We start from the raw sequence: 55,797 nt of genomic DNA, 5'->3' as shown, positions 1-55,797 counted from the left end.
CGGGGCCGAGTATTCCGCCTTGTTTCAGGGCGTGGGTCGTGCCGAAGTCATGCTCAACGGCTCCTGGTATCTGACCGGCTTCCTGCAGGAAGAGCCACTCGCCGAATTGCGCGAGGACCTGCTCGAACTCGGGCTCGGGCGTCGCGAAGGCGTGGCTGAAACTGAGGACCACATCGCCGCGCTGGCCGAAGTGATGCGGCACCTGGTGGTGACCGGCCCGGACGACGAGGGCCTGGTGCGCCAGCAGGCATTTTTCAGTCGCCACCTGGCGCCGTGGTACGGCGCTTTTGTGGCGGAGGTCGCGGCAGCGCCGTCGGCCAGTTTCTATGTACGGGTCGGCAGTCTGCTGCAGGCCTTTTTCGATATCGAGCGCCAGGCGTTCGACATGGTGTGATCGGGCCGGTCGTGGCCCGCAGTCCGTCTAATTGATGGGGAGAACGAGGATGAGCGAAAACAAGACCAAGCTGTCGCGGCGGAATTTCCTGCTGTCGCTCGGGGCTGGCGGTGCCGCAGGTGCGGCAGCGGTGGCCACGGTGGCGAGCGGGCCGGCTGCACCGGCAGTGGAGCAGGCGGTGAAGAGTACCGCCTCCAGCGAGCGCGTCGGCACCAGCGAGCACATGCGCAACTACTACCGCACTGCGCGCATCTGAAGGAGAGCAAACGATGTTGACCAGGAAAAGTGCCGTCGCGAGCGGCAGCAGCAACCGGCGTTTGCGCAGCTCGGCCGCCCGCATCATGGGCAAGACCATGGACCGCCGCGCCTTCCTCAAGCATTCCGGCCTCGGCATGGGGGCGGGCGCGATTGCCACCCAGTTGCCCTACAACCTGATCGGTAGCGCCGAAGCGGCCGAGTCGGCTGAGAACCGTATGGCCGGTGGCGAGGAAATCAAGCGCACCGTGTGTACCCACTGTTCGGTGGGCTGTGCGGTGGATGCGGTGGTGAAGAATGGCGTTTGGGTGCGTCAGGAGCCGGTGTTCGACTCCCCGATCAACCTCGGCGCGCACTGCGCCAAGGGTGCATCGGTGCGCGAGCACGGTCACGGCGAACATCGCCTGAAGTACCCGATGAAGCTGGTCGACGGCAAGTACCAGAAGATCAGCTGGGAGCAGGCCCTGAGCGAAGTGGGCGACCGCCTGCTGAAGATCCGCGAAGAAAGCGGTCCGGACGCGGTGTACTGGGTGGGCTCGTCCAAGCACAACAACGAGCAGTCCTATCTGCTGCGCAAGTTCGTGTCCTTCTGGGGCACCAACAACTGTGACCACCAGGCCCGCATCTGCCACTCCACCACGGTGGCCGGCGTTGCGAACACCTGGGGTTACGGCGCGATGACCAACTCCTACAACGACATGCAGTTCGCCAAGGCGATGCTGTTCATCGGCTCGAACGCAGCCGAGGCGCATCCGGTGTCGTTGCTGCACATCCTGCACGCCAAGGAAAACGGCGCCAAGATGGTCGTCGTGGATCCGCGCTTTACCCGCACCGCGGCCAAGGCCGACTACTTCGTGCGCATCCGTTCCGGTACCGACATCCCCTTCATCTGGGGCATGCTGTACCACATCTTCAAGAACGGCTGGGAAGACACCAAGTACATCAACGATCGCGTCTTTGGCCTGGAGAAGGTCAAGGAAGAGATCATGACCTGGACGCCGGAGAAGGTGACCGAGGTCACCGGCATTCCGGAAGAGCAGGTCTTCAAGGTCGCCGAGGCGATGGCGAAGAACAAGCCGTCGACCGTGGTGTGGTGCATGGGCCAGACCCAGCACACCGTCGGCAACGCCAACGTGCGCGCAATGTGCATCCTGCAGCTGGTGCTGGGCAACGTGGGCAAGTCCGGTGGTGGCACCAACATCTTCCGCGGCCATGACAACGTGCAGGGCGCGACCGACGTCGGTCCCAACCCCGATTCGCTGCCGGGCTACTACGGTCTGGCTGCCGGCTCGTGGAAGCACTGGGCTACGGTGTGGGGCGTGGACTACGAGTGGATCAAGGGGCGTTACGCCTCCGAGGCGATGATGACCAAATCGGGCATCACCGTATCGCGCTGGATCGACGGCGTGCTCGAGGACAACGAACTGATCGACCAGGATTCGAACCTGCGCGCGGTGGTGTACTGGGGCCATGCGCCCAACTCGCAGACGCGTGGTGCGGAGATGGTCGAGGCGATGAAGAAGCTCGACACCATGGTGGTGATCGACCCCTATCCGTCGGCCACGGCGTCGATGGCGGCGATGGTGCGCAAGGAAGGGGTGTATCTGCTGCCGGCGGCGACCCAGTTCGAAACCTACGGCTCCTGCACCGCGTCGAACCGCTCCATCCAGTGGCGCGAGAAAGTCATCGAGCCACTGTTCGAGTCCAAGCCTGACCACACCATCATGTATGCCTTCGCCAAGAAGTTCGGCTTTGGCGACGAGCTGGTGAAGAACGTCAAGCTCAACAAGGACAAGCAGGGCTGGGACGAGCCGGAGATCGAGGACATCCTGCGCGAGATTAACCGCGGCACCTGGACCATCGGCTACACCGGCCAGTCGCCCGAACGTCTCAAGCTGCACATGAAGAACATGCACACCTTCGACGTGAAAACGCTGAAGGCTTCGGGCGGTCCCTGCGACGGCGACTACTTCGGTCTGCCGTGGCCCTGCTTCGGCACCCCCGAGATGAAGCACCCCGGTACGCCCAACCTGTACGATACCTCGAAGCACGTCATGGACGGCGGCGGCAACTTCCGCGCCAACTTCGGCGTCGAGCGCGACGGCGTGTCGCTGCTCGCCGAGGACGGTTCGGCCTCCAAGGGTGCGGACCTGCAGATGGGCTATCCCGAGTTCGACCATGTGCTGCTGAAGAAGCTCGGCTGGTGGGATGAACTCACCGACGAGGAAAAGGCACTGGCCGAGGGCAAGAACTGGAAGACCGACATTTCCGGCGGCATCCAGCGCGTGGTGATGAAGAATCACGGTTGCCACCCCTTCGGCAACGCCAAGGCGCGTGCGCTGGTGTGGAACTTCCCCGATCCGGTGCCGCTGCACCGCGAGCCGATCTATTCGCCGCGTCCGGACATGGTCGAGAAGTACCCGACGCACGCCGACAAGATGGCCTTCTGGCGTCTGCCCACGCTGTACAAGTCGCTGCAGGACAAGGTCAAGGACATCTCCAAGGAATATCCGCTGATCATGACCTCGGGACGCCTGGTCGAGTACGAGGGCGGTGGCGAGGAAACCCGCTCCAACCCGTGGCTGGCCGAGCTGCAGCAGGAAATGTTCGCCGAAGTGAACCCGAAGGACGCCAACGACCAGGGCATCCGCAACGGCGATTACATGTGGGTCGAGTCACCGACCAAGGCCAAGCTCAAGGTGCGTGCCCAGGTCACGGAGCGGGTGGGTGCGGGCACGGTGTTCCTGCCCTTCCACTTCTCCGGCTGGTGGCAGGGCGAGGACATGCTCAAGTACTACCCGGAAGGTGCAGCGCCAATCGTGCGTGGCGAGTCGGTCAACACCGCGACCACCTACGGTTATGACTCGGTGACGATGATGCAGGAAACCAAGACGACCCTGTGCCGGGTCATGAAGGCCTGAGGGGGAGGAGAGAATAATGGGACGCATGAAATTTCTGTGTGACGCAGAGCGCTGCATCGAGTGCAACGGCTGTGTCACCGCCTGCAAGAACGAGAACGAGGTGCCATGGGGCGTCAACCGACGCCGTGTGGTGACGATCAACGACGGTGTGCCGGGCGAGCGCTCGATGTCGGTGGCCTGCATGCACTGTTCGGACGCGCCGTGCATGGCCGTGTGCCCGACCAACTGCTTCTACAAGGCAGATGGCGGCGTGGTGCTGCACGACAAGGACATGTGCATCGGCTGCGGCTATTGCTTCTTCGCCTGTCCGTTCGGTGCGCCGCAGTTCCCCAATGGCCCGAGTGCCTTTGGCGAGCGCGGCAAGATGGACAAGTGCACCTTCTGTGCCGGTGGTCCGGAAGAGACCGGCTCCAAGGAGGAGTACGCCAAGTACGGCTCCAACCGTCTGGCCGAAGGCAAGCTCCCGGCCTGTGCCGAGATGTGCTCGACCAAGGCGCTGCTGGCGGGCGATTCGGCTGCCGTGTCCGACATCTTCCGCGACCGCGTGCTGCGTCGTGGCAAGGGCCTGGAAGCCTGGGGCTGGATGACGGCCTACGGTGAAGAGCAGAAGGAGGGCGCGAAATGAGCGCACGAGGCTTGATGTCGATGCTGGCCGCGGTCGCGCTGGCCGGCGGGCTGGCGGGCTGTGGCGAGCAGCCGCAGGTGGTCACTTACGAGCAGGGCAAGTATCAGGGCAAGGCCGACAGCCAGCCCTGGGACAACCCCGTGTTCAAGGGTGACAAGGCGGCCTGGGAGCTGGCGATGAAGAATCGCGCCCGCGCGCAGAACGAATACAACCGCACCCAGTGAGGAGGCTCACCATGAAGACATTCTTCATGCGTCGCGGCAGCGCCCTGCGGCTTGTCATGCTGTGCTGGATGATGGCGCTGTTCGGCGCCTTCATGCCTGCACACGCGGCAGGCGAGGCGGCTGCCGAACAAGTGGCGCGCGAGCAGTCGCAGCCGCTGAACAATGCGCCGGTGTGGCGGGAGGTGCGTTCGGGCCAGGAACACTTCACTTTGGCAAAGGGACCGGAAGCCGGCGTCCTGATCCAGAGCGAGGGCAATACCTGGCGGCAGTGGCGCAACGGCCCGATCACCCAGTACGGCGGCTGGCTGCTGATTCTTGTACCTTCGGCCATTGCCTTGTTCTGGCTGGTCAAGGGCACGATGAAGCTGCATGACAGGCCGACCGGTCGCAAGATGAAGCGATTCTCGGGCTTCGAGCGCTTCGCACACTGGGGAACGGCAATCACCTTTATCGTGCTGGCGTGCACCGGGCTCGCAATCCTGTTCGGCAAGCATGTGCTGGCGCCGATCTTCGGGCCGGAGTTCTTCGCTTCCCTGCTCGTTGTCGGCAAGCTGATCCACAACTACGTCGGGCCGGTATTCGGTGTGTTCGTGCTGCTGATGATCCTCACCTTCCTGCGCGACAACGTGTGGCAGGCTTGCGATGCGATCTGGATCAAGCGTGCAGGCGGACTGCTCGGCGGCGATCATGTGCCTTCGAGCCGCTTCAACTTCGGCGAGAAGACCTGGTTCTGGATGGGCGTGACCTTTCTCGGTCTGACGGTGGTGCTGTCCGGACTGGTTCTGGACTTCCCCAACTACGGCTGGACGCGGTCCGACATGCAACTGGCCAACATGGTGCACGGCGTGAGCGCACTGGTACTGCTTGCCTTGTCCTTCGGTCATATCTACATGGGCACGATCGGTGTCGAAGGCGCCTACCAGTCGATGAAGACCGGTTACGTGGATGAGACGTGGGCACGGGAGCATCACGAGTTCTGGTACGACGACGTCAAGGCCGGGAAGTCCGGCCATCCTCAGGATTCGGTTACAGGAGCACGTTCATGAAATCCATGCTTAGCGCAGTGCTGCTCGTCGCCGGCCTCGGTCTGGCGACCGGCCCGGTGTGGGCCAAACTGCCGGCGCCTTCGGAAGAAGCTCAGGCCAAGGCGGCAGAGGCCAAGGAAAAGGCTGCAGAGGCGGCCAAGGTCGCCGGCGAGCAACTCGCTGCGGCGCAGGATCGTGTTGCCGCCGCATGGAAGCTCAAGGCGGGCAAGTAAGCCTGCCGGCGCGATTCGCTGTAACAGGGCCCGGACACCGTTTCCCCTCCAGTATGGGTGTCCGGGCCTTCTTCAGGCCCCGTCTGGCGCGAGTCGGACGGGGTTTTTCTTTTCCTGCGGGCGGCGCCCGATGCAGCTGAGTCGGGACAAGCGTGTGGCACACGTTACAATGCGCGCATTCCGCCCCGCCCGAGCGTGAGCCCTGTGATCCACAGCGGCCGCTTGTGGCATTTCCATTCATTCCGGAGCGCTTCATGGCCGAAACATTCTTTTCCCCCTGCCCACGTGGCCTCGAAAACCTGCTGGCCGACGAGTTGCGGGGTTTCGGTGCGGCAAGCGCAGAGGTTCTTCATGGCGGGGTGATGTGGAGCGGCGACTGGGCGAGCTGCTATCGCGCCAACCTTGAGAGCCGGCTGGCGACGCGCGTGCTCTGGCGTGTGGGGCGCAGCCGCTATCAAGGCGAGATCGACATCTACAAGCTCGCCTACAGCGTGACCTGGGCCAAGTGGTTCACGCCGGACGACAGCATCCGCGTATCGGTGACGGCGCAGCAGTCTCCCCTGAAGAGTCTCGAATTCATTACGCTGCGGATCAAGGATGCGGTGTGCGACCACTTCCGTACCGTGGTGGGACGTCGCCCCGACGTGGATACCGCGAATCCCGCGGTCCGCATTCATGCCTTCCTCACCAAGGACATGGTCACCCTGTACATGGATACCTCGGGTGAGCCCCTGTACAAGCGGGGTTTCAAGACGGCTGCCGTCGAGGCGCCGCTGAAGGAAAACATTGCTGCAGGCATCCTCAAACTCAGCGGCTGGCAACCTGGCGAGCCGCTGATCGATCCGATGTGCGGCAGCGGCACCTTCCTGCTCGAGGCCGCGCAGATGGCGCTCGGAATCGCGCCGGGACTGGGGCGAGGGTTCGGCTTCGAGCGCTTCAAGAATCTGGACGAGGCCACCTGGTCGGCCGTGCGCAGTGCGGCAGAGGCACGGCGCAAGCCGCTCGCGCCGCTGCCGATCTTCGGTTCGGACATTGTTGGCGATCAGGTGCGTCGAAGCCGCGAGAACCTGGCCGCAGCCGGACTCGACAAGTGCGTGACGCTGGATCGGGCCGACATTCTCGATCGGGTGGCGCCGTTCGCTGCCGGGGTGATGGTGACCAATCCGCCCTACGGGGTGCGGATCGGCGAGGCAGAGGAGCTGGCCGCCTTCTATCCGCAACTGGGCGATGCGCTGAAAAAACACTGGGCCGGCTGGCGCTGCTACTTCTTCAGCGGCGACATGATGCTGGCCAAGCTGATCGGCCTGAAGGCCAGCAAGCGCACCCCGTTGTTCAACGGGGCGCTGGAGTGCCGGCTGTTCGAGTACAAGGTGATTTCCGGCAGCATGCGCGACAAGCCACGCGCTGCAGATGACGCACAGAAGGATCCCTCCTGAGGCCTGGTCAGGTCGGGGCTTCGGCGACGCGGTCCGCTGCCGAAGCCCCTTGCGTCAGACGATGTCGAGGTGCTGGATGCCCGAGCTCATGTCCTTGTCGCCCAGCTTGCTGTTGAGCTTGATCTGCAGGCGCAGGTCGTTGACCGAGTCGGCGTTTCGCAGTGCATCCTCGTAGGTGATCATGCCTTCCTCGTAGAGGTCGAACAGCGACTGGTCGAAGGTCTGCATGCCGAGCTCGCGCGAACGCTTCATGATCTCCTTGATGCCCGGCACCTCACCCTTGAAGATGAGGTCGGAGATCAGCGGCGAATTGAGCAGGACTTCGACTGCCGGGATGCGGCCCTTGCGGTCCTTGAGCGGCATCAGGCGTTGCGAGATCATTGAGCGCAGGTTCAGCGACAGGTCCATCAGCAACTGCGAGCGACGTTCTTCCGGGAAGAAGTTGATGATGCGGTCGATGGCCTGGTTGGCGCTGTTGGCGTGCAGCGTGGCCAGACACAGGTGACCGGTTTCGGCGAAGGCGATCGCGTAGTCCATGGTCTCGCGGTCGCGGATCTCGCCCATCAGGATCACGTCCGGCGCCTGGCGCAGGGTGTTCTTCAGCGCGGCCTCCCAGTTCTCGGTGTCGATGCCCACTTCACGCTGGGAAATGATGCAGTTCTTGTGCTGATGCACATACTCGATCGGGTCTTCTACGGTGATGATGTGACCGTAGCTGTTCTCGTTGCGGTAATCGACCATCGCCGCCAGCGAGGTCGTCTTGCCGGTACCCGTCCCGCCGACGAAAATCACCAGGCCACGTTTGGCCATTGCGATGTCCCGCAGCACGGCCGGCAGCCCCAGTTCGTCGAAAGTTGGGATCTTCAGCGCGATGGTTCGCAGGACGAGGCCGACCCGCCCCTGCTGGATATAGGCATTGGCGCGGAAGCGGCCGATGCCGGCCGGCGAGATCGCGAAGTTGCACTCCTTGGTGGCCTCGAACTCGGCGGCCTGGCGATCGTTCATGATTGCGCGGGCGAGTTCGGCGGTGTGAGCGGGGCTCAGCGCCTGGTTCGACTGCGGCACGATGCGGCCGTCGATCTTGATTGCCGGCGGAAATCCGGAGTTGATGAAAAGGTCGGAGCCGTTCTTCTGCAGCATCAGCCGCAGCAGGTCATGCATGAACTTGAGTGCCTGATCGCGTTCCATTTTCAGCTCCCTTTAGCCGCATGAATGCGCATGCGGACAGAATGAGTGTCTCGTCCGGTTGCAGCCTGCGGCCGACCCACGGCGCAGGCGTGCTGCTTCAGCCGGCGAAGCTTTCCTTGTTCTGTGCCTTCAGCCTGGCTTCGGCGTTTGACACGATGTTACGCCGCACCAGATCGGACAGGCACTGGTCGAGCGTCTGCATGCCGACGTTCTGTCCGGTCTGAATCGCGGAGTACATCTGTGCGATCTTGTTTTCGCGGATCAGGTTACGGATTGCAGGGGTGCCGATCATGATTTCGTGTGCAGCCACGCGGCCGGCGCCATCCTTGGTCTTGAGCAGTGTCTGCGAGATCACCGCACGCAGCGACTCGGAGAGCATCGAACGCACCATGTCCTTCTCGGCCGCCGGGAACACGTCGACGATACGGTCGATGGTCTTGGCTGCAGACGAGGTGTGCAGCGTGCCGAACACCAGGTGGCCCGTCTCGGCCGCGGTGAGCGCCAGACGGATGGTTTCGAGGTCGCGCATTTCGCCCACCAGGATGACGTCGGGGTCTTCACGCAGTGAGGCGCGCAGCGCGTTGGTGAAGGACATCGTGTCGCGGTGCACTTCGCGCTGGTTGATCAGGCAGCGCTTGGATTCGTGTACGAATTCGATCGGATCCTCGACGGTGAGGATGTGGCCGTATTCGTTCTCATTGACGTAGTCGACCATGGCCGCCAGCGTGGTCGACTTGCCCGAGCCGGTGGGGCCGGTGACGAGCACGATGCCGCGCGGCTGGTTGGCGATGTCCTTGAAAATCTTCGGGCAGTTCAGCTCTTCGAGCGTGAGCACCTTGGATGGAATGGTCCGGAACACGGCGCCCGCGCCGCGGTTCTGGTTGAAGGCGTTGACCCGGAAGCGCGCCAGGTTGGGAATGGCGAAGGAAAAGTCGCACTCCCAGGTTTCCTCGTACTGCTTGCGCTGGCCGTCGTTCATGATGTCATACACCATGGCATGGACGTCCTTGTGTTCCATCGGCGGCAGGTTGATGCGCCGGACGTCTCCGTGCACCCGGATCATCGGCGCCAGGCCTGACGAGAGGTGAAGGTCGGAGGCCTTGTTCTTGACCGCAAAGGCGAGGAGTTCTGTGATGTCCATGATGTCGGTTCTGACGAGCTTGAGGAAGGGGCGTCCGGAGCCGCCGGCGGGGCCGGTGCTATACTTTCGGCGCAGTGCTCCGAGAGAAAAGGCTTTGGCAATATGACATCAATCTCCGCCAACTTGCAAGCCGTTAGCGCACGGATTGTAGCGGCTGCGCGCGCCGCAGGACGCGACCCGGCCTCGGTGCGCCTGCTGGCGGTGAGCAAGACCAAGCCCGCAGAGGACGTTCGTGCCGCGGCAGCGGCCGGGCAGCGTGCTTTCGGCGAAAACTATGTCCAGGAAGGCGTGGATAAGATCGCCGCGCTGGGCGATGCCGGGCTTGAGTGGCATTTCATCGGACCGCTGCAAAGCAACAAGACGCGTCCGGTGGCGGAATCCTTCGACTGGGTGCACGGCATCGACCGGCTGAAGATCGCGGAGCGGCTGTCTTCCCAGCGCAGTGGCGATCTGGCGCCGCTCAATGTGTGTATCCAGGTCAATGTCAGCGGCGAGGCCAGCAAGAGCGGCGTGACGCCTGCCGAGGTGCCCGAACTGGCGAGGGCAATCGCCGTCCTGCCACAGCTGCGCTTGCGCGGCCTGATGTGCATTCCCGAGCCCAGCACCGACCAAAGCCTGGTGCGCAGCCGCTTTGCCGCGCTGCGCGTGCTCCGGGATGCGCTCGTGGCGGAGGGAATGACGCTCGACACCCTGTCGATGGGCATGTCACACGATCTCGAAGCGGCGATTGCAGAAGGGGCGACGATCGTTCGCGTCGGTACGGCAATATTCGGCGAGCGGCAGTTGCCGCCGCATCAGGACGGGACGGCTCGCGATTGAAGCCGGCTCCTCAACACTTACCCCATGGTTCGGACGACAAATGAAAATTACCTTCCTTGGTGGCGGCAACATGGCCATCGCACTGATCGGCGGCATGATCGAACGCGGTTTCGTTGCACAAGACATCCAGGTGATCGAGCTTGATGCCGACAATCGCGAGCGCCTGCACAAGCGCTTCGGCGTCCGCGCGACCGGCGTGGCGGATGCGCAGGCGCTGGCCTGCGATGTGCTGATGCTGGCGGTCAAGCCGCAGCAGATGAAGGCTGCGGTCGCGCCGCTGGCGGGTGCGCTGAAGGATGTGCTGGTGATCAGTATTGCGGCAGGGCTGCGGCTCGGCGATATCGGGCGCTGGCTTGGCAGTGCGGCAACACCCTACAGCCGTATCGTGCGCTGCATGCCGAATACCCCCGCGCTGATCGGTGCTGGCATCACCGGGCTGTATGCCGATCCCTCGGTCGACGCCGCGGGCAAGGAAGCCGCCGGACGGATTCTCGCCGCGGTCGGCTCCACGGTGTGGATCGAGGACGAGGCGCAGATGGATGGCGTGACCGGCGTGTCCGGTAGCGGCCCGGCCTATGTATTCCATTTCATCGAAGCGCTGGAGGCAGCGGGACGTGCGCAGGGCTTCGACGAGGCCACGGCGCGCAAGCTTGCGATCGACACGGTGCTGGGCGCTGCGCGCCTGGCTGCAGGCTCCGAGGATGCGCCTTCGGTGCTGCGCGAGAAAGTGACCTCCAAGGGCGGCACGACTGCCGCGGCACTGGCCCATCTCGCCCAGGCTGGCTGGCACGATACCCTGGTGGACGCCGTGGCGGCCGCTGCAGACCGTGGCCGTGCGCTCGGCGACGAGCTTGGAAAGGACTGATCGCGCATGCTCAACAACGTCCTGTTACTCATCGTCGATACGGCGATCAGCCTGATCACCCTGGTTTTGCTCGCGCGTTTCTTCATGCAGTGGCAACGGGTGTCGTTCCGCAATCAGATCGGACAGTTCGTCGTCACCGCCACCGACTGGGTGGTGCGACCGCTGCGGCGCGTGGTGCCGGGACTGTTCGGTCTGGACATGGCAAGCCTGCTGCCGGCGTGGGCGTTCCAGACCTTGCTGGTGGTGTTCGAGATCCTGATTCGCGGCGTCGCCCTCGGTGGCGACGGTGCCGGCATCGCGCTGGGCGTGCTCGGCCTCGGACTGGTCGAGATGCTGCGCATGATGGTGTATCTGGTGTTCGGCGTGGTGCTGATCTCTGCGGTGCTGTCCTGGGTCAGTCCGCATGCGCCGGCTGCGGCGCTGTTCGACGCGCTGGCGGCGCCCTTTCTGCGCCCGTTCCGTCGCGTGGTGCCGACCATCTCCAATGTCGACCTGTCGCCGCTGGTCTTGCTGCTGGTGCTGCAGATCCTGCTGATGGTGCTCGGTGGCATGCGTAACAGCTTCGCGCCCATGCTGTTCGGGCTGTGAGCGACTGGCTGCGCGAAGCTGCCGATGGCAGCCTGACCCTGACCCTGCATATCCAGCCGGGAGCAAAGAAGACTGGCTTTGCAGGTCTGCATGGCGAGGCGATGAAGATCCGTCTCGCCGCACCGCCGGTAGACGGCAAGGCCAACGCGGCCTTATGCGTCTTTCTGGCGGATTTCTGCAAGGTGCCGAAATCCGCCGTGAGCCTGGTCAGCGGCGAGACCTCGCGTGCCAAGCGGGTGCGCGTGGAAGGCGCCGCGAATACGGTGGCAGCCAGGCTGCGTGAGCAGGCCTGAGCTGCCTTTCCCGGTCTGGCTGTTCAGCCGATGAACATCAACTGCCCTTCGACCAGCGTGTAACGCACCTTGCCCGGGAGTTCCAGACCGAGGAAAGGGGTGTTCTTGCCCTGGCTGCGCAGGCTGTCGCGGTTGATGCAGACCTGCGCTTCCGGGTCGAAGATGCACACGTCGGCGCGCGCGCCGGGTGACAGATGGCCCGCCTTGGTGATGCCGATGATCGCTGCGGCGTCCGACGTGATGCGTGCGAGCGCGTCGATGAGCGGCAAGCGGGCGCGCTCGGCCCATTTCAGCGTCAGCGGCAGCAGCAGTTCAAGGCCTGTTGCACCGGCTTCGGATTCGCTGAAGGGGGTGAGCTTGCCGTCGTCGTCGACCGGGGTGTGGTCGGAACACAGGGCGTTGATGCGGCCCTCGGCCAGGCCACGGCACAGTGCGTCACGATCGCGCTGGCTGCGCAGCGGCGGGACCAGGTGGCAGTTGGCGTTGAAGTAGCCGATGTCCATGTCCGACAGGTGCACATGATTGATCGACACGTCGCAGGTCACGTCCATGCCCTCGGCGCGCGCCTGGTCGATCAGCTTCAGGCCCTCTGCGCTCGACAGGCGGGTGATGTGCAGTCGGGTCTGGGTAATGCGCGCCAGTTGCAGGTATGTGAACAGGGCGACGGTTTCGGCCGCCACCGGGATGCCAGGCAGTCCAAGGCGGGTGGCAACCTCACCGTCGTGGGCGTAGCCGCCGCGCGACAGGAAGGGGGCGATCGGCTGCAGCCAGACGCGGAAGTCGAAGGTGGCCGCGTACTGCATGGCCCGCATCAGCACCGTGTTGTCGACGATCGGCACATTGGCCTGCGAGAACGCGACGCAGCCGGCCTCGACCAGTTCGGCCATTTCCGACAGGCGCTCGCCCTTGAGTCCGAGGGTCAGTGCTGCGACCGGATACACATGGGCGCGGTTGAGTTTCTTGGCTCTGTAGCACAGCATCTCGACCAGACCCGGTTCGTCCAGCACCGGGTCGGTGTCGGGCGGGATGGCCAGGCTGGTGACGCCGCCGGCCATCGCTGCATCCATCTCGGACTCGAGCGTAGCGCGGTATTCGAAGCCGGGCTCGCGCAGGCGGGCGGAGAGGTCGATCAGGCCGGGCGCCACCACCAGTCCGCCGGCGTCGATCGTCTTTTCGGCGACGAAACCGTCGGGGGCGGTGCCGAGAGCGACGATCTTGCCGTCGGCAATGAACACGTCCTGAACGCAGTCTGTCTTGTTGGCGGGGTCGATCACCCGGCCGTTGGCAATACGGATCTTCATCGAATCTTCCTTACTGGCCGGCAAGCATGCTCATGACCGCCATGCGGACGGCAATGCCGAAGGTCACCTGGGGCAGGATCACCGCCTGCGCGCCATCGGCGACGGCAGAGTCGATCTCGACGCCGCGGTTCATCGGTCCCGGGTGCATCACGATAGCGTCGGGCTTGGCCTGTGCGAGTTTTTCCGCGGTCAGGCCCCAGACCTTGTAGAACTCCTGAGGTGTGGGCAGCAGCGCACCGTTCATGCGTTCGTTCTGCAGGCGCAGCATCATCACGACGTCGACGCCGCGCAGGCCTTCGCTCATGTCGTGGAACACGCGTACGCCCATTTTCTCGATGTCGGTCGGCAGCAGTGTTTTAGGGCCGATGACGCGGACTTCGGGCACACCCAGCGTGGTGAGCGCGCAGATCTGCGAACGTGCCACGCGCGAGTGCAGTACGTCGCCGACGATGGCAACCGTCAGCTTGGTGAAGTCCTGCTTGTAGTGCCGGATCGTGTACATGTCCAGCAGACCCTGGGTGGGGTGGGCATGACGACCGTCGCCGGCGTTGACGACGTGGATGTCGTTGCGGCCGTTGGCGCGCAGGTGCTGGGCGATCAGGAAGGGCGCGCCGCTGGCGGCATGGCGCACCACGAACATGTCGGCCTGCATCGCGCACAGGTTGTCGACGGTGTCGAGCAGACTCTCGCCCTTGGCCGTGGAGCTGGTCGACACGTTGAGGTTCACCACGTCGGCTGACAGGCGCTTGGCGGCGATCTCGAAGGTGGTGCGGGTGCGCGTGGAGTTCTCGAAGAACAGGTTGAAGATGCTCTTGCCGCGCAGCAGCGGCAGCTTCTTGACCTCGCGCTCGGCCACTTCGGTAAAGGGTGCGGCGGTATCGAGAATGGCGTTGATGATGTCGCGCGGCAGGCCGTCCAGCGTGAGCAGGTGCTGCAGCTCGCCGTTCTTGTTGAGCTGGGGATTAAGCATCGACCGTCCTCAGGTTCAGGCTGCCGTCTTCGTCGCGCTCCAGTTGCAGGTTCTGCGACGCAGGCATGGGTTCGGGCAGGGTCAGGGCGCAATAGCGGGCGGCGACAGGGAGTTCGCGCCCGCCGCGATCCACCAGAACGGCCAGCTCGACGCAGGCAGGGCGGCCGAAGTCGAACAGCTCGTTCAGCGCGGCACGGGTGGTGCGGCCGGTGTAGAGCACGTCATCGACGATGATGACGTGCGCCGCTTCGACGCTGAAGGGGATCTCGGTGCGCTGTGGCTTGGTGTGCAGGCCCCGGGCGCCGTAGTCGTCGCGATAGAAGGAGACGTCGATCGCCCCCAGCGGCTGGCTGATGCCGAGCATGGCGTGCAGGCGTTCGGCCAGCCACAGGCCGCCGGTACGAATGCCAACCAGGGCAGTGGTGGGGGTGATGTGGGGGCGCAGCTGTTCGGCAAGCTGCCGGCACAGGTTTTCTGCATCAAGACTTGGCATGTCGGATGGAGTCCAGAAAGTGTTGCAGGATCAGTTGAGCAGCGACGGCGTCGAGTTGCTGCTTGCGTTCGCGCCATTGCTTGACGCCGGCCTCGCGCAGTTGCTGTTCGGCCTCGACCGAAGACAGGCGTTCGTCGGTCAGCATGACCGGCAGGCCGAAGCGGCCGTGCAGCTGATTGGCAAAGCGGCGGCAGCGTGCGCTGAGTTCATGCTCGTCGCCATCGAGGTGACGGGGCAGGCCGACGACGAGGGCCACAGGTTTCCACTCGTCAATCAGCCTGGCGATGGCGCCAAAGCGGGCATTGTTGCTTTCTTCGTGCAGGGTCTCAAGGGCCGCTGCATGACCGGTTTCGAGTTCGCCGCTGGCCACGCCAATGCGCGCCAGGCCGAAGTCGAAGCCAAGGAGGCTGCCACGTGCAGGCAGTGCAGGCGGCGTTGCAGCCGCCGCGCTTTCAGGCATGCCCGGCAACCTCGCTCAGTTTCGCGAAGTCGACCCCCAGCTTCAGCATCGCGGCGGCCAGGCGCTCCTCGGGTGGCAGGTCGAAGATGATTGCCATGTCGGCAGGTACCGTCAGCCAGGCATTGTCCGCCAGTTCCTGCTCGAGCTGTCCCGCATCCCAGCCGGCATAGCCGAGGCTGACCAGCACTTCGCTGGGTTCGCCGGTGGCGCCGATCACCTGCAGGATGTCGCGGCTGCTGGTGAGCCCGACCTCGTCATTGACGCGCAAGGTCGAGTGCCATTCGCCGCTCGGGCGATGCAGCACGAAGCCACGGTCGGTCTGCACTGGCCCGCCGAAATACACCGGCTGGTCGGCGAAGCCTTCTGCGTCGAGCGGCAGTTCGATGCGCTCGAACAGGGTCGCGAGCGTCATGTCGATCGGCCGGTTCACGATCACGCCCAGAGCACCCTGGTCGTTGTGTTCCGCGATATAGGTCAGCGCACGGGCGAAATGCGGATCCGCCATGCTGGGCATGGCGATCAGGAAGTGGTGCGTGAGATTGCTCGAGACGGTATCCATCCGCGTATTTTACGCCGACACTGCGCGCCTTGCGCGGGGAACCTCATCGGTCCACCTGTGCTCATACTCGGCCCCTGTTCATCCTGGATGTTCGACCTCATGCATGCTGCACTTGTCTGGTTTCGCCGCGATCTGCGCCACTTCGACCATGCGGCCCTGCATCACGCCCTGCGTCATGCGGACAAGGTCTATTGCGTGTTCGTGTTCGATCGCGACATCCTCGACGCCCTGCTCTCGAGGGAGGACCGTCGGGTCGGCTTCATCCATCATGCGGTGACCGAGCTCGATGCGGCACTCGATGCTTTGGCGCGTGCGGCTGGCGGTCGTGGCGCGGGCCTGATCGTGCGTCACGGCAGGGCCGTGGAGGAGATCCCGCGCCTGGCTCGGGCGCTCGGTGTCGATCAGGTGTGCGTCAATCGCGATTACGAGCCTGCCGCGATCACGCGTGACAGCAAGGTGGCGGAGGAGTTGGCGGCGGCCGGCATCAGCTTCGTCGATTTCAAGGATCAGGTGATCTTCGAGCGCGACGAGGTGCTGACCCAGGGCCGCACGCCCTTCAGTGTCTTCACCCCCTATCGGAACGCCTGGATGAAGAAGCTCGACGACTTCTTCGTCCGTGCGTATCCGGTGGAGAAGCATGCTGGCGCACTTGCGCCGAAGCCGGCCGGGGAGCTTGTTCCGGCCCTGGACGAAATCGGCTTCGGCCCAGGAAATCTCGCCGAACTGCGCATGCCGCTGGGGGTGACGGGCGGGCGCACGCTGTTCGAGGAGTTCAAGGGCCGCATCGACCGCTACAAGCGGACGCGCGACTTTCCTGCGGTGAAGGGCGTGTCGTATCTGTCCACCCATCTGCGTTTCGGCACGGTGTCGATACGCGAACTGGTGGCCTATGCCTGGCAGCATGGCGGGGAGGGGGCGGAAACCTGGCTCAGCGAACTGGTGTGGCGCGACTTCTACCACATGATCCTGTGGCACCACCCGCGCGTGGTGGAGACCACCTTCAAGCCCGAGTACGTGCGCGTGCAGTGGGACGATGTGCCCGAGCTGTTCGCGGCCTGGTGCGAAGCCCGTACCGGCTACCCGCTCGTGGATGCTGCGATGCGCCAGCTCAACCAGACCGGCTACATGCACAACCGTCTGCGGATGATCGTGGCCTCCTTCCTGACCAAGGATCTCGGCGTCGACTGGCGTCTGGGCGAGCGCTATTTTGCCGATCACCTCATCGACTTCGATCTGGCCGCAAACAATGGCGGCTGGCAGTGGGCCGCGTCGACCGGTTGCGACGCGCAGCCCTATTTCCGCATCTTCAATCCGGTGACGCAGTCGGAAAAATTCGATCCCGAGGGGCGCTTCATTCGCCGCTATCTGCCTGAGCTCGAACGTGTGCCGAACAAGTTCGTCCATGCGCCGTGGACGATGGGCGGCATTGACCAGACTGCGGCGGGCACCCGGATCGGCGTCGACTATCCGGCACCTGTCGTCGATCATGCCAGCGCGCGGGCGCGCACGCTGTCGCGCTTCGGCGTCGTGAAGGCCGGCTGAAAACGGGGCAAGGCCCTGTCGCGGCCGGCCCCGGTTCCGCTTAGTTGCGTCTGGCGTAGCCCGCGATGAGACCGAGCAACTCCTCTTCCTGATAGGGCTTGCCCAGGTAGTGGTTGGCACCGACCTCCATCGCGTAACTGCGATGCTTGTCCGCCAGTCGCGAGGTGATCATGACGACCGGCACGTCTTTCGTGCGCGCATCCGCGCGGATGTTACGCACCAGGTCAAAGCCGTCCATGCGCGGCATCTCGATGTCGCACAGCATGACGTCCGGTACCGTGTCGATCAGGGCCTCGAGGGCGTCCACGCCATCCTTGGCGGTGATGACCCGGTAACCCTCGCGTTCGAGCAGGCGGCCGGTAATCTTGCGTACGGTGAGTGAATCGTCGACCACCATCACCGTCGGTACGTGCAGCGGCTCGGCGGCGGGTTGGGGCGGCAGTTCATGTGCTTCCGTCACCGCAACGACATCATTGCCGCTCAGGCCGCGACTGGCCAGTGCGACAGGGTTCAGGATGAGTACGATCTCGCCGTCGCCAAGCACGGTCGCGCCCGACATGCCCACAATGCGGGTGAGCTGAGGGCCGGCATTCTTGACGATGATTTCCTGGTTGCCGCGCAGGGCGTCGACATGCAGCGCAAGCGTCTGTGCGCCGGCGCGCAGCAACAGCACCCAGTTATAGCGCTGGATTTCCGGCTGGCTGACCGCGTCGCCAAGCAGACGTGGCAGATAGCGGTACGCATAGTGCTGCCCCATCCAGTCGGTGCCACCATCCTTGCACAGGCGTTCGAGTGCGTCGGCCTTGAGCTCCATGACCTGAGCCACCATGCTCGACGGAATCGCGAAATGGCGTCCCGCCGCGCGCACCAGCAGGGCCTGGGTAACGGCCAGGGTCAGTGGCAGGTAGATGCGGAACACGGTGCCGGCATCCGGCGCGCTGCTGACGTCGATGCGGCCACCGACCGCAGCAGTCTCGGCCTTCACCACGTCCATGCCGACGCCGCGCCCTGAGACTGCGGAAACGGTGCCTGCGGTGGAGAAGCCGGGCACGAAGATCAGGTTCGTCAGGCGACGCTCGTCGGCGGTTTCGTCTGCTGCCAGCAGGCCGTTGGCGCGCGCTCTTTCCGCGATGCGCTCGAAGTCGAGGCCGGCGCCGTCGTCGGCAAGCTCGAGCACGATTTCGTTGCCTTCCTGGCTAACGCTCAGGGTGATCTGACCGATCTCGGGTTTGCCTGCAGCGTGTCTTTGCTCAGGCGCTTCGATGCCGTGAGCAAGCGAGTTGCGCAACAGGTGCTCGAGCGGTGCCACCATGTGCTCGAGCACGCTGCGGTCGACTTCGATGCGGCCACCGCGCAGGTCAAGGTTGGCGCGCTTGCCCAGCTCCTTGGTGCCCTTGCGCACGATGCGGTAGAGGCGGTCGGCGAGGCTGTCGAACGGCACCATCCGCACCTGCATCAGTGCCTGCTGCAATTCGCGCGACAGGCGGGCCTGGCTGTGCAGGGCGATGTCGGCGCCGTCGAGGTTCTTCAGAAGACTCTGCTGCACCGTCGTGACGTCGTTGACGCTCTCGGCCATCATCCGGGTGAGTTCCTGCAGCCGGGTGTAGCGGTCCATCTCGAGCGGGTCGAACTCGGTGTGTCTGGATTCGGCCTGCGCCATGCGCGACTGCATCTGCACGTCGGCCTGGATCTCGACCTCGCGCAACTGATTGCGCAGGCGGATGACGTTCTCGGTCAGGTCGAGCATCGAGCGGCGCAGGTTGCGCAGCTCGCCCTCGATCCGAGTGCGGGCAACCCCGATTTCGCCGGCCTCGTTCACGAAGCGATCGACCAGTTCTGCACGTACCCTCAGCGTACCGGATGCGGCGGCACCGTCGGCCTCGCCCGGGGCGGCGTCGATGCTGACTGCCGGGCCGGTGTCGGCTGCAGTCTTCTGCGTGTCGGGTGTTTCGGGCGCCTGGACTGTTTCTCCGCTTGCCAGGCCGTCGATCATCTGTTCGGTATGGTCGAGGCTGGTGACCAGATCCTCGATCAGGGCCGGCATCTCGCGGCCGCTCTTGAGCGATGCTTCGAGACGCGATTCGAGCTGGTGGAGCTGCTCGCCGAGCAGCATTGCACCGGCCATGCGTGCGCTGCCTTTCAGGGTGTGGAGCAGGCGCGCAACGCTCTTCGGGTGATCGGAATTATCAGTGTCGGTCTGCCAGTTACGCAGCACGGCATGCAGTTCGCTGAGCAGTTCGCCGGCTTCATCGAGGAATATCGGCAGCAACTGCTCGTCGATTTCATCGCTGACGCGCGTCGCCGGGGCGTCCTCCGGCATCTGGGCCGGTACGACGCTCGCGGCAGCGGGGGACGTCTCCGGCGCCATGGCCCGGGCGGGGGCGTTGGGATGCCGGCACGCACGTTCTAGCTGCTCCACCAGGTCGGGCACCTCGAGTGGCATGCGTTTGCTGACGACCTCGGCGAGCATGGCCTCCAGCGTGGCGACGCTGGTTCTGAACAGCGCCAGATCGTCGGCCGAAGGCGCTGCGGACTGGTCGCGCAGACGTTGCTCTGCGTGCTCAAGTGCACGTGCCAGGGCATGGAGCGGCGCAATGCGAGCCGTCCCGGAAATGCCGGCAAAGGTGTGTGCGGCGCGAAGTGCGATCTCGGGCAGTTGCAGCGTCGGGTTGGCCTTGAGGCGGGCGAACTCCTGGTGCAGGGTGGCGATGTGATGGCGGGCTTCCGCCACATACAGGTCGTACAGCGGGCGGGAGATCTCGATATCGTCGATGCGGACGAAGTCTGCGTCCTGCTGCGCTTCTCGCTCCGACACAGCTTCGGCCACCGGTTCCTCTTCGGTGATCGGCGTGGCCGGAGCAAACTCTGCAGGCTCAGGCTCAGGCTCAGGCTCAGGCTCAGGCTCAGGCTCAGGCTCAGGCTCAGGCTCAGGCTCAGGCTCAGGCTCAGGCTCAGGCTCAACGGGTGCGGGCGTTTCAGCGAGGAGGTCCGGCGCTTCTTCAGCGTCGGGCCCAGTTGCGTCGGTGTCCATCCCGGCTTCGGGCAGGGTTTCCGCCAGGTCCTCTGCGGCCTCGGCGCCGGCTTCGTCGGGGGGGGGCGCGGACGCGTCCTGCGGGCCGGCACCGGGTTCATCGGCTGTGGCTTCGGTCGCGTCTGTGGCTGTCCAGTCGGGCGTATCGCCAGCGCCTGAGCGCTCGTCCGTCTCCTCCGAAGGCAGCCACGATTCGTCGAGTGCCGTGATCTGCAGCAGATCGGAGGGGGCCTCGGTGTCGTCGGATGGCTCGACGGGCGGCACTTCGGTCGCCGGTTCGAGCACGTCCTCGGGTGGCATCCAGGTTTCGTCGAGCGCGGTGATCTGCAGCAGGTCGAGCGGGGTGTCGGCGTCGGCCTGTTCTTCCTCGATTTCCGGTGCGGGGGTTGCCTCGAAATCGAGTTCTTCGACTTCGGACAGCTCCAGGTCCATGGCATTGGCCTGGTCAGCGTCGTCGTCTGTGTGCAGCGCCTGCTCTCCGGCGACGGAGCCGACCGTGTCCGACGCATCATGTGCGAGCTCGATGCCGGTGTCTTCGTCGATGAGGGGGAAGTTCTCCAGCGAGGTTTCTTCCGGCAGGAAACCGGACGTCTCTACGTCGCCGCCGAAGGGCAGTACCTCGCCGTCCTCGGATAGCGTGAGGTCGAAGTCGAGTGTGGTTTCGATGATGTCCGCTTCGTCCGCAGCTTCGGCGGAGGGGGCGCTGGGCGCAGGCTGTCCGACCGCCGACTCCTGCGCGGGCTCGTCGCTGTCATTGAGGCGCCTGGCCTCGGCGAGCAGAACCGACACATCGCGATGCTGCGAGCCGCCGCTTTCAAGCTGCACCACCCACGCCGAAAAGTGCTGGTGGGCCTCGTCGATGAGGTGGTGCAGCGCGGATGTGGGCGGCCACTCGAGCTGGAGCCAGCGATTGAGGGTTTGCTCAAGTGCCCACGCGGCCTCACCGAAATCACGCAGCCCGACCATCCGTCCGCTGCCCTTGAGGGTGTGGAAACCGCGACGGATGGCGGTCAGGCATTCGCCGTTTGCGGGCTCGGTGCGCGACAGCTCCAGCTGTTCGGCAACCGTTGCCAGCACTTCGTATGCCTCTTCGATGAAGATGCACAGCAGTTCGGCGTCGATATCCTCGTCGCTCGACTCCATCAGGCGGCGGGTGTCGTCCGCAACCTGCGGGATGGCCGGTGCCACGGGGACCTGATCTTCGTCCTTCGCTTCTGCGCTCGCGGCCGCAATGGCCTCCGCGTCCTCGGGGCCAATGTCCTCGGAGGCGATGTCCTCGGAGGCGATGTCCCCGACGTCCGCGTCAGCAGGGGACGGCGTCTCGGTGTCGGGACCTGCCGCGTCGGCAGCTTCGGTGAGCTGTGAGCCGGGTGCGCCCATGCTGGTGTCGGCTGGCTGCGCCGGGGCGGCGGCTTCATCCGCCTGCGCCGTGGAGGCTGCCGTGTCGCCGTTCAGGAACTGCTGCAGCGTGGACTTGCCATGCTGCAGCGACTGCACGAAAAAGCCCAGTGCCGACAACTGATGGGCGAGCGCTTCGAATGCCGCGCTGTCGGCCGGGCTGTCGGCCGGGCTGTCGTCCTCTGCAAAGCCGGCGATGGCCTCGCCCGCGGCGTGAACCAGTTCGATGGCATCGTTTTCGCCGAGCAGCGACAGGGCGCCCTCGATCTGGTGCAGCGGGCCCGAGAGCTGGGCCAGCGGTGCGCGTTTGCTCTGATCGCGGAAGAAGTCGTCCAGCGTCTGTTCGATGTTGGCCAGGCTGGAAAGGATCTCGCGCGAGACATGGCCAAGGGCTTCCTTTTCCTGCGCGCGTCGTGCTGCCTCGAGGCCGGGCGAGCTGTCGACCGCGGCCACCTGCTCGCCTCTGCTGAGGGCGTCGAGCCGTTCGATAGCCTCGCTGACCTGCTCGGAGAAGCCGGTGTCGGGCACGCTGCGGTCGAGTGCTGCCTCCGTCAGAAGCAGGGCCGTCGCCATCTCGATGGCAATGGCTTCGGAGAAAAGCAGCGGGTCCTTGCGCAGCCAGGCGGTGAATTGACGGATGCCGCCAATCAGGCGGTCGACGGCAGGGCGGCCGAGCCGGCTGACCGGGGCGGAGAATTCGTCCAGTGCGCTCTCGAAACGTTGCAGCGCAATCGCCGTGCCGGCGCTGAAAGCGTCCCATTCTTCCTTGAGCTCGGAGAGGCGGCCGCGAAGATCCTGCAGCAAGGGGGCCAGCGGCAGTTCGCTGACGCGAGCGCCCGGCTCGGGCAGCATGGCGTCCAGTTGCCAGTTGTCACGGACGGCCTGCTGAACACTTGTCCGAGCCGGCTGCGTCGCCACCTGATAGAGCATTTCGCGCAACAGGCGCTCGGGCACGGGTTGCGGACCGTCACCTGCGCGGCGCAACTGCGCTTCCAGTCGGGACAGCAGGCGCTTGACCTCGACCCTGTCCGATTCCGGCGTGCTACCCAGGGTGCCGACCATGGCCTGACCAACCCACCACAGCGCGCGTGCGGGCGCACTCGGTTCGATTGACTCGAGCTCGTCGAGTGCGGCACGCATCGATTCAGGGCCGTTCTCGGCCGTCGGGTTCTTGAGCCATTCGAGCAGCCCGCGCTGGAAGCGGGCTCGCAGACCCCGGATGGCCGGCTGCAGGGCTTCCGGCGCGAGCGGTGCTGACGACTGACGCCGCGGCGCGCGCAGGCTGGTATCGGGGAAGAACAGGTCTGCAGCCGAGGGTGCCTCGAGGCCGCGTGCAGCGACGATCTCGCGGTAGAGCGGCAGCAGACGCAAGGGCTGGTCCGGCGTGCCATGTGCGAGCTCTTCGAGATAGTTGCCGATGCTCGAGAGCGCGCGGCCGACCAGCTCGATGCTGTTCTCGTCAATCACCGCGTCACCGCGGCTCATGTCGCCGAACAGCTGGTCGACGCCGGTTGCAAACTGGGTCAGCCCGTCAAGGCCGACGATGGACAGCGCGCCGCGGACCTGGTGCAGGTGGGTCTGCGCGAACTGGATGCGGGCAGCCGCATCGCTTGCGCGACTTGCTTCGCCCAGGCTTTCTGCAGCGCGGGCGAGGGCCAGATCGATTTCGCTCTTGACCCAGGTCAGCGGACCCAGATCCAGTTCCTTGGCTTGCGTCATGAATGGGTTCTCGTGCTTAGACCTTGAAGCCGGAGACAGAGCCCTTGAGCTCGACTGCGAGGTCGGCCAGCTGCCCGATCGAGACTGCAGTCTGCTTCGTGCCGCGGGTCGTCTGCTCGGTAATGGCGAGAATTTCCTTCATCGTTCCTGCCACCCGGCCAGCGGTTGCGGCCTGGTCCTGGGTGTCGGTGGAAATCTGTTCGATTCGCTGTGCGGCGTCCATCGACACCTGACCGATCTCGGCCAGCGCCTGACCGGCAGCATCGGACAGCTGAGCGCCTTCGACCACGTCGCGGGTCGCGTTTTCCATTGCGCCCACTGCATCCTGCGTGTCGGTCTGAATCGTTTTCACAATAGCCGAGATCTGCTTGGTTGCTTCGGCCGAGCGCTCTGCCAGTCGCTGCACTTCTTCAGCGACCACGGTGAATCCGCGTCCCGCCTCGCCGGCCGAAGCCGCCTGAATGGCGGCGTTGAGCGCGAGCACGTTGGTCTGTTCGGTAATGTCGGAAATGAGCTCGACGATCTCGCCAATCTCCTGCGACGACTCACCCAGACGCTTGATCCGTTTGGAGGTTTCCTGAATCTTGTCACGGATGGCGTTCATGCCGCGGATGGTGTTCTCCACCGCGTCGGCGCCCTTGCGCGCAGAGTCCAGCGAACGGCGGGCGACCTGTGCGGATTCCAGCGCGCGCTCGGACGATTCGGTCATCGACTGCGCCATGCGTTGCACGGTGGCACCGGCTTCTTCGATCTCTCGCGTCTGGCGCTCGGTCGCGTCGAGCAGTTCGTTCGAGGTCTGCTGCGCGGCCTGGGTGGCGGTGGTCACGCGGCTGGCTGCGTCGTTGATGCGTCGCACCAGCACCGAGAGTTCTTCAATGGTGTAGTTGACCGAGTCGGCAATGGCGCCGGTGATGTCTTCCGATACCGTGGCGCGGATGGTGAGGTCGCCGTCGGCGAGGTCGCCCATCTCGTTCATGAGGCGCAAAATCGCCTGCTGCGTGAGGTTGCGCTCGTCCTCGGCGCTCACCCGCATGCGCTCGGCGTCGGCGCCGCGCTGAGAGACGTCGTCGTTGTAGATCTTGGCCATCATGCCGATGGCTGCGAGCGCTGCAAGTGCGGTCAGGGCAATCAGGGCCGACAGCGGGTTGAAACCGCGCACTGCGCTGTTGAACGCTTCGCTCAGTTCGGTGCTGCGTGTGAGCAGTGCCGACGAGTCGTCGAACAGCCGGCTGCCTGCCTGCTTGGCCTGCACCAGAAGCTGGATGTTGCCGAGCACGTTGCCGACGGCTTCCTGGGTTTCCTTCGAGCTGGCGAGCAGTTGCCGGATACGCGTGCGGACTTCGCTGTCGCCGCCCATCTGCTCCATGGCAGCGAGCTGTTCGCGGAAGGTGTTGGTGTCCTTGCCGAGCAGGAAGGCAATCTCGGGGTCGATGGCATCGGCCACGCGCAGCGCGTTGACGTTCTTGGCGATGCGCTGGGTCAGCATCACCGCCCGGTTGGCGGTGGCGATGTCAGTGGGGCTGGCGCCGGACTGCAGCTTGAGTGCGGCGATCTGCTCGGTGAGATCAAGCAGCGCGTCGTTGCCCTTGTTGATCGTTTCCACCGCAGTATTGAGCGTCAGCAGGGTCTGCTCCTGGGCGATCAGCTGCTGCGCATCCTTCTCCATTTTGCCCCAGCTCTCCTTGACCGCTTCGAGCTGGGTGCGCGCATCGCCGCTTGCAGCCGGGAACGCGGCGCCTTCGAGCTCGCCGCCCTGATCGAGGGCGAGCGCGAGAGTGGCGAAGCGGCTGCTGCCGCGCTTGAGTTCGGCAAAGGCGGCCGCATTGCCCTGAAGGGCGAGCTGGGCGGACTTCGCGATCTGCTGGGACAGAGTCTGCATTTCGCCGGCGGCAGCGACCTGTCGGGTTGCGTTTCCGGTTTGCTGGTTCTGGTAAATCACCAGGCCAACGGTAGCGACGACCAGTGCGCCGAAGACGAAGCCAAGGCTGCGTATCCTGCTGCTGACCGGGCGCTCGTTGCCATCTGCCTTGGCGCCGGCGGAGGCCGGTGCAGGTTGATTGTAGTTTTCCATGATCGTGGTGTCGGACGCCGTATCGTGCCCGGAAGCCTTGTCCTTGCCTAAGGAGAGCTTGAATGCCATGTGCCGTGCTCCGCCGCTGTCTGAATTAAGCTTTGAGTGATGATGAGGCGCCCGGGTCAGTCTGCCCCGGCGTCGAGAAACGCACCCTGCGCGAGCAGTTGCGGAATATCCAGTTTGAGCCAGGGGTGGTCCTGCATGTCACGCATGCGCTTGCTGACCCAGGGGCGTGCGTCCGGAGGTCCGTGATCAGCCTCGAAGTCTTCTTCGCTGCGCAGACCCAGTACCCGGGTGACGAGCAGCGAACTGTGCACGCCATGTTTGGCGCCGACCAGCAGCAGGCGCGCGTGACCGGCTGCAACGATTGGCACGCCGCCGTGAAAGCTCGAAAAGTCGATGACGCCGAACAGGGTGCCGCGCACATTGGCCAGGCCGCGATACCACTCGCGGGTCAGCGGGACATGAGCTAGCGGCGGTGGCGCCAGGATCTCGCCAGTCTCAGCGAGGTTGAGGAGCCAGTTCTCGTTGCCTGCCTGCACGCCGAGCAGTCCCCGGCGTTCGCCGGTCTGCGCTTCGGCCAGGCGATGCGCGAGGTTTTCCTGGAATTCGCGCAGGCTGATCCGTCTGGACATGATGGATCAGCCGATGCTCTTGATGCGCGCGAGCAGTGCGTCGTGCTCTACCGGCTTCACCATGTAGTCGTAGGCACCCTGGCGCATGCCCCAGATCTTGTCGGTTTCCAGTCCCTTGCTCGTGCACATGATGATCGGGATGCTGCGGGTCTCATCGGTGCGCGAGATGGTGCGGGTCGCCTGGTAACCGTTCATGCCGGGCATGACCACATCCATGAGGATGAGGTCGGGCTTTTCGCTGCGGCTCTTGGTGATCGCCTCTTCGCCGCTTTCGGCCGTCACGACGTCATAGCCGTTCTTGCTCAGTACTTGCGAGAGCGCGAGGCGCTCGGTGGGTGAATCATCAACGACGAGTATCTTCTTGATCGGCATGGAGCGTTTCCATCGAGAGAATCAACGGGGGCGATTGCTGGCGTGCACTGCCACCGCCTTGATCAGGCTGTCCTTGGTGAATGGTTTGGTCAGGTATTCGTCCGACCCCACCATGCGGCCGCGCGCGCGATCGAACAGTCCGTCCTTGGACGACAGCATGATGACGGGCGTGGATGAGAGGCGCGGGTTCTTCTTGATCAGCGCGCAGGTCTGATAGCCGTCGAGGCGCGGCATCATGATGTCGACGAATATGACATCAGGGTGGTGGTCGGTGATCTTGGACAGTGCGTCGAACCCGTCCTCGGCCAGCAGCACCTGGCAGCCCGCCTGGCTCAGAAAAATTTCGGCACTACGACGAATGGTATTGCTGTCGTCGATGACCATCACCTTGAGTCCGCTCAGGTCCATGCAGAATGTCCTCGGTGACGCAGCGAAGAGGCTTGCGTGACTGCGATCAAAATTCGGTTGGCCGGAAGCATACTCCAAAAGACATGTCGCAGCACATCACTTGTCATATTTCGATGAGCTCGAAGTCTTCCTTGCGGGCTTCGCATTCCGGACAGGTCCAGTTTGGCGGAACGTCTTCCCAGCGGGTGCCGGGCGCAATGCCTTCGTCCGGCAAGCCGGCAGCCTCGTCGTAGATGAAGCCGCAAATGAGGCACATATAGGTCTTGAAGGGCTGATCGGACATGGCAGAGGCGGAGAGGAATGGCAGTAAAATGCGGTTAATCTTACCGTATTTCAATGGATGCGCCATGTCAGGCGCACGACCCCAATGCCTGTTGCGATTCCCGATGTACCCCCCGTCGTGCTCTGCCTGTCTGCCGCCGATGCCACCGGCGGGGGCGGCCTGCCGTCGGACATACTGACCCTTGCCAGCATGGGCTGTCATCCGCTGGCGGTGCAGACGGCCATGGTCGTGCGCGACACCCGTGGCGTGGACGACTGCATCGCCATCGAGCCGGACGTACTTGCGGCTCAGGTGCGCACCGTGCTCGAGGACATTCCGGTCCATGCGTTCAAGTTCGGTTTCTGCGGGAGTGTTGAGAATACGGCGACCGCCGCCGAAATCCTGTCCGACTATCCCGATATCCCCCTCGTCGTCGAACCTGCCCTCTACACCAGCGTCGATCAGGCTGCGGACGACGACCTCGTGGCCGTGCTGGCCGAACTGATCCTGCCGCAGACCACCCTGCTGGTGGCGAGCCGGCACGAGGTGCTGCGCCTCGCCGGCTTCGATATCGACGAGGACGGCGAGGAGCCGCTTTCGCCCGAAGAGGCCGTGGCCCGACTGCTCGAACTGGGGGTCGAGTACGTACTGCTGACCGGCGGGGGCGACCATGGCCCGCAAGTGGTGAATATGCTGGTTGGCGAACAGGGCGTGATTCGCACCGACGCATGGGAGCGCCTGCCCGGGCGTTACCTCGGGGCAGGTGCGACGATGGCCGCAGCGGCAGCGGCTGCGCTGGCGCACGGCATGGCGATGCCCGAAGCGGTGCGTGAAGCGCAGGAGTTCACCCAGCAAGCCTTGCGCCATGCCTACCTTCCGGGCATGGGGCGGGCGATTCCTGACCGGTTTTTCTGGGCGCGTGGGAAGGGCGATGCGGATGACTGAGATAACGGGACTCATGCCCGCGCCGGGGCTCTATGCGGTGACGCCGGACGAGCCTGACAGCGCGCGTCTGCTGGCGCTGGTTGAACAGGTGCTGCGCGGACGCCCGGCGTTGATGCAGTACCGCAGCAAGCTGGCGTCCGCCGCCTTGCGCAGGACGCAGGCCGAGGCGGTGCTGGCCTTGTGCCGGCAGGCGGGTGTGCCGCTGGTGGTCAATGACGATCTCGCGCTGGCGCTGGCGATCGGTGCAGATGGCGTGCATCTGGGCCGTGACGACGGCGATCCCGCGCAGGCGCGGCTGGCGCTGGGCGCGAATCGCATCATCGGCGTCACCTGCTACAACGAATGGGCGAGGGCACAGGCTGGCGTTGTGGCCGGTGCAGACTACGTGGCCTTCGGGGCCGTATTCGTGTCGCCGACCAAGCCACATGCGGTGCATGCCCCGTTCGAGTTGCTGGCGCGCGCGCGGCGCGAGTTGCGTGTACCGGTGGCTGCAATCGGTGGCATCACGCTCGACAACGTAGCTGAAGTCATCGCGGCGGGCGCCGGCTATCCGGCAGTGATCAGCGATGTTTTCGGGGCGCCGGATCCGGCCGCCCGGGCACGCGATTTCGCCGCCTGCTTTGCCTGAGCGCAGACCGCCCCTGAATTTTTCGCGTGCAGTGCCCGGTTTTGATGTCACGGGTGGACCCGGCAGGCGCTGGCGGGCGACAATTACGGATTCCGTGCCCAAGTAAGAAGATCCTGCCATGACTAGCCGAAACCAAGCGCTCTTCGAGCGTGCTCAGCGCACCATCCCCGGTGGCGTCAACTCGCCCGTCCGTGCTTTCCGTTCGGTCGGCGGCACGCCGCGCTTTATCGATCGCGCCGAGGGCGCGCGGGTGTGGGATGCCGATGGCAAGTGCTACATCGACTACGTGGGTTCGTGGGGCCCGGCCATCACCGGTCATGCGCATCCGGCCATCATCGAAGCCGTGCGCGAGGCGGCGCTCAAGGGCCTGTCCTTTGGCGCGCCGACCGAGAGCGAGGTCGAGATGGCCGAGCTGATCTGCGAGATGCTGCCGTCGGTTGAAATGGTGCGCCTGGTCAGCTCCGGCACTGAAGCGACGATGAGCGCGATCCGGCTGGCACGCGGCTTCACCGGTCGTGACGCGATCATCAAGTTCGAGGGCTGCTACCACGGTCATGCCGACAGCCTGCTGGTGAAGGCCGGTTCCGGTCTGCTGACCTTCGGCAACCCGTCGTCGGGCGGCGTGCCGGAAGACTTCGCCAAGCACACCATCGTCCTCGACTTCAACGACCTCGAGCAGATCGAGGCCGTGTTCAAGGCCCGGGGCGACGAGATCGCTGCGATCATCGTCGAGCCGATGGCCGGCAACATGAACCTGATCAAGCCCAATCCTGGCTTCCTCGAAGGCCTGCGCCGCATCTGTACCGAGTACGGCACCGTGCTGATTTTCGACGAGGTGATGACCGGTTTCCGTGTCGGGCCGCAGGGTGTGCAGGGTCTGTTCGGTATCACGCCCGACCTGACCACGCTGGGCAAGGTCATCGGCGGCGGCATGCCGGTGGGCGCATTCGGCGGACGCCGCGACATCATGGAGAAGATCGCGCCGCTGGGCTCGGTCTATCAGGCCGGTACGCTGTCGGGCAGTCCGGTTGCCGTGGCCGCCGGCATGGTCTCGCTGCGTCTCACGCGCGAGCCGGGCTTCTATGACCGCCTCGGTGCCACCACCACCGCGCTCGTGTCGGGTCTGAGCGCAGCCGCGCGTGATGCAGGTGTTGTGTTCAGCGCCGACTCGGTGGGCGGCATGTTCGGGGTGTATTTCAGCGACGCCGTTCCCACCTCCTTCAAGGACGTGATGAAGTCCGACACCGAAGCCTTCAACCGCTTCTTCCATGCGATGCTGGACGAGGGCCACTACTTCGCGCCGTCGGCGTTCGAGGCCGGATTCGTGTCCGCTGCACATGGCGAGGCCGAAATCGCTGCAACGGTGGATGCGGCACGACGCATCTTCGCATCCTGGCGCTGACTTCCCCCTTGGGCGGATGGACAGCGCTCGGGGCGCTGCGTAGAATTCCGCCCGTCATTGGGGAGTAGCCTCCTTTCGCACGAAAGGGCCTGCGTCAACATGCTTGGCCGTCCGGCCATGGCGCAGGCGGTTTCCCGGCCTGGCAAGACCTTTGACCACCACCTTCGGACTGGCCGGAAAGGTGGGTGGTCATTCGTCTTCTTCCGGCCAGGGGATCGATTGTGGACGCATTCCTCGTATCAACCGGCATCGTCGCCCTGGCAGAAGTGGGCGACAAGACCCAGCTGCTCGCCTTCATTCTTGCAGCAAAATTCCGCAAGCCGTGGCCGATCATCGCCGGCATCTTGCTGGCCACGCTGGCCAATCACGGATTTGCCGGCGCAGTCGGTGCGTGGATCACGACCCTGATGGGGCCGGACACGCTGCGCTGGGTGCTCGGTATCTCATTTATCGCGATGGCCGTGTGGACCCTGATCCCCGACAAGTTCGACGAGGAGGACGCCAGGCTGGCCCGCTTCGGCGCTTTCGGCACGACACTGATTGCCTTCTTTCTGGCAGAAATGGGCGACAAGACGCAGGTCGCAACGGTGGCGCTCGCCGCCCAGTATCAGAGCCTTGCGCTTGTGGTTGCCGGCACCACGGTCGGGATGATGATTGCCAACGTGCCCGCAGTCATCCTTGGCGGCAGGATCGCTGACCGCATGCCAGTGCGCCTGGTGCACGGCATTGCTGCTTTGATCTTTGCCATCCTGGGCATTGCCACCCTGCTGGGCGCCGCTTCGGCCTTCGGAATTTAAGCCGGGAGGTGCGGCGTGAGCCTCAGAGCAGGAACAGCGTGGCCAGGCCGAGGAAGATGAAGAAGCCGCCAGAGTCGGTGAGCGCGGTGATCATGACCGAGCCCCCGATTGCCGGGTCGCCCCCGAGGCGCTGACGCAGCATCGGGATGGTGACGCCGGCGAAGGCCGCCAGCAGCAGGTTGAGCGTCATTGCCGCGGTCATGACCATGCCCAGGGAGGCGCTGCCATACAGCCACCAGGTGAGTACACCGAGCAGGCCGCCCCACACCACGCCATTGAACAGGGCAACGCCGAGTTCTTTCTTGAGCAGGCGTTGCATCGCGCTTTGCTTGACCTGACCCATGGCGATGGCGCGCACGATCATGGTGATGGTCTGGTTGCCCGAGTTGCCGCCGATGCCGGCGACGATGGGCATCAGCGCGGCCAGCGCCACCAGGCGCTCGATCGAGCCCTCGAAGGCGCCGATCACGCGCGAGGCGATGAAGGCGGTAACCAGGTTTACGGCCAGCCAGGCCCAGCGGTTCTTCACTGAGTCCCATACGGAAGCGAAGATGTCCTCTTCCTCGCGCAGACCGGCGTGGCTCAGGATCTCGGCTTCGGACTCCTCGCGGATGAAGTCCACCACGTCGGCCACCGTGACACGGCCGATCACGCGCTTGTGACGATCCACCACCGGCGCGGAGACGAGGTCGTAGCGTTCGAAGGCCTGCGCTGCGTCGTCGGCCGGGTCGTCGGGCGAGAAGCTGATCACGGTCTCGTCGCGCATGACCTCCGAGACTTCCTTCTCGGGGTCGTTGATCAGCAGCGACTCGAGCGACAGGATGCCCATCAGGTGATCGTCACGGTCGATCACGAACAGCTTGTCGGTGTGGTCGGGGAGTTCCTCGAAGCGGCGCAGATAGCGCAGCACCACCTCGAGGGTGACGTTTTCGCGCACCGTCACCATGTCGAAGTCCATCAGCGCACCGACCGAATCCTCCGGGTAGGACATCGCTGCGCGCAGTTGCTCGCGGCCCTCGGTGTCGAGCGACTGATAGACGTCCTGGATGATCTCGGGCGGGAGGTCGTGCGCAAGGTCGGCAAGCTCGTCGGCATCCAGGGTTTCCGCAGCGGCCTTGAGCTCGTGCGGTTCCATGGTCTCGATCAGTGACTCGCGGACCGCGTCCGAGACTTCGAGCAGGATGTCGCCGTCGCGTTCGGCCTTGACCAGATCCCAGACGTAGAGACGCTCTTCGAGCGGCAGCGCTTCGAGGATGTAGGCGACGTCGGCCGAGTGCAGGGCGTCGAGCTTGTTGCGCAGCACGGCTTCGTGCTGCTTGTGCACCAGGTTCTCGACCAGTTCGTGGCGCGGCATGTCCTGACGGTGGACGAGGTCTTCCGCGACCTTCTGGCGTGCGAGTAGCGCCTGCACTTCGCGCAGGTGCTGCTGGACATCGTCGGGGTGCAGTTCCTGTTCCGTATTCATCGCGCGGCAGGTGGGGACGGATGGGTGAAACGCGGATTCTACGGACTTGGCGCCAGCCATGCGACCCCGAATCCGTTACCGGGTGCGAAAACCCCGAAGCACGCTTCGATGCGGCTTCTCAGGGAATCTGCGAATACCCCATGCGTGCGCGGATCCGCTCGGCATGCGCCGCGAGACGGGGGCCGAAGCTGCGCTCATATTTGCGCGGGTTGGGCAGCATGACCGCGAGGCGGGCACTCTCGGCCGGACCAAGGCGACCGGCGGACAGGCCGAAATAGCGCTGCGCGGCGGCTTCTGCGCCGAACACACCGTCGCCCCACTCCACGACGTTCAGATAGACCTCGAGAATCCGGCGTTTGCTCCATAGAGCCTCGATCATCACAGTGATCACGGCCTCCTGCGCCTTGCGCAGATAACTGCGCGACGGCGACAGGAAAAGGTTTTTCGCCAGTTGCTGGCTGATCGTCGAGCCGCCGGAGACCGCGCGCCCCTTGCGTTCGTTCTTTTCCAGCGCGCGCTGGATGCCCACCCAGTCGAAGCCTTCATGGTCGACGAAGCGGTCGTCCTCTGCTGCCACCACCGCACGTTTCAGATGGGAGGAGATCTTCTCGTAAGGAACCCACGTGTACCGCAACTTGGCCTTCGGGTTTGTCTCGTGCATTTCGGACAGGCGCAAACGCATGAAGCTCGTGCTGCCCGGGTCGAACTGACTCCACCACGCCACATGGGCGAAGAACCACAGCTGCCAGAGCAGCAGCAGTGCAATGATGGCAAGCAGGCCGCGACCGGCCCAGCGCAGGGGCTGCTTCATGCAGCAGCCAGCTCGCGGCGCAGTTCGGCCAGCACCGGCGCGGTATGCGGGCGGACGCCGCGCCACAGGGCAAAGCTCTCCGCAGCCTGTTCGACCAGCATGCCAAGTCCGTCGGCGAGATGCTTCACGCCGGCTTCGCGCGCTGCGCGCAAATAGGCGGTTTCGCTGCTGCCATACATCATGTCGTAAGCCAGCGCGTCGGGCGCGTAGATCCCGGCAGGAAGTGGCGGGGCCTCGGCTGCAAGGCTTGCCGACGTGGCGTTGATGACCACGTCGAACTGCTGCCCGGCCAGCCCGGCGAAGGTGCTCGCGTGAAGGGTGGTGCCGGGTGCGTACTGCCGGAAGGCGTCTGTCAGCGCGTGTGCCTTCGCTTCGGTGCGATTGGCCAGGGTCAGGCTCGCTGGCCCGGCCTGCAGCAGGGGCAGCAATGCGCCACGCGCGGCGCCCCCTGCGCCCAGCAGCAGCACACGCCGTCCCACCAGCGGGCACTGCAGATTGGCGACGAGGTCGCGCACCAGTCCGGCGCCGTCGGTGTTGTCACCGAGAATGCCGTCGGCGTCGAACGTCAGCGTATTCACAGCGCCGGCTGTTGCGGCGCGATCGGTACGGCGGCTGGCCAGGGCGAAGGCCTCGAGCTTGAAGGGCACGGTGACGTTGAGCCCGCGCCCGCCCGCCTCGCGAAACTGCGTAACCGTGTCGACGAAACCGTCCAGCGGCGCGAGCAGTGCTTCGTATTCGAGTTGCTGGCCGGTCTGGCGCGCGAAGGCAGCGTGAATCCGGGGCGATTTGCTGTGGGCGATCGGATGGCCGATGACGGCGTAGCGGTCCATGGTCGGGCTCGTTTGGCGGCAGTTTGCGTCAGTTGGCGCGCACCTGGTCCCTGTTGGTGAAGGTCCAGGTACGGGAGATTTCAAGGATGTCGGTGTCCTTGCGGATGTCCGGCGGAAACGGGGCATAAGGCGCGGCCATGTTGACGATGCGCACGGCTGCGTCGTCCAGCACCTTGTGGCCCGAGCTCCGGTGCACCTGCACCCGCTCGAGGCTGCCGTCGGCGCGGATCGTCACCGACAGCAGCAGGCTGCCGTAGAGTTTGCCGCGCGCAGCCTCCGGGTAGTTCAGGGTGCCGATGCGTTCGATCTTCAGCCGCCAGTCTTCGACGTACTGCGCGAAACGGTATTCGCGCGCCCGGGCGCCAATGATGCGCTTGCGCGGGCGCTGCGAGTATTCCTCCAGCGTGCGGTCGATCTGGGCCTCGACGCGGGCAATCGCCGCCGCGCTGTCGAGCAGGTCCAGTCCGCTGGCGACCTCAGGTGTCGTCGGGCTCTCGACCACCGGGCGCTCGCTGGCGACGACTGCGGGCGCTTCCTTGCGGGTCAGGACCCTCTGCTCGGGGCGCACCTGCTCCTGCGGCTGGCGTCGTCTGGCCTCGACCAGCGCGCTGCCGTCCTTGCTCGCGTCCTGCGGCGGCAAGGGCGACTTTGGTCTCACCTTCTCCTCGCTGGTGCCACCGCCGTCCAGGTTGGCCTGTGCGAGCACCTGTGCTTCGGCGGGCGGCCTGGCATGACGGGCGTTGACCAGCACCACCTCCAGCCCGGCGTCCCGCACCGGCTTCGGGTCCGGCATGCGGATGCCGATGCTCAGCACCAGCCCGTGCAGCATGAGCGACAGGGCAAAGCCGAGGGCCAGGATGGCATTGCTGCGATGCCTCGCAGCGGCCGCCATGGAGGCGATGTACAGGGAGGGGGGCTGGGCCATGGGTGCGCGGGCGCCGACTCAGTACTCGGCTTCTTCCTCTTGGTCCGGATCGGGCTCGGACAAGGTGGTGAGGTAGCGCGCGCTGACTTCGACGTCGACCAGATCGCTGCCTTCGATGATCAGGCGTACGCGTGAGCCCGGCAGCTGCGGCGGCAGCGAGGGCACCTTGAGGATCAGCGGGATCGCTTCGAGGCGCACGAGATTGTCGCGCATGACCTTGGCTTCGACCGCCTCCGGTTTTGCCTGGCGCAACCAGCGCAGGCACCAGTAGCGCTCCATGCGGCGCTGAAACTCGTTGTACTCCGCGTAGGTTCCCTCGAAGTCGCGCAGGGTGGCCATCAGATCGGTGGATTTGGGGGCGAAGGGCGCCTCGGCGCCGGTCAGCACGGCGATGATCTGCCACTGGTTCACCATGTCGACGTAGCGGCGCAGCGGCGAGCTCGACCAGGCATAGCAATCGACCCCGAGGCCTTCATGCGGTGCGGCGACGGTAGTCATGCGCACCTTGCCGCCACCCTGGGCGCGATACAGGCCGGGCACGCCGGCTTCGTCGAGCAGTTTGCCCCAGGTGCTGTTGGCCAGAATCATCATTTCGGCGACCAGCTTGTCCATCGGTGAGCCGCGCAGGCGCTGGCCAATGGTGATGTAGCCGGGGCCGTCTTCCGTTTGCTGCTGCCAGTCGACGTAGAAGTTGTTGTCGACCTGGTTGTTATGTGCGGAAGGTTTGCCGCGTCCGGCCTCGAGAATCGTCGCCAGGTCCCACAGCAGGGTCAGCTCGCGCTTCCACTGGAAGTCGGGGCCGCCATCGTGAATCGTGTCCTCGTTGAACACCGGTTCGATGTCGTGGTGACGCAGGTTGGCGACGATGGGCACGATCTCCACCCGGCTTTCGTGGGCGGTGATGGTGAGATCGGACCTGACATCCAGATAGAGCGAAATGGCCGGGCACTCGCGGCCAGCGGCCAGCGTGAAGGTCTCGACCACTTCATCGGGCAGCATGGTGATCTTGTTGCCCGGCATATAGACCGTGGACAGGCGCTGACGGGCGATGGCGTCGAGCTTCGAGCCGCGGCTGAAGCCCAGCGCCGGCGCGGCGATATGGATGCCCACGCGCCAGCCGCCCTCGAGCCTCGGCGTGACCGAAAAGGCGTCGTCGATCTCGGTGGTGGTGGCGTCGTCTATCGAGAACGCTGCGACGTCCGCACGCGGCAGCCCGGTGGGAACCGTCAGCGGGTCGATCGCGGGGAAATGCACCCCGTCCGGGAACTGCTCGAACAGGAAGCGGTTGTAGTGGTACTCGTAGCTCGAGGACAGCGCGCCGCACTTGAGCAGCAGGCGGGCGGCACTGAGGCCGGTGTCGACGCAGGCGGCCTCGAGCGCCTTGACCTCGCTGCGGTTGCGGTCGGGGCGATAGAGGATCTGCGGCAACATGCCCTCGAACTCGGCCGGCAGGCGGCCTTCGACCAGTTCGTCGCGCATCTTGTCGATGGCAAGCGCCTGCAGGCGCTTTTTCTCCAGGCCGGCAAGTGCGGCCTGGAGGATCTCGGCCGGGGCCTTGCGAAACCGCCCCTTGCCCTTGCGATGAAACCAGATCGGCGCCGAATGCAGGCGCAGCAGCACCGCGGCGGACTCTACCGGGCTGGGTGTGTGACCATAGTATTCGGCAGCGAACTCGGCAAAGCCGAACTCGTCGTCACCGCATACTTCCCACAGGAATTCGGTGTCGAGTTCTTCGGCCGCGCTTTCGGCGCGGCTCAGCAGGTCCGCCGGCGCAGGCTCGCGAAAATTGAGCAGGACATTCGCCCGCTTGATCTTGAGCCGCTTGCCATGGGTATTTTCCACCTGCAGCGAGGCATCGTTATCAGCGAGGATTGTTCCAGCCTTGAAGGCCCCGTCCTCTTCAAACAGCACAAACATCAGCGACCGCCAGCAATTGAGCAAGCCGCACAGTTTACTGGATTCGGCCCTCAGGCCCTAAACCTTCATTGCTTCCGACGCCGGTCGCCGGCATGGCGCAGCATGTCGACGGTGTAGATTGCGAGTGCGGCCCAGATCATCAGGAAACCGATTAGCTGTCCATGGTCGAAAGGCTCGCGAAACAGCAGCACTGCAATCAGGAAGTTGAGGCTGGGGGCGAGGTACTGCAGGAAACCGAGGGTGGCCAGAGGCAAGCGTCTGGCGCCGACCGCGAACAGCATCAGCGGGATGGCAGTGAACACCCCGGCCAGCGGCAGCAGCAGGTCGAGGTGCAGCGAGGTGCCAAAGCTGAGTTCGCCCTGGTTGTTGAGCCACAGCAGCCAGACCACGGCGATCGGCGCGGTCACCAGGGTCTCGATGAACAGGCCGCCGACGGCATCGACCGGCATGCGTTTTCGCAGCAGACCGTACAGCCCGAAGGTACCGGCGAGGAAAAGCGCGATCCAGGGCAGATCGCCCACCTGCCAGATGCGCCAGCACACGCCGCCGGCAGCAATCGCGACCGCCAGTTTCTGCAAGGGACGCAGCTGCTCGCCCAGGAACAGGCGGCCAAGCAGCACGCTGACCAGCGGGTTGATGAAGTAGCCGAGGCTGGCCTCGATCAGTCTTCCCGCGTCGACCGACCACACGAACACCAGCCAGTTGCTGCCCGTGAGTGAGGCGGTAAGGGCGAGCATGGCCGTCAGGCGCGGCTGACGCAGCACCATGCCGACCGTGCTGAAACGACTGGTGCCGGGCACGAAGGCGATCAGGACCGCGAGAAACACCAGCGACCAGAGGACCCTGTGGGCCACGATCTCGAAGGGTTGAACCTCGCCCACGGCACGAAAATACAAGGGCATCAGCCCCCAGATACTGAAAGCGGCGAGGGCGGCAAGGGTGCCGCGCCGCAATTCGGCTGCGGCGTCGGCAGGTGGGGTGGTCATCGAAGACGGGGGGTCAGGGCGTGCGTACTGCGGTCGCGATCAGCGCACGTGCAGGGACGGTGCAGCCGGGACGACCGTCGGCACGCGGATGTTGCGCAAGGTCGGCAGCGACTTCGTTGCGCAGCGCCTGCTGGGTGGCTTCGGGCAGGCGCGAGAGCGCTTCGGCTGCGCCGCCGGCCAGATCGAGGAAGGCCTGCCAGTAGCTTTCGGCATCGTCGAAGCTGCAAGTGAAGTCGCAGGCTGTGATGCTGACCTCGGTGAAGCCCGCATCTTCGAGGATGGTCTGGAGTAGGGCCGGGTTGCCGAAGCGGAACACCGAAGGTCGTGCGACCTTGGGTTTCGGCAGCAAGCGTGCGATGCAGTCCTGGGCGCGGCTGATCAGCGGCACGTTGTCACGGTCGCCCCAGACCGACAGGGCTACCCGGCCGCCGGGTGCGAGCACACGGTGCATCTCGGACAGCGCGCGTTCGGGGTGGGGAAACATGAACAGCGCCAGGCCTGCCAGGACGCGGTCGACGCTGGCGTCTGCCAGGCACAGGTGCTCGGCATCGGCTGCGGAGAAAAGCAGTTCGATGCCACTGTCCGAAATCCGCTTTGCACCCTCGGCCAGCATGCCCTCGGCGATATCGGTGGCGAGCACCATGCCGCCCGGGTGTACGCGATGGGCGGCATCCGCAGCGAGCAGGCCGGGGCCGCTGGCGAGATCGAGCACGCGCTGCCCCGGGGCAAGCGCTGCCGCCCCGAGCAGGGCTTGTGCAAGCTCCGCGCGCAGGTGGGCGCCGTCTGCATAGCGGGCGGCGATGCGATTGAAGCCGGCGCGCTCCATCGCCTTGAAGCGCCGGGTGTCGAAGCCTCCGCTCATGTCAGCTCCGCAAAGTGCAGGACGTCGTCCAGGTAATCGGTCCAGCGCGAAAAGCCGTGGTCGCCGCCGGGCAGCACGGTCTGGCGCGCGCCGGCATACTTGCTGACGGCGTGGCGGTAGTCGAGCACCTCGTCGCCGGTCTCCGCCAGCAGCCAGTAGCGTTCGGGGCGGGAGATGACGGGGACGTCGATCTCGCGCAACTCGTCGATGTGCGCCTGAGTGAAGTCGAAGTGCTCGTCGGTGTACAGATTGCTCTGGCGGCCGATATAGGCCTCGAGCGAGAGCGGGGCGATGACTGCCGGATTGACTACGACCGCTCGCAGGCCGTGCCGCTCTGCCAGCCAGGTCGCGTAATAGCCGCCAAGCGAGCTGCCGACGAGCGTCGGCTGAACGCCGCACGAATCGCGCTGCGCCCTTGAAATCTGTGCTTCGATCAGCGCAATCGCTTCCCGCGCCGATACCGGCAGCTGCTCACACCAGAAGGCATCGCCCAGACCGCGTTCCGACATGTGGTGCTGGAGTGCCTGGGCCTTGATCGATGCCGGGGCAGAGCGAAAACCGTGCAGGTAGATGATCATCGTGGCGCTATGACGTTTACGGCAGGCCAGTTTAGCCTGCCGTCGGGGCGCCGTTAAGGGGCGCGTCGATCAGGGCTCGCTCCAGGACACGAGATCGAGTTGCCAGGTGGCCAGCACGATCAGACCGAAGACGATGCGATACCAGGCAAAGACAATGAAGGTGTGATTGGAGATGAAGCGGATGAAGCTCTTCACCGCCCACATCGCAGCCACGAACGATGCGATGGAGCCGACGGCGAATACCGGGACGTCCTCGATCCGCAGCAGGGACCAGTTCTTGTACAGGTCATAGACCGTGGCGGCGAACATGGTGGGGATGGCGAGGAAGAACGAGAACTCGGCTGCCGTCTTGCGCGACAGGCCGAAGATCATTCCGCCCATGATGGTCGAGCCCGACCGCGACGTACCCGGAATCATGGCCAGCGCTTGGGCGAAACCGACCTTGAGCGCGTCGCCCCAGCTCATCGCTTCTACGGTCTCGACGCGCGGGTGGTAGGCCCGCTTCTCGACGTAAAGAATGATGAAGCCGCCAACCACCAGCGCGGTGGCGACCGTCAGCGGGTTGAAGAGCAGACTCTTGATCGTGGAGTGGAACATCAGCCCGAGGACCGCTGCCGGCAGAAAGGCGACGAACAGCATGCCGACGAAGCGCTGGGAGGCGGGTTCGGTTCTGAGGCCCGATGCCACCTTGATCAGGCGCTCGCGGTAATCCCAGCATACGGCCAGGATGGCGGCGAACTGGATGACGATCTTGAACACCTTGCTGGTGTCGTCGGTGTAGCCAAGCAGGTCGCCGACGATGATCAGGTGCCCCGTCGAGGATACCGGCAGGAACTCGGTCAGGCCCTCGATGATGCCGAGGATGGCCGCGGTGAAGAGGAGCTGGATATCCATATGAAGTGACTTCAGTCGAACGGGATGGGAGCCTGATTATAAGGGTTGAGTGTTGCAGTGCGGCAAAACTTCAGTGCGCGGTGGCCGAAGTCTGCCGTTCAAGCTGTGTCAGCCAGCGGATCGCGCTGTCGCGGCTGTCTCCGCACATCTCGGGTTCGGGCGGAAGGCTGCCGCAAACGCGCGGCCTGTCGGGCGAACCGAAGAGTTTGCAGCGATCGGCCGCGTCGAGCTGGATGCAGCGTACGCCAGCCGGCTTGCCCTGTGGCATGCCCGGAATCGGGCTGGAGATTGACGGTGCGATGCAGCAGGCGGCGCAGCCGGGGCGGCAGTCCATGTCAGTTCGACTGGGCCAGTTCGTCCCACCACGCGATGACGCTGTCGAAGCTCGGTTCGAGCAGGCAGCCGTCGCCGCCGGTAAACGCCTCCCATTCGGGCAGGAAACGTTTGCCCACCGCCGTCAGCAAGGGTGTGCCCGAGACCACGGCGAAGCCCATCTCATCGCGCAGGCCGTCGCCATTGGCCTCCTGTGCACCGAACTTGTTGATCATGACCAGCTGTGCGCCCTGATCGACTGCGGCGCGTACCGCGACCGAGGCGTGGGCGAGCGCGGCGGGATCGAGGCGGCAGGCTTCAGAGCCGCTGCCGAGCTCCTGCGACAGTGAAAAGCGTTCGCCATTGCACAAATCCTCGAGCTCCATTGCGCATGGATCGTTGATCGCGGTGGCGATGTCATGCTGGATGACGCCCCCCAGGCGGACGCCGCGCTCGGCCAGCGTTCTGGCGATGCGTACCAGCAGGGCTTCGATGTTGTCCTCGGGCGTGTACAGGATGGCGGCAATCGGCAGGGCAGGCATGATCTTGGCGTCGGCGGGAGCGGAACCGGGATTGTCGCACTCGGCGGCAGGGTCGCACAGCACGGTTTGCATTCGTGCGCAGTTTCAGGGGGCGTGAGCGCCCCATTCCACGATCTGCCACTGTGCGGAACTCAGCTGCCACAAGGCGAGGCCGTCCTGGCGGCCGGCCAGGCCGAAACTGTCGTGGTCGCAAACTTCGGTGGGCCAGCGCCAGCAGCGTGTCGCCAGGGTGGTGATGTCTGCAGCGGGCTCTAGGGGGCGGTCGGTGTCGGCCAGCGGCGGGGTGGCGGCCGACAGGACGTCGTGCCAGCTGGCCCAGTGATGCGCCTGCAGCGCAGCGCGCAGGCCGTCGGTCCAGCGCGGGTCCTCCGTGAGCGCAGGCGACTGGCCGAGGACATTGGCGAACAGCAGGCTGGCCCCGGGGTACAGGCGGGCAAGCCATTGCGGGCCTTCACGCCCCGACAGGCAGTCGAGCTCGCCGTGCTCGATGCGCAGGCCCGGAAAACGTCGGCTCAGGATCAGGCGGGCAAGCGGGTCTGGTTCGAGCACGGTGATGCGAGCGAAGCGCTCGAGAAAGGCCTCGTCGAGTGCGTATCCGCCTGATGGCCCGATGATGACGAGATGCGCAGTCGGTGCCTGCCAGGCGTTCAGCCAGCCCGCGACCTGGGCGATGAAAGGTGCCCACAGCGTGTGGCGGTGGCGCAGCGCACGCAGGTGGTAGCCGACGCCGCCCGAGTCATCGAACAGGTGGCTTCGAAGCTTCGGGTACGCGTTGGCGGGGGCGTCCGGCATGGTGGAGGCGGCTGGCATCGGGCGAGTATAGCGAGGCGCGGCAAAGCCGGTGCTGTCACTCGGCCGTGGTGCTGGGATAATGCAGGCCATTCCGTCGCCGTCGGCTCGTTCCGCGGCACCAACGCATCAGACCGGACTGCACCGCGGGTACGTGCGCTTGCACCGCGCCATGTCGTGCAGCATCAAGAGCATAAATGAACAGACACACCAGTTTGCCTGCCGCTGCGGGCATGCCCGCTTTCGATGACTGCCTCAGCATCGACCGCCCCCGGCTGCGGCGCATGGCGCGCGACCTGCGCCGCGGCGCCGACGAGCGCAAGAAGAAGCTGCAGGATGCGTTCGACGCCCTGCTGGCACGCTCGCGCACCGCGCTGGCTGCGCGCCAGGCGGCCCTGCCCAGGCCGGAGTTTCCGCCCGAGCTGCCGGTGTCGGCGCGACGCGACGAGATTGCCGAGGCGCTGGTGGCCCACCAGGTCATCATCGTCTGTGGTGAGACCGGTTCGGGCAAGACCACTCAGCTGCCCAAGATCTGCATGACGCTGGGGCGCGGTGCAGCGGGTCTGATCGGTCACACCCAGCCGCGGCGGCTGGCGGCACGGGCCACGGCTTCGCGCATCGCGCAGGAGCTCAACAGCCCGCTCGGCCAGGCGGTGGGCTACAAGATCCGCTTCACTGACAAGCTCACCGCATCCAGCCACATCAAGCTGATGACCGACGGCATTCTGCTGGCCGAAACCCAGACCGATCCGCTGCTCGCCGCCTATGACACCCTGATCATCGACGAGGCGCACGAGCGCAGCCTGAACATCGACTTCCTGCTCGGCTATCTGCGCACCCTGTTGCCCAAGCGGCCCGATCTCAAGGTGATCGTGACCTCGGCAACGCTCGATGCCGATCGTTTTGCGCGCCATTTTGCCGACGCCGCAGGCAAGCCGGCGCCGGTGATCGAGGTGTCGGGCCGCCTGTATCCGATCACCATGCATTACCGTCCGGTGGAAGAGGAAGATGCGAAGGAAGGGGCGAAGCCGGCGCCGCGCGCGGGCGAGCGCCCACCCCCACGCAGGAACAAGGGGCGCGACCTGCTCGACGCGATCGTGGATGCGGTTGATGAGGCGCAGCGCAGCGGACCGGGCGACGTGCTGGTGTTTCTGCCCGGCGAGCGCGAGATCCGTGAAGCCGCCGAGGCCTTGCGCAAGGCACAGCATCTGCCCGGCACCGAAATCCTGTCCCTGTTCGCGCGCCAGTCGGCACAGGACCAGGCCAGGGTGTTCTCGCCGTCGAAGGGGCGCCGCGTGGTGCTGTCGACCAACGTCGCCGAGACCTCGCTGACCGTCCCCGGCATCCGCTATGTGGTCGATACCGGCCTGGCGCGGGTCAAACGCTACTCGCCGCGCAACAAGGTCGAGCAGTTGCAGATCGAGAAGATCGCCCAGTCGGCGGCGCAGCAGCGTGCAGGGCGTTGCGGCCGGGTGATGGACGGCGTCTGCTTCCGGCTCTACGACGAGGACGACTTTGCCAAGCGTCAGGCGCACACCGATCCGGAGATCCTGCGCTCCTCGCTGGCGGGCGTGATCCTGCGCATGAAGTCGCTGCGCCTGGGCGCGGTGGAAGACTTTCCTTTCATCGACGCGCCCGGCTCGCGCCTCATCGGCGATGGCTATGCGCTGCTCGCCGAACTCGGCGCAGTGACCGATGACGACGAGCGCAGGCTCACGCCGAGCGGGGTCGAGCTGGCCAAGCTGCCGCTCGACCCCCGCATCGGACGCATGATCCTGGCGGCGCGCGATCGTGGCTGCCTGGCCGAGCTGCTGGTGATCGCCGCTGCGCTGTCGGTGCAGGACCCGCGCGAGCGTCCGCAGGAAGGGCCGGGTGGTGCCGATCAGGCGCATGCGAAGTTCCGTGGCGGCGAGCAGGACCAGCGCTCGGAGTTTCTCTGGTATCTGCACCTGTGGAAGGCGTGGGACGAGCTCCAGCGCCACGAATCGGCCGGCAAGCAGAAGGCGTGGTGCAAGCAGCACTTCCTGTCGTGGATGCGGATGCGCGAGTGGCGCGACGTGTTTACCCAGTTGCACGCGCTGTGTGCCGAGCACGGCTGGAAGGAGAACCAGCTCCCCGCCAACTACGAGACCATTCACAAGGCGCTGCTGGCCGGGCTGCTCGGCAACATCGGCTGCAAGGTCGAGGATGCCTCAGGCCCGCAGGCCGGCAGTTATCTCGGCGCGCGCGGCATCAAGTTCTGGCCACATCCCGGTTCGGCGCTGGCGAAGAAGGCTGGCAAGTGGATCATGTGCGCCGAGCAGGTCGAGACCTCGCGCCTGTTCGGACGTTGCATTGCCCGCATCGAGCCCGAATGGGTGGAAGAGGTGGGGGCACACCTGCTGCGCACCCAGATGTTCGAGCCGCACTGGTCGAAAACCTCGGGTGCGGTCCGTGCGTGGGAGCGTGGCACGCTTTACGGGCTCGTGCTCTACCCGCGGCGCGGCGTGAGCTACCGCGATACCGATCCCGCGCTGTGCCGCGAGTTGTTCATTCGCGAGGGGCTGGTGGCGGGCGAAATCGCCGATGGCGCTGTCCGCAGCATGGGCTTCCTGTCGCACAACCAGCGTCTGGTGGCCGAGATCGAACGCCTGGAGCACAAATCGCGGCGGCCGGACGTGCTGGTCGACGAAACCCTGATCGAGGCTTTCTACGACAGTCTGATTCCGCCCGGGGTCGATGACCTCGCCAGCTTCGAGGCCTGGCGCAAGACGGCGGAGAAGACCGAGCCCAAACTGCTTTACCTGTCGCGCGATCAGCTCATGCGGCACGAGGCGGAAGGGATCACCACCGAGCGCTTTCCGACCCGATTCGAGGTTCTGGGGCAGAAGCTGACCCTGAGCTACCTCCACCAGCCCGGCGATGCGGACGACGGCGTAACGCTGACCGTGCCGCTGGCCATGCTTAACCAGATCCCGGCCAACCGCTGCGAATGGCTGGTGCCCGGCCTCCTCGAAGAGAAGATCACCGCGCTGCTCAAGACCGTGCCGCAAAAGCACCGCCATCGCCTGCAGCCGATGAACGAGAGTGCGGCCGCCTTCATGGCCGATTTCGACGCCGGCGCTTTCGATACCGATGAGCCGCTGTTGCGCATGCTGCAGCGCTTTGTCGAGGATCGGGTTCAGCTCAAACTGCCGCTCGAGAGTTTTCGCCTTGAGAACCTCAAGCCCCATTGCTTCATGAACCTGCGGGTGATCGACGAGCATGGGCGAGTGATGGGACAGTCACGCAATCTGTCCGAGTTGCGCGCGCGTTTCCGCGACCAGGTGGCGGCGCGCTTCAAGGCCGCAAAGATCGACGGCGCGCTTGCTGGTGCGCTTGAAGCGGCGGGCGCCGTGGCCGCTCCTGCCGCAGACGGTGGGGACGGGAAGCCTCGCAGGGAAAAGGGCGGGGCGTCGACGCGGCAAGCGGACGAGCGCGGCTCATCCACAAGCGGAAAGGACGAAGGTGCGAACGCTCCGGCAGCCGGTTCCGCACTGGCCGGCGTGACTTCGTGGAGCTTCGGCGCACTGCCCGAACTGCTCGAACTCAGGGTCGCGGGACGGGATGTAATCGGTTTTCCCGCCCTGCATGACGACGGTGATAGTGTGTCCTTGCGCCCCTACGACACCCCGGAGGAGGCCGCGCGGGTGCATCGGGCGGGGCTGACCCGGTTGTTCGCGCTGACGCTCAAGGATCAGGTACGCGCCATCGAGCGTCTGCCGGGCTTGCGCGAGCTGGCACTGCAGTACATGAGCTTCGGTACCGAGGCCGAGCTGAAGGCGCGTCTGGTGGAGGCGACCCTGACGCGTTGCTGTCTGCTGGAGCCGTTGCCGGTGGATCAGGCCGCGTTCGAGCTGCGCTGCACGGAAGCCAAGTCCCGGGTGAGCCTGGTGGCGCAGGAGTTCATGCGTCTGGCCGGCCAGTTGCTGACCGAGAACGCGACCTTGCAGAAGCGCCTCCTTGGCCTGAAGGCATTTCCGGATGTGGTTGCTGACCTGCAGGCGCAGATTGCCGGCCTGTTGCCAAAGAATTTCCTCGTGGCCTATCAGTGGGAGCATCTTGCACAGTTCCCGCGCTATCTGAAGGCGGCGTCGATCCGTCTCGATAAACTCCGTAACAATCCGGCGCGCGATGCGCAGTTGATGAACGACTGGAAAGCGCTCGCCCAGACCTGGGAACGCGAGCTGATCGCAAAGCGTCGTGCCGGCGTGACCGACCCGCAGCTGGAGTCCTTCCGCTGGTTGCTGGAGGAATTGCGTGTCGGCCTTTTTGCGCAGGAGCTTAAGACGCCGATGCCGGTGTCAGTAAAGCGTCTGCAGAAGATATGGGACAGCCGGCCGCGCTGAAGCGCTGCGGCCGGCTGCAGGTTGTTACCTGAAGGGAATCACGATAGGCGGAATATTCACCCCGATCACGACCGCCGGTTCCCGGCTGTAGCTACGTACGGGCGGAGCGTAGTAGTACTCACGCACTTCGCGTTCGCGGTAATAGCGCGGGACTTCCCGAACAACCACGCGTTCGCGGATGACTGTCCGCCTGTCGGAGTGATCGTGCCGGTGGTAGCGCTGATAGTGCTTGTACGCCTTGCGCTCGCTCTTGGACCAGCCACGGTCATCGTCGTCGTGGGCATCGGCAGCACCGCCTGCCGCCATCAGTCCGGCACATAGCAGCGTGGCAAGCAGGCGTTTGGGTGTCGATTTCATGGTCTTGCCTCAGGTTTGTTGTCGTCGTTTCAGGGCTTGAGCCTGATGCGCCGATACTAGGTGAGGCCGCTTCGGGACGTGCGTTGAGAGTGTAAGCAGGCTTGACGGACCCTGCGTCGGGCGCTTGACATTTCGCGTCGACGGCCTTTGTTTTTTCAGCGGTTCTTGTTACTATTCCGCGCTTCACCTTGCTCCACCGGTTTCGCATGCCGGGGGGCTGACTTTCAACAACCGCAAGGAGTTTGCATGCGACACTACGAAATCGTATTCATCGTCCACCCGGACCAGTCCGAACAGGTCCCGGCGATGATCGATCGTTACAAGACGATCGTTACCGCCCGCACGGGTCAGATCCACCGCCTCGAAGACTGGGGCCGCCGTCAGCTGGCCTACCCGATCCAGAAGGTGCACAAGGCTCACTACGTACTCATGAACATCGAGTGCGACGGTGAAGCGCTGGCCGAACTCGAGCACGCCTTCAAGTTCAACGATGCAGTGCTGCGTCACCTGACCATCAAGACGAAGAAGGCTGTTACCACGCCGTCGCCGATGATGAAGGAAGAGAAGTCCCGCTCGCTGACCGCTCCGGCTGCTGCCGAAGAAGCCAAGCCTGCAGAAGCCTCCGAGTCCGCTTCGGCCTGAGGTGGCTGAGGCGGGGCTGAACGAGCTGCGCCTGACGGCGCGCATCGCCGAACTCCTCCCCCTGCGGCGAACGCCAGCAGGTGTGCCGGTAGCGGGATGTGTGCTGACCCACGAATCGAGGCAGCGTGAATCCGGACTGGATCGCGACGTTTCGGTGGAATTGCAGGCAGTGGCCGTTGGTGATCTCGCCAGTGTTCTGGCGAATGCCGGCCCCGGAGTGAACGTGACAGTGACGGGCTTTCTGGCAGCGAAGAGTCTTCGCAGCCGCGCTCCGGTACTGCATCTGAACAAGATCGAATTTGTAGAAGGAAACTGAAATGGCTTTCAAGCCCAAGTCCAAGTTCAAGAAGAAGGACGATCGCGGTAATCGTGGTCTGTTCAAGCGTCGCAAGTTCTGCCGCTTCACCGCGGAGAAGATCGAAGAAGTCGACTACAAGGATGTGGACATCCTTAAGGACTTCATCACCGAAAACGCCAAGATCATGCCGGCACGTATCACTGGCACCAAGGCCGGTTACCAGCGTCAGCTGTCGGTTGCCGTGAAGCGCGCGCGCTTCCTGGCACTGATGCCTTACACCGACCTGCACCAGTAAGAGAGGACAGAGATCATGCAAATCATTCTTCTCGAAAAAGTGGGCAAGCTCGGCGGTCTGGGCGATGTGGTCAAGGTCAAGGACGGCTACGCACGCAACTACCTGATCCCCCAGGGTCTGGCCAAGCGCGCTACGGCGAACAACATGGCCGAGTTCGAAGCGCGTCGCGCTGAACTCGAGCGTCTGCAAGCCGAAAAGCTGGAAGCCGCTCAGGCTCTCGGCGCCAAGCTCGACGGTCTGATGGTTCAGATCACCCGCAAGGCCGGTATGGACGGTCGCCTGTTCGGTTCCGTCAGCAACATCGACGTGGCTGAGGCGGTCGCTGCTCAGGGCTTCGAAATCGATCGCTCCTCGATCCGCATGCCGCAGGGTCACCTGAAGCAGATCGGTGATACGCAGCTCGAGGTTGCCCTTCACGCCGACGTGACGGTCTCCATTACCGTTTCGGTGCTGGGCGAGCATTAATCGCAGCAGTTTGCGATCCCGAAGGGGCTGCCTAGGCAGCCCCTTTGTTTTTAGAATGCCCTATTTACGCTAATCGACTTCGGTCAGGCTCCCCATGGCGACTTCCCGCAGGTTCCCCGACGACGCGCTGGACCCCCAGATGGCGGCCATCAAGCTGCCGCCCCATTCACTTGAGGCGGAGCAGTCGCTCATCGGTGGCATATTGCTCGACAACTCGTCCTGGGAGCGGGTGGCGGACCTCGTGAACGAGGCCGACTTCTACCGCGACGACCATCGGCGTATCTATCGGCACATTTCCAAGCTGATCGACTTCGGAAAACCCGCAGACGTGGTGACCGTATTCGAGTCGCTGGAAAAGAACGGCGAGGCCGAGCAGGCCGGCGGTCTGTCCTACCTGGCAGAAATCGCCAACAACACCCCGTCGGCAGCAAACATCCGGCGCTACGCGGAGATCGTTCGCGAGCGTGCCATCCTGCGCAAGCTGGTGGCCGTTGGCGACAATATTGCGGCCAGTGCGCTCAGCCCCTCGGGCAAGGACGCGAAGATGCTGCTGGACGAGGCTGAGGCGCGGGTGTTCGAGATCGCAGAAGCCGGTGCCCGGAATACGACCGGCTTTCAGGTCATTCAGCCGATTCTGAAGCAAGTCGTGGATCGGGTGCAGGAGCTCTATGACCGCGACAGTGCTTCCGAGGTGACCGGTGTGCCCTCAGGCTTTGCTGATCTCGATGCCAAGACTTCGGGTCTGCAGCCTTCGGACATGCTGATCGTGGCGGGGCGCCCTGCAATGGGCAAGACCACCTTTGCGCTGAACGTCGCCGAGCACGTGGCGGTCGAGCAGCGCCTGCCGGTCGCCATCTTTTCGATGGAAATGCCGGGCACGCAACTGGCAACCCGTTTTATTGCCTCTGTCGGCCGCATCGACATGCAGAAGATCCGCAGCGGTCGGCTGACCGACGACGACTGGCAGCGCCTGACCGTGGCAATGGGCAAGCTCTATGATGCGCCCCTCTATATAGACGAGACGCCTGGTCTCAATCCGATCGACCTGCGGGCAAGGGCCCGGCGCTTGGCGCGGCAGTGTGGCCGCCTGGGCTTGATCGTGATCGACTACCTGCAGCTTATGAGCGGTACGCGGGACAGCGACAACCGCGCCTCCGAGCTTTCCGAGATCTCGCGCTCGGTAAAGTCGCTGGCAAAAGAACTGCATGTGCCGATCATCGCGCTGTCGCAGCTCAACCGAAGCCTGGAGCAGCGGCCGAACAAACGCCCCGTGATGTCTGACTTGCGAGAGTCGGGCGCGATCGAGCAGGACGCTGACATCATCATGTTTATTTATCGAGATGAGGTCTATAACCCTGATTCGCCAGACAAAGGTACAGCCGAATTGATTATCGGCAAACACCGGAACGGCCCGACCGGCACCGTGCGCATGACCTTCTTTGGTGAATATACGCGCTTCGAAAACTTCGCCGGTGGCGGCGGATTCATGCCACCAGACGAATGATTTTGATCTTTTGACGATTTATTTTCATTTTCCACTTGCATTAGTTCATGGGGTGTCTATAATGCGCACCTCTTCACCGCGAAACGCAATGAGCGAAACGGGGTGATGGCAGGAAAGCGGTTGTTTTTGCAGGTGTTTTTGAAGCGGATTTCTGTTTTAGTTGTTTCGGCGGTTTTGAAATAAAGCGAAAACAGGGGTTGACGAGATAAGTTAAGTTGATCATAATCTCGCTTCTCTGCTGCAGGAACTGCAGCGGTTCTTTAAAAAATTGAACAATCGATAAGTGTGGGTGCTTGATTGCTGTGACCATGAAACTGCTTAGGCAGTTTTGAGTTTCACAAAGATTAGGTGCTCATATGTCAGTAAAATGATTTTGAGTACTTTGTAGGATTAAACTTAAGAGTTTGATCCTGGCTCAGATTGAACGCTGGCGGCATGCTTTACACATGCAAGTCGAACGGCAGCGGGGGTGCTTGCACCTGCCGGCGAGTGGCGAACGGGTGAGTAATGCATCGGAACATGCCCAGTCATGGGGGATAACTACGCGAAAGCGTAGCTAATACCGCATACGCCCTGAGGGGGAAAGTGGGGGATCTTAGGACCTCACGTGATTGGAGTGGCCGATGTCAGATTAGCTAGTTGGTGGGGTAAAGGCTCACCAAGGCGACGATCTGTAGCGGGTCTGAGAGGATGATCCGCCACACTGGGACTGAGACACGGCCCAGACTCCTACGGGAGGCAGCAGTGGGGAATTTTGGACAATGGGCGCAAGCCTGATCCAGCCATGCCGCGTGAGTGAAGAAGGCCTTCGGGTTGTAAAGCTCTTTCGCAAGGGAAGAAAACGGCAAGGCTAATATCCTTGTCGGATGACGGTACCTTGACAAGAAGCACCGGCTAACTACGTGCCAGCAGCCGCGGTAATACGTAGGGTGCGAGCGTTAATCGGAATTACTGGGCGTAAAGCGTGCGCAGGCGGTTTTGTAAGACAGATGTGAAATCCCCGGGCTTAACCTGGGAACTGCGTTTGTGACTGCAAGGCTAGAGTACGGCAGAGGGGGGTGGAATTCCACGTGTAGCAGTGAAATGCGTAGATATGTGGAGGAACACCGATGGCGAAGGCAGCCCCCTGGGCCTGTACTGACGCTCATGCACGAAAGCGTGGGGAGCAAACAGGATTAGATACCCTGGTAGTCCACGCCCTAAACGATGTCAACTAGTTGTTCGGAGAGGTAACTTTCTGAGTAACGCAGCTAACGCGTGAAGTTGACCGCCTGGGGAGTACGGCCGCAAGGTTAAAACTCAAAGGAATTGACGGGGACCCGCACAAGCGGTGGATGATGTGGATTAATTCGATGCAACGCGAAAAACCTTACCTACCCTTGACATGTCTGGAACTTGTGAGAGATCACTTGGTGCCTTCGGGAGCCAGAACACAGGTGCTGCATGGCTGTCGTCAGCTCGTGTCGTGAGATGTTGGGTTAAGTCCCGCAACGAGCGCAACCCTTGTCATTAGTTGCCATCATTTAGTTGGGCACTCTAATGAGACTGCCGGTGACAAACCGGAGGAAGGTGGGGATGACGTCAAGTCCTCATGGCCCTTATGGGTAGGGCTTCACACGTCATACAATGGTCGGTACAGAGGGTTGCCAAGCCGCGAGGTGGAGCTAATCTCTTAAAGCCGATCGTAGTCCGGATCGTAGTCTGCAACTCGACTACGTGAAGTCGGAATCGCTAGTAATCGCAGATCAGCATGCTGCGGTGAATACGTTCCCGGGTCTTGTACACACCGCCCGTCACACCATGGGAGTGGGTTTCACCAGAAGTAGGTAGCTTAACCTTCGGGGGGGCGCTTACCACGGTGAGATTCATGACTGGGGTGAAGTCGTAACAAGGTAGCCGTATCGGAAGGTGCGGCTGGATCACCTCCTTTCAAGAGAAAGGTCGCAGTGGTCAAGTATCCACAACTTATCGGTTGTTCAAGCGAAGAGCCTCGAGTGTGAGGGTCTGTAGCTCAGCTGGTTAGAGCACCGTCTTGATAAGGCGGGGGTCGTTGGTTCGAACCCAACCAGACCCACCAAACTATCGAAGGTGCGTTGGTCAGAATGGGGCTTTAGCTCAGCTGGGAGAGCGGCGGCTTTGCAAGCCGTAGGTCGTCGGTTCGATCCCGACAAGCTCCACCAGTATCTGATGCAAACCAGACGCTAGTCAGACAGTAGTCAGACACACAACGAGGTTCGAGAAGTCAGTCATGCATGGCCAGGAAAGATTCTGGTGTTTATGCCTGACTTCTCGGGAAGGTCAAACTTCTCGATTGGCTCGCTCTTTAACAAAGTGGAAGAAGTATATATATGTGCAGCGTATCAGTAGATGCGTTGCACGGGTAGCGTGATTGCATTGAATCTCGCGTGCTGTGTCAGCGGCGCGACGAGGTTCGCACAAACGAGTTCGACCTGTGACCGGATCTTTGGGCGAAAGTCTGAGGGTCTAAGGTTATAGGATCAAGCGACTAAGTGCATGTGGTGGATGCCTTGGCGATCACAGGCGATGAAGGACGTGCAAGCCTGCGAAAAGCGGGGGGGAGCTGGCAATGGAGCTTTGATCCCCCGATATCCGAATGGGGAAACCCACTCCGCAAGGAGTATCCCGTACTGAATACATAGGTACGTGGAGGCGAACGCAGCGAACTGAAACATCTAAGTAGCTGCAGGAACAGAAATCAACCGAGATTCCGTAAGTAGTGGCGAGCGAACACGGAACAGCCTGCACGACTAAACCATCTAATTAGCAGAACGGTCTGGAAAGTCCGGCAACACAGGGTGATAGCCCCGTATGTGAAAATTAGGTGGCGGGTCTGAGCGTGCGACAAGTAGGGCGGGACACGAGAAATCCTGTCTGAAGATGGGGGGACCATCCTCCAAGGCTAAATACTCGTGATCGACCGATAGTGAACTAGTACCGTGAGGGAAAGGCGAAAAGAACCCCGGGAGGGGAGTGAAATAGATCCTGAAACCGCATGCATACAAACAGTGGGAGCCTCCTTGTGGGGTGACTGCGTACCTTTTGTATAATGGGTCAGCGACTTACGTTCAGTGGCGAGCTTAACCGAATAGGGGAGGCGTAGCGAAAGCGAGTCTGATAAGGGCGACATAGTCTCTGGGCGTAGACCCGAAACCGGATGATCTATCCATGGCCAGGATGAAGGTGCGGTAACACGCACTGGAGGTCCGAACCCACTAATGTTGAAAAATTAGGGGATGAGCTGTGGATAGGGGTGAAAGGCTAAACAAATCCGGAAATAGCTGGTTCTCCCCGAAAACTATTTAGGTAGTGCGTCGTACGGACACTTGCGGGGGTAGAGCACTGTAATCGTTGGGGGGGTCAATGCGATCTACCCCGCGATAGCAAACTCCGAATACCGCAAAGTGATATACGGCAGACAGACAGCGGGTGCTAACGTCCGTTGTCAAGAGGGAAACAACCCAGACCGCCAGCTAAGGTCCCAAATGCATGGCTAAGTGGCAAACGAAGTGGGAAGGCATAGACAGCTAGGAGGTTGGCTTAGAAGCAGCCACCCTTTAAAGAAAGCGTAATAGCTCACTAGTCGAGTCGTCCTGCGCGGAAGATGTAACGGGGCTCAAGCCATGAACCGAAGCTGCGGATGTGTCTTATGACACGTGGTAGGGGAGCGTTCCGTAAGCCTGCGAAGGTGTCTCGAGAGGGATGCTGGAGGTATCGGAAGTGCGAATGCTGACATGAGTAGCGATAAAGGGTGTGAAAAGCACCCTCGCCGAAAGCCCAAGGTTTCCTGCGCAACGTTCATCGGCGCAGGGTGAGTCGGCCCCTAAGGCGAGGCAGAAATGCGTAGTCGATGGGAAACAGGTCAATATTCCTGTACCGGTTCTAGATGCGATGGGGGGACGGAGAAGGTTAGGCCAGCCGGGTGTTGGAAGTCCTGGTTTAAGCGTGTAGGAGTACCCCGTAGGCAAATCCGCGGGGATTATCTGAGGCGTGATGACGAGTCTCCTTGTGAGACGAAGTGGTTGATACCCTGCTTCCAGGAAAAGCCTCTAAGCTTCAGTCTAGAATCGACCGTACCGCAAACCGACACAGGTGGGCAGGTTGAAAATACCAAGGCGCTTGAGAGAACTCAGGAGAAGGAACTCGGCAAATTGATACCGTAACTTCGGGAGAAGGTATGCCCCGGTAGCTTGTAGGAGTACATCCGAAGGGCGAAGGGGCCGCAGAGAATCGGTGGCTGCGACTGTTTATTAAAAACACAGCACTCTGCAAACACGAAAGTGGACGTATAGGGTGTGACGCCTGCCCGGTGCCGGAAGGTTAAGTGATGGGGTGCAAGCTCTTGATCGAAGCCCCGGTAAACGGCGGCCGTAACTATAACGGTCCTAAGGTAGCGAAATTCCTTGTCGGGTAAGTTCCGACCTGCACGAATGGCGTAACGATGGCCACACTGTCTCCTCCTGAGACTCAGCGAAGTTGAAATGTTTGTGAAGATGCAATCTACCCGCGGCTAGACGGAAAGACCCCATGAACCTTTACTGTAGCTTTGCATTGGACTTTGACGGGACTTGTGTAGGATAGGTGGGAGGCTTTGAAGCGGGGACGCTAGTTCTCGTGGAGCCAACCTTGAAATACCACCCTGGTGTCGTTGAGGTTCTAACCCAGGCCCGTGAATCCGGGTCGGGAACAGTGCATGGTGGGCAGTTTGACTGGGGCGGTCTCCTCCCAAAAGGTAACGGAGGAGTTCGAAGGTCTCCTAGGTACGGTCGGACATCGTACTGATAGTGCAATGGCAAAAGGAGGCTTGACTGCGAGACCGACAAGTCGAGCAGGTGCGAAAGCAGGACATAGTGATCCGGTGGTTCTGTATGGAAGGGCCATCGCTCAACGGATAAAAGGTACTCTGGGGATAACAGGCTGATTCCGCCCAAGAGTTCACATCGACGGCGGAGTTTGGCACCTCGATGTCGGCTCATCACATCCTGGGGCTGTAGCCGGTCCCAAGGGTATGGCTGTTCGCCATTTAAAGTGGTACGTGAGCTGGGTTTAAAACGTCGTGAGACAGTTTGGTCCCTATCTGCCGTGGGCGCTGGAAGTTTGAGTGGACCTGCTCCTAGTACGAGAGGACCGGAGTGGACGCACCTCTGGTGTACCGGTTGTGACGCCAGTCGCATCGCCGGGTAGCTAAGTGCGGAAGAGATAACCGCTGAAAGCATCTAAGCGGGAAACTCGCCTCAAGATGAGACTTCCCTGGGGCCTAGAGCCCCCTGAAGGGTCGTGGAAGACCACCACGTTGATAGGTCGGGTGTGGAAGCGCAGTAATGCGTTAAGCTAACCGATACTAATTGCCCGTGAGGCTTGATCCTATAACCTTACAAAACAGTCGATACTCGTTGTTGGACGAAGCAAATCCGCCCAACCATCGACGCAATCACAACACCCATATACTTCTTCCCGCTTTGGCCTGCAAATCGCAGGTGACAAGTCATAGTCTGACGACCATAGCGTCTTGGTCCCACCCCTTCCCATCCCGAACAGGACCGTGAAACAAGATCGCGCCGATGATAGTGAGATTCGTTCTCGTGAAAGTAGGTCATCGTCAGACTAACCCTACGCTTAACCCCGCTGAGATAATCCTCAGCGGGGTTTTTGACGTCTACGGCTCACAACGGCACCATCTCCGTGACCTGACCGGCGTCATCGGGCAGAATCACGGACTTGTATTGCGACGGCAAGGGCCATGAAATTCGATCTGATCATTGTTGGTGGCGGGCTCGCGGGAGCGGCGCTTGCGGTGGCTCTTCGCGCCAGCCGCCTGTCGATTGCCCTGGTGGAAAGCAGCCTGCCCGCCAGACCAACGGGATGGGATACCCGGATCTACGCCTACAGTCCGGCGAATGCGGATTTCATGCGCGAACTTGGCGTCTGGGACCGGCT

Annotated in this window: 50 protein-coding genes, 2 tRNA genes, 3 rRNA genes and 1 riboswitch (2 of these 56 running past the window's edge); of the genes, 29 read left to right on the top strand and 26 right to left on the bottom strand. The window is 63.5% G+C overall.

What is annotated here, in order from left to right; translation table 11 throughout:
• The 8 genes from CEW87_RS04740 to CEW87_RS04705 all read left to right on the top strand — a co-directional run.
• Positions 1–394, top strand: the 3' portion of a protein-coding gene (locus CEW87_RS04740; protein ID WP_234421666.1) for a TorD/DmsD family molecular chaperone. It extends 230 nt beyond the left edge of the window; the window shows 394 of its 624 coding nt (coding positions 231–624); its start codon lies off the left edge, out of view; its stop codon occupies positions 392–394.
• Positions 395–443: 49 nt separating this feature from the next.
• Positions 444–650, top strand: coding sequence for a hypothetical protein (locus CEW87_RS04735; RefSeq protein ID WP_108971672.1), 207 nt, complete (start codon positions 444–446; stop codon positions 648–650).
• A gap of 13 nt (positions 651–663) precedes the next feature.
• The gene (locus CEW87_RS04730) at positions 664–3,570 is read left to right on the top strand and encodes a formate dehydrogenase subunit alpha (RefSeq protein WP_108971671.1); all 2,907 of its coding nucleotides are present in this window, start codon (positions 664–666) and stop codon (positions 3,568–3,570) included.
• Positions 3,571–3,586: 16 nt separating this feature from the next.
• Positions 3,587–4,195, top strand: coding sequence for a formate dehydrogenase FDH3 subunit beta (gene fdh3B, locus CEW87_RS04725; RefSeq protein WP_108949792.1), 609 nt, complete (start codon positions 3,587–3,589; stop codon positions 4,193–4,195).
• Positions 4,192–4,419 (top strand): hypothetical protein, encoded by a 228-nt coding sequence (locus CEW87_RS04720; RefSeq protein ID WP_108949791.1) that lies wholly within the window; start codon positions 4,192–4,194, stop codon positions 4,417–4,419. The genes fdh3B and CEW87_RS04720 overlap by 4 nt, the downstream gene beginning before the upstream one ends.
• A gap of 11 nt (positions 4,420–4,430) precedes the next feature.
• Positions 4,431–5,465, top strand: a complete 1,035-nt coding sequence (locus tag CEW87_RS04715) for a formate dehydrogenase subunit gamma (protein WP_108971670.1) — start codon at positions 4,431–4,433, stop codon at positions 5,463–5,465.
• Positions 5,462–5,677: a hypothetical protein gene (locus CEW87_RS04710; RefSeq protein WP_108971669.1), complete on the top strand. Its 216-nt coding sequence runs from the start codon at positions 5,462–5,464 to the stop codon at positions 5,675–5,677. The genes CEW87_RS04715 and CEW87_RS04710 overlap by 4 nt, the downstream gene beginning before the upstream one ends.
• A gap of 254 nt (positions 5,678–5,931) precedes the next feature.
• Entirely contained in the window at positions 5,932–7,113 is a 1,182-nt protein-coding gene (locus tag CEW87_RS04705) for a THUMP domain-containing class I SAM-dependent RNA methyltransferase (protein ID WP_108971668.1), read from the top strand.
• A gap of 54 nt (positions 7,114–7,167) precedes the next feature.
• Here CEW87_RS04705 and CEW87_RS04700 read toward each other — a convergent pair whose 3' ends face one another.
• Positions 7,168–8,301: a PilT/PilU family type 4a pilus ATPase gene (locus tag CEW87_RS04700; protein ID WP_108971667.1), complete on the bottom strand. Its 1,134-nt coding sequence runs from the start codon at positions 8,299–8,301 to the stop codon at positions 7,168–7,170.
• Positions 8,302–8,398: 97 nt separating this feature from the next.
• On the bottom strand, positions 8,399–9,442 hold the full coding sequence (locus tag CEW87_RS04695; protein WP_108949787.1) for a type IV pilus twitching motility protein PilT: 1,044 nt from the start codon (positions 9,440–9,442) through the stop codon (positions 8,399–8,401).
• Between the two features lie 102 nt (positions 9,443–9,544).
• On the opposite strand from CEW87_RS04695, the gene CEW87_RS04690 reads away from it, so the two are divergent.
• The 4 genes from CEW87_RS04690 to CEW87_RS04675 are packed head-to-tail and all read left to right on the top strand — an operon-like array spanning position 9,545 to position 12,007.
• The gene (locus tag CEW87_RS04690; RefSeq protein WP_108971666.1) at positions 9,545–10,261 is read left to right on the top strand and encodes a YggS family pyridoxal phosphate-dependent enzyme; all 717 of its coding nucleotides are present in this window, start codon (positions 9,545–9,547) and stop codon (positions 10,259–10,261) included.
• Positions 10,262–10,301: 40 nt separating this feature from the next.
• Positions 10,302–11,126, top strand: coding sequence for a pyrroline-5-carboxylate reductase (gene proC / locus CEW87_RS04685; RefSeq protein WP_108971665.1), 825 nt, complete (start codon positions 10,302–10,304; stop codon positions 11,124–11,126).
• 6 nt (positions 11,127–11,132) lie between these two features.
• Positions 11,133–11,714, top strand: a complete 582-nt coding sequence (locus CEW87_RS04680) for a YggT family protein (protein ID WP_108971664.1) — start codon at positions 11,133–11,135, stop codon at positions 11,712–11,714.
• Positions 11,711–12,007, top strand: a complete 297-nt coding sequence (locus tag CEW87_RS04675) for a DUF167 domain-containing protein (protein ID WP_108971663.1) — start codon at positions 11,711–11,713, stop codon at positions 12,005–12,007. Before CEW87_RS04680 ends, CEW87_RS04675 begins: the two co-directional genes overlap by 4 nt.
• Positions 12,008–12,030: 23 nt before the next feature.
• Here CEW87_RS04675 and CEW87_RS04670 read toward each other — a convergent pair whose 3' ends face one another.
• Genes CEW87_RS04670 through CEW87_RS04650 form a run of 5 tightly spaced genes read right to left on the bottom strand, consistent with a single transcriptional unit; the run spans position 12,031 to position 15,790 of the window.
• Positions 12,031–13,308 (bottom strand): dihydroorotase, encoded by a 1,278-nt coding sequence (locus tag CEW87_RS04670; protein ID WP_108971662.1) that lies wholly within the window; start codon positions 13,306–13,308, stop codon positions 12,031–12,033.
• A 10-nt stretch (positions 13,309–13,318) separates the two neighbouring features.
• Entirely contained in the window at positions 13,319–14,278 is a 960-nt protein-coding gene (locus CEW87_RS04665) for an aspartate carbamoyltransferase catalytic subunit (RefSeq protein WP_108971661.1), read from the bottom strand.
• Entirely contained in the window at positions 14,271–14,771 is a 501-nt protein-coding gene (gene pyrR / locus CEW87_RS04660) for a bifunctional pyr operon transcriptional regulator/uracil phosphoribosyltransferase PyrR (protein ID WP_108971660.1), read from the bottom strand. The genes CEW87_RS04665 and pyrR overlap by 8 nt, the downstream gene beginning before the upstream one ends.
• The gene (gene ruvX / locus CEW87_RS04655) at positions 14,758–15,231 is read right to left on the bottom strand and encodes a Holliday junction resolvase RuvX (protein WP_108971659.1); all 474 of its coding nucleotides are present in this window, start codon (positions 15,229–15,231) and stop codon (positions 14,758–14,760) included. Before ruvX ends, pyrR begins: the two co-directional genes overlap by 14 nt.
• Positions 15,224–15,790, bottom strand: a complete 567-nt coding sequence (locus CEW87_RS04650) for a YqgE/AlgH family protein (protein WP_108971658.1) — start codon at positions 15,788–15,790, stop codon at positions 15,224–15,226. Before CEW87_RS04650 ends, ruvX begins: the two co-directional genes overlap by 8 nt.
• Before the next feature lie 99 nt (positions 15,791–15,889).
• On the opposite strand from CEW87_RS04650, the gene CEW87_RS04645 reads away from it, so the two are divergent.
• The gene (locus CEW87_RS04645) at positions 15,890–17,332 is read left to right on the top strand and encodes a cryptochrome/photolyase family protein (RefSeq protein WP_108976927.1); all 1,443 of its coding nucleotides are present in this window, start codon (positions 15,890–15,892) and stop codon (positions 17,330–17,332) included.
• 40 nt (positions 17,333–17,372) lie between these two features.
• Here the strand turns inward: CEW87_RS04645 and CEW87_RS04640 are convergent, their stop codons facing one another.
• From CEW87_RS04640 to CEW87_RS04615, 6 genes are all read right to left on the bottom strand, one after another.
• A complete protein-coding gene (locus CEW87_RS04640) occupies positions 17,373–23,480 on the bottom strand; it encodes an Hpt domain-containing protein (RefSeq protein WP_108971657.1) in 6,108 nt (2,035 codons plus the stop codon).
• A 16-nt stretch (positions 23,481–23,496) separates the two neighbouring features.
• Positions 23,497–25,620: a methyl-accepting chemotaxis protein gene (locus CEW87_RS04635; RefSeq protein WP_108971656.1), complete on the bottom strand. Its 2,124-nt coding sequence runs from the start codon at positions 25,618–25,620 to the stop codon at positions 23,497–23,499.
• Positions 25,621–25,676: 56 nt separating this feature from the next.
• Positions 25,677–26,189 carry a chemotaxis protein CheW gene (locus CEW87_RS04630; RefSeq protein WP_108971655.1) on the bottom strand — a complete coding sequence of 171 codons (513 nt, stop codon included), beginning with the start codon at positions 26,187–26,189 and terminating at the stop codon, positions 25,677–25,679.
• 6 nt (positions 26,190–26,195) lie between these two features.
• Positions 26,196–26,561: a response regulator gene (locus CEW87_RS04625; protein WP_108949774.1), complete on the bottom strand. Its 366-nt coding sequence runs from the start codon at positions 26,559–26,561 to the stop codon at positions 26,196–26,198.
• Positions 26,562–26,582: 21 nt separating this feature from the next.
• A complete protein-coding gene (gene pilG / locus CEW87_RS04620; RefSeq protein ID WP_108949773.1) occupies positions 26,583–26,969 on the bottom strand; it encodes a twitching motility response regulator PilG in 387 nt (128 codons plus the stop codon).
• A 103-nt stretch (positions 26,970–27,072) separates the two neighbouring features.
• On the bottom strand, positions 27,073–27,225 hold the full coding sequence (locus CEW87_RS04615) for a rubredoxin (RefSeq protein ID WP_269807785.1): 153 nt from the start codon (positions 27,223–27,225) through the stop codon (positions 27,073–27,075).
• Between the two features lie 111 nt (positions 27,226–27,336).
• Here CEW87_RS04615 and thiD point away from each other — a divergent pair, with 111 nt between their 5' ends.
• From thiD to CEW87_RS04595, 4 genes are all read left to right on the top strand, one after another.
• Positions 27,337–28,176 (top strand): bifunctional hydroxymethylpyrimidine kinase/phosphomethylpyrimidine kinase, encoded by an 840-nt coding sequence (gene thiD / locus CEW87_RS04610; protein WP_108971654.1) that lies wholly within the window; start codon positions 27,337–27,339, stop codon positions 28,174–28,176.
• A complete protein-coding gene (gene thiE, locus CEW87_RS04605) occupies positions 28,169–28,804 on the top strand; it encodes a thiamine phosphate synthase (protein ID WP_108971653.1) in 636 nt (211 codons plus the stop codon). Before thiD ends, thiE begins: the two co-directional genes overlap by 8 nt.
• Positions 28,805–28,922: 118 nt before the next feature.
• Positions 28,923–30,206 (top strand): glutamate-1-semialdehyde 2,1-aminomutase, encoded by a 1,284-nt coding sequence (gene hemL / locus CEW87_RS04600; protein WP_108971652.1) that lies wholly within the window; start codon positions 28,923–28,925, stop codon positions 30,204–30,206.
• 47 nt (positions 30,207–30,253) lie between these two features.
• Positions 30,254–30,423: riboswitch (yybP-ykoY riboswitch) on the top strand.
• Positions 30,424–30,427: 4 nt separating this feature from the next.
• A complete protein-coding gene (locus tag CEW87_RS04595; protein WP_108976925.1) occupies positions 30,428–31,003 on the top strand; it encodes a TMEM165/GDT1 family protein in 576 nt (191 codons plus the stop codon).
• A gap of 22 nt (positions 31,004–31,025) precedes the next feature.
• Here the strand turns inward: CEW87_RS04595 and mgtE are convergent, their stop codons facing one another.
• The 12 genes from mgtE to CEW87_RS04535 all read right to left on the bottom strand — a co-directional run bounded on the left by mgtE (position 31,026) and on the right by CEW87_RS04535 (position 41,917).
• Positions 31,026–32,468: a magnesium transporter gene (mgtE, locus tag CEW87_RS04590; protein ID WP_108976923.1), complete on the bottom strand. Its 1,443-nt coding sequence runs from the start codon at positions 32,466–32,468 to the stop codon at positions 31,026–31,028.
• A gap of 118 nt (positions 32,469–32,586) precedes the next feature.
• On the bottom strand, positions 32,587–33,279 hold the full coding sequence (gene mtgA, locus CEW87_RS04585; protein WP_108971651.1) for a monofunctional biosynthetic peptidoglycan transglycosylase: 693 nt from the start codon (positions 33,277–33,279) through the stop codon (positions 32,587–32,589).
• Positions 33,276–34,109 carry a shikimate dehydrogenase gene (gene aroE, locus CEW87_RS04580; RefSeq protein WP_108971650.1) on the bottom strand — a complete coding sequence of 278 codons (834 nt, stop codon included), beginning with the start codon at positions 34,107–34,109 and terminating at the stop codon, positions 33,276–33,278. Before aroE ends, mtgA begins: the two co-directional genes overlap by 4 nt.
• Positions 34,110–34,137: 28 nt before the next feature.
• Positions 34,138–35,034 carry an energy transducer TonB gene (locus tag CEW87_RS04575; protein WP_108971649.1) on the bottom strand — a complete coding sequence of 299 codons (897 nt, stop codon included), beginning with the start codon at positions 35,032–35,034 and terminating at the stop codon, positions 34,138–34,140.
• A gap of 18 nt (positions 35,035–35,052) precedes the next feature.
• Positions 35,053–36,951: a ribonuclease catalytic domain-containing protein gene (locus CEW87_RS04570; protein ID WP_108971648.1), complete on the bottom strand. Its 1,899-nt coding sequence runs from the start codon at positions 36,949–36,951 to the stop codon at positions 35,053–35,055.
• Between the two features lie 65 nt (positions 36,952–37,016).
• A complete protein-coding gene (rarD, locus tag CEW87_RS04565) occupies positions 37,017–37,937 on the bottom strand; it encodes an EamA family transporter RarD (protein ID WP_108971647.1) in 921 nt (306 codons plus the stop codon).
• A 13-nt stretch (positions 37,938–37,950) separates the two neighbouring features.
• Complete coding sequence (locus tag CEW87_RS04560) at positions 37,951–38,799, bottom strand: class I SAM-dependent methyltransferase (protein ID WP_108971646.1); 849 nt, start codon at positions 38,797–38,799, stop codon at positions 37,951–37,953.
• Complete coding sequence (locus tag CEW87_RS04555) at positions 38,796–39,377, bottom strand: YqiA/YcfP family alpha/beta fold hydrolase (protein WP_108971645.1); 582 nt, start codon at positions 39,375–39,377, stop codon at positions 38,796–38,798. Before CEW87_RS04555 ends, CEW87_RS04560 begins: the two co-directional genes overlap by 4 nt.
• Before the next feature lie 69 nt (positions 39,378–39,446).
• On the bottom strand, positions 39,447–40,271 hold the full coding sequence (locus CEW87_RS04550; protein ID WP_108971644.1) for an undecaprenyl-diphosphate phosphatase: 825 nt from the start codon (positions 40,269–40,271) through the stop codon (positions 39,447–39,449).
• Positions 40,272–40,341: 70 nt separating this feature from the next.
• Positions 40,342–40,605, bottom strand: coding sequence for a YkgJ family cysteine cluster protein (locus CEW87_RS04545; protein WP_108971643.1), 264 nt, complete (start codon positions 40,603–40,605; stop codon positions 40,342–40,344).
• A gap of 1 nt (position 40,606) precedes the next feature.
• The gene (locus tag CEW87_RS04540; RefSeq protein WP_108976921.1) at positions 40,607–41,125 is read right to left on the bottom strand and encodes a DUF2478 domain-containing protein; all 519 of its coding nucleotides are present in this window, start codon (positions 41,123–41,125) and stop codon (positions 40,607–40,609) included.
• A gap of 84 nt (positions 41,126–41,209) precedes the next feature.
• Complete coding sequence (locus tag CEW87_RS04535) at positions 41,210–41,917, bottom strand: hypothetical protein (RefSeq protein WP_108971642.1); 708 nt, start codon at positions 41,915–41,917, stop codon at positions 41,210–41,212.
• Between the two features lie 281 nt (positions 41,918–42,198).
• Here CEW87_RS04535 and hrpA point away from each other — a divergent pair, with 281 nt between their 5' ends.
• Complete coding sequence (hrpA, locus tag CEW87_RS04530) at positions 42,199–46,281, top strand: ATP-dependent RNA helicase HrpA (protein WP_234421731.1); 4,083 nt, start codon at positions 42,199–42,201, stop codon at positions 46,279–46,281.
• Positions 46,282–46,305: 24 nt separating this feature from the next.
• On the opposite strand, the gene CEW87_RS04525 is transcribed toward hrpA, so the two are convergent.
• A complete protein-coding gene (locus tag CEW87_RS04525; RefSeq protein ID WP_108949756.1) occupies positions 46,306–46,638 on the bottom strand; it encodes a hypothetical protein in 333 nt (110 codons plus the stop codon).
• 246 nt (positions 46,639–46,884) lie between these two features.
• Here CEW87_RS04525 and rpsF point away from each other — a divergent pair, with 246 nt between their 5' ends.
• The 11 genes from rpsF to CEW87_RS04470 all read left to right on the top strand — a co-directional run.
• On the top strand, positions 46,885–47,280 hold the full coding sequence (gene rpsF / locus CEW87_RS04520; protein WP_108949755.1) for a 30S ribosomal protein S6: 396 nt from the start codon (positions 46,885–46,887) through the stop codon (positions 47,278–47,280).
• A gap of 1 nt (position 47,281) precedes the next feature.
• A complete protein-coding gene (gene priB, locus CEW87_RS04515) occupies positions 47,282–47,596 on the top strand; it encodes a primosomal replication protein N (RefSeq protein ID WP_108949754.1) in 315 nt (104 codons plus the stop codon).
• A gap of 1 nt (position 47,597) precedes the next feature.
• On the top strand, positions 47,598–47,873 hold the full coding sequence (gene rpsR, locus CEW87_RS04510; RefSeq protein ID WP_108949753.1) for a 30S ribosomal protein S18: 276 nt from the start codon (positions 47,598–47,600) through the stop codon (positions 47,871–47,873).
• A gap of 15 nt (positions 47,874–47,888) precedes the next feature.
• Positions 47,889–48,338: a 50S ribosomal protein L9 gene (gene rplI, locus CEW87_RS04505; protein WP_108971641.1), complete on the top strand. Its 450-nt coding sequence runs from the start codon at positions 47,889–47,891 to the stop codon at positions 48,336–48,338.
• Between the two features lie 94 nt (positions 48,339–48,432).
• Positions 48,433–49,842 (top strand): replicative DNA helicase, encoded by a 1,410-nt coding sequence (dnaB, locus tag CEW87_RS04500; protein WP_108971640.1) that lies wholly within the window; start codon positions 48,433–48,435, stop codon positions 49,840–49,842.
• Positions 49,843–50,234: 392 nt separating this feature from the next.
• Positions 50,235–51,772, top strand: a 16S ribosomal RNA gene (locus tag CEW87_RS04495).
• Between the two features lie 70 nt (positions 51,773–51,842).
• A tRNA-Ile gene (locus tag CEW87_RS04490) sits at positions 51,843–51,919 on the top strand.
• 27 nt (positions 51,920–51,946) lie between these two features.
• Positions 51,947–52,022 (top strand) — tRNA-Ala (locus CEW87_RS04485).
• A 316-nt stretch (positions 52,023–52,338) separates the two neighbouring features.
• Positions 52,339–55,226: ribosomal RNA gene (locus tag CEW87_RS04480) — 23S ribosomal RNA — on the top strand.
• Positions 55,227–55,351: 125 nt separating this feature from the next.
• Positions 55,352–55,465 (top strand): 5S ribosomal RNA (gene rrf / locus CEW87_RS04475).
• Together the 16S, 23S and 5S rRNA genes with 2 tRNA genes alongside form the textbook arrangement of a ribosomal RNA operon.
• A gap of 135 nt (positions 55,466–55,600) precedes the next feature.
• Positions 55,601–55,797, top strand: the 5' end (the start) of a protein-coding gene (locus CEW87_RS04470) for a UbiH/UbiF family hydroxylase (protein WP_108971639.1). 967 nt of this gene lie beyond the right edge of the window; only the first 197 of its 1,164 coding nucleotides appear in the window; its start codon is at positions 55,601–55,603; its stop codon lies off the right edge, out of view.

This window comes from Parazoarcus communis (assembly GCF_003111665.1).
GTDB classification, from domain to species: Bacteria; Pseudomonadota; Gammaproteobacteria; order Burkholderiales; family Rhodocyclaceae; genus Parazoarcus; species Parazoarcus communis_B.
The sequence above is the reverse complement of the archived record's forward strand: the minus strand, read 5'-3'. Positions and strand labels throughout refer to the sequence as shown.

What these genes read in the sequence shown, in the direction of transcription:
- CEW87_RS04665 (WP_108971661.1), bottom strand. Translation starts at nt 14,278, where the DNA reads ATGCTTAATCCCCAGCTCAACAAGAACGGCGAGCTGCAGCACCTGCTC.
- CEW87_RS04525 (WP_108949756.1), bottom strand. Translation starts at nt 46,638, where the DNA reads ATGAAATCGACACCCAAACGCCTGCTTGCCACGCTGCTATGTGCCGGA.
- pilG (WP_108949773.1), bottom strand. Translation starts at nt 26,969, where the DNA reads ATGGACCTGAGCGGACTCAAGGTGATGGTCATCGACGACAGCAATACC.
- hrpA (WP_234421731.1), top strand. Translation starts at nt 42,199, where the DNA reads ATGGCGCGCGACCTGCGCCGCGGCGCCGACGAGCGCAAGAAGAAGCTG.
- fdh3B (WP_108949792.1), top strand. Translation starts at nt 3,587, where the DNA reads ATGGGACGCATGAAATTTCTGTGTGACGCAGAGCGCTGCATCGAGTGC.
- CEW87_RS04545 (WP_108971643.1), bottom strand. Translation starts at nt 40,605, where the DNA reads ATGGACTGCCGCCCCGGCTGCGCCGCCTGCTGCATCGCACCGTCAATC.
- CEW87_RS04645 (WP_108976927.1), top strand. Translation starts at nt 15,890, where the DNA reads ATGCATGCTGCACTTGTCTGGTTTCGCCGCGATCTGCGCCACTTCGAC.
- CEW87_RS04720 (WP_108949791.1), top strand. Translation starts at nt 4,192, where the DNA reads ATGAGCGCACGAGGCTTGATGTCGATGCTGGCCGCGGTCGCGCTGGCC.
- CEW87_RS04630 (WP_108971655.1), bottom strand. Translation starts at nt 26,189, where the DNA reads ATGTCCAGACGGATCAGCCTGCGCGAATTCCAGGAAAACCTCGCGCAT.
- CEW87_RS04640 (WP_108971657.1), bottom strand. Translation starts at nt 23,480, where the DNA reads ATGACGCAAGCCAAGGAACTGGATCTGGGTCCGCTGACCTGGGTCAAG.
- CEW87_RS04735 (WP_108971672.1), top strand. Translation starts at nt 444, where the DNA reads ATGAGCGAAAACAAGACCAAGCTGTCGCGGCGGAATTTCCTGCTGTCG.
- CEW87_RS04625 (WP_108949774.1), bottom strand. Translation starts at nt 26,561, where the DNA reads ATGCCGATCAAGAAGATACTCGTCGTTGATGATTCACCCACCGAGCGC.
- CEW87_RS04560 (WP_108971646.1), bottom strand. Translation starts at nt 38,799, where the DNA reads ATGAGCGGAGGCTTCGACACCCGGCGCTTCAAGGCGATGGAGCGCGCC.
- CEW87_RS04575 (WP_108971649.1), bottom strand. Translation starts at nt 35,034, where the DNA reads ATGGCCCAGCCCCCCTCCCTGTACATCGCCTCCATGGCGGCCGCTGCG.
- CEW87_RS04715 (WP_108971670.1), top strand. Translation starts at nt 4,431, where the DNA reads ATGAAGACATTCTTCATGCGTCGCGGCAGCGCCCTGCGGCTTGTCATG.
- CEW87_RS04550 (WP_108971644.1), bottom strand. Translation starts at nt 40,271, where the DNA reads ATGGATATCCAGCTCCTCTTCACCGCGGCCATCCTCGGCATCATCGAG.
- dnaB (WP_108971640.1), top strand. Translation starts at nt 48,433, where the DNA reads ATGGCGACTTCCCGCAGGTTCCCCGACGACGCGCTGGACCCCCAGATG.
- mtgA (WP_108971651.1), bottom strand. Translation starts at nt 33,279, where the DNA reads ATGAAGCAGCCCCTGCGCTGGGCCGGTCGCGGCCTGCTTGCCATCATT.
- rpsF (WP_108949755.1), top strand. Translation starts at nt 46,885, where the DNA reads ATGCGACACTACGAAATCGTATTCATCGTCCACCCGGACCAGTCCGAA.
- CEW87_RS04670 (WP_108971662.1), bottom strand. Translation starts at nt 13,308, where the DNA reads ATGAAGATCCGTATTGCCAACGGCCGGGTGATCGACCCCGCCAACAAG.
- CEW87_RS04680 (WP_108971664.1), top strand. Translation starts at nt 11,133, where the DNA reads ATGCTCAACAACGTCCTGTTACTCATCGTCGATACGGCGATCAGCCTG.
- CEW87_RS04710 (WP_108971669.1), top strand. Translation starts at nt 5,462, where the DNA reads ATGAAATCCATGCTTAGCGCAGTGCTGCTCGTCGCCGGCCTCGGTCTG.
- CEW87_RS04555 (WP_108971645.1), bottom strand. Translation starts at nt 39,377, where the DNA reads ATGATCATCTACCTGCACGGTTTTCGCTCTGCCCCGGCATCGATCAAG.
- CEW87_RS04570 (WP_108971648.1), bottom strand. Translation starts at nt 36,951, where the DNA reads ATGTTTGTGCTGTTTGAAGAGGACGGGGCCTTCAAGGCTGGAACAATC.
- CEW87_RS04690 (WP_108971666.1), top strand. Translation starts at nt 9,545, where the DNA reads ATGACATCAATCTCCGCCAACTTGCAAGCCGTTAGCGCACGGATTGTA.
- CEW87_RS04635 (WP_108971656.1), bottom strand. Translation starts at nt 25,620, where the DNA reads ATGGCATTCAAGCTCTCCTTAGGCAAGGACAAGGCTTCCGGGCACGAT.
- hemL (WP_108971652.1), top strand. Translation starts at nt 28,923, where the DNA reads ATGACTAGCCGAAACCAAGCGCTCTTCGAGCGTGCTCAGCGCACCATC.
- pyrR (WP_108971660.1), bottom strand. Translation starts at nt 14,771, where the DNA reads ATGCCAAGTCTTGATGCAGAAAACCTGTGCCGGCAGCTTGCCGAACAG.
- thiD (WP_108971654.1), top strand. Translation starts at nt 27,337, where the DNA reads ATGCCTGTTGCGATTCCCGATGTACCCCCCGTCGTGCTCTGCCTGTCT.
- CEW87_RS04535 (WP_108971642.1), bottom strand. Translation starts at nt 41,917, where the DNA reads ATGCCGGACGCCCCCGCCAACGCGTACCCGAAGCTTCGAAGCCACCTG.
- aroE (WP_108971650.1), bottom strand. Translation starts at nt 34,109, where the DNA reads ATGGACCGCTACGCCGTCATCGGCCATCCGATCGCCCACAGCAAATCG.
- mgtE (WP_108976923.1), bottom strand. Translation starts at nt 32,468, where the DNA reads ATGAATACGGAACAGGAACTGCACCCCGACGATGTCCAGCAGCACCTG.
- thiE (WP_108971653.1), top strand. Translation starts at nt 28,169, where the DNA reads ATGACTGAGATAACGGGACTCATGCCCGCGCCGGGGCTCTATGCGGTG.
- rarD (WP_108971647.1), bottom strand. Translation starts at nt 37,937, where the DNA reads ATGACCACCCCACCTGCCGACGCCGCAGCCGAATTGCGGCGCGGCACC.
- ruvX (WP_108971659.1), bottom strand. Translation starts at nt 15,231, where the DNA reads ATGCCTGAAAGCGCGGCGGCTGCAACGCCGCCTGCACTGCCTGCACGT.
- CEW87_RS04615 (WP_269807785.1), bottom strand. Translation starts at nt 27,225, where the DNA reads ATGTGCCTCATTTGCGGCTTCATCTACGACGAGGCTGCCGGCTTGCCG.
- CEW87_RS04730 (WP_108971671.1), top strand. Translation starts at nt 664, where the DNA reads ATGTTGACCAGGAAAAGTGCCGTCGCGAGCGGCAGCAGCAACCGGCGT.
- rpsR (WP_108949753.1), top strand. Translation starts at nt 47,598, where the DNA reads ATGGCTTTCAAGCCCAAGTCCAAGTTCAAGAAGAAGGACGATCGCGGT.
- CEW87_RS04540 (WP_108976921.1), bottom strand. Translation starts at nt 41,125, where the DNA reads ATGCCTGCCCTGCCGATTGCCGCCATCCTGTACACGCCCGAGGACAAC.
- rplI (WP_108971641.1), top strand. Translation starts at nt 47,889, where the DNA reads ATGCAAATCATTCTTCTCGAAAAAGTGGGCAAGCTCGGCGGTCTGGGC.
- CEW87_RS04650 (WP_108971658.1), bottom strand. Translation starts at nt 15,790, where the DNA reads ATGGATACCGTCTCGAGCAATCTCACGCACCACTTCCTGATCGCCATG.
- proC (WP_108971665.1), top strand. Translation starts at nt 10,302, where the DNA reads ATGAAAATTACCTTCCTTGGTGGCGGCAACATGGCCATCGCACTGATC.
- CEW87_RS04700 (WP_108971667.1), bottom strand. Translation starts at nt 8,301, where the DNA reads ATGGAACGCGATCAGGCACTCAAGTTCATGCATGACCTGCTGCGGCTG.
- CEW87_RS04695 (WP_108949787.1), bottom strand. Translation starts at nt 9,442, where the DNA reads ATGGACATCACAGAACTCCTCGCCTTTGCGGTCAAGAACAAGGCCTCC.
- CEW87_RS04705 (WP_108971668.1), top strand. Translation starts at nt 5,932, where the DNA reads ATGGCCGAAACATTCTTTTCCCCCTGCCCACGTGGCCTCGAAAACCTG.